This window comes from Mycolicibacterium iranicum, assembly GCF_014190915.1.
In the GTDB taxonomy this organism is placed as follows: domain Bacteria; phylum Actinomycetota; class Actinomycetes; order Mycobacteriales; family Mycobacteriaceae; genus Mycobacterium; species Mycobacterium iranicum_B.
The window spans coordinates 56,229-113,899 of the sequence record NZ_JACHVU010000001.1 but is presented as its reverse complement, the minus strand read 5'-3'; the positions used below and the strand labels follow the sequence as shown (position 1 = coordinate 113,899).

Sequence of the window (57,671 nt, the reverse complement as noted above, 5' to 3'; positions counted from 1 at the left end):
GGGCCTCGTACAGACCGTGCGGATCGGCGTGCCATACGTCGAGCACAGCGCCGGCGACGGCCTCACCGGCGACGTCACGCACGGTGCCGGCGAGATAGAGCGGGATTCCGGGGATGTGCCCGGCCATGTCCGCGGCGTACGCGAGGTGCGGCGAGTCGGCGATGTGGAACGGTCCGAGGACGGTCGCGGGGGTCGCACCGCGAGTGCGATGGTGGTTCATCTCGACGACGAGCATCGAGAGCCCGAGGACATCCGAGGCGAGGATGAACTCGGCGCGCTTGTCGTCGCTGATCTGCCCGGCCCGGGTGAGCCATGCCATCGCGGTGGCCCACTCCTGCTCGGTGAGCTCCACCTCGCGGGCGAGGGCGTGCAGATGCCGGACGAGCGCCGGCATGATCTCGGCCAGCCGGGTGTCGTCGGTGGTGGCCCACCGCGCCGTCGCCAGCGCGGTGATGTCCTGGTCGGTGGCCGCGGGCACGGCGGACCTCCTTGTGGTGTCGGGGGGTGGTGGGGTCCTATGCGGCGGTCGCTCGTGCGGCCTCGGCGATCAGGTCGGCGACGGCTCCCGGCGCGGAGACCGTGACGGCATGCGACGCGTCGACCTCGACCGTGTGGGAGTGGGCGCGGGTGCTCATGAAGCGCATGGACTCGGCGGGAATCGCGAGGTCCTGGGTGGTGACGAGGTTCCAGGACGGAATGGTCTTCCACGCGGCCGCGGTCGCCGGCTCGTTGAGCGCCGACTCGGCGATGGGTCGCTGCGTGGCGGCCATCAGGGCGGTGGTCTCCGGAGCGACGTCCGCGGCGAACACGCGACGGAACTCCGCCTGCTTGATGTAGAGGTCGTTGCCCGTGCCGCCGCCGGGGAGGGGGAAGGGCGCAGGTTCGAGGGCGGGTCCGAGCTGGGCGCCGGGGAACTTGGCCGCGAGCTGCGACGTGCTCTCGCCCGGTTCCAGGAGGAAGCTCGCGATGAACACCAGGGCCTTCACGTTCGGGCGACCGACTGCGGCCTGACTCATCACCGATCCGCCGTAGGAGTGGCCCGCGAGCACCACCGGACCTGACACGCTGTCGAGCACGCTGCCGACGTACTCGGCGTCGCTGTGCAGGCCGCGTAGCGGATTCGCGACGGCGAGAACGGGATAGCCGTCGCGCTGCAGGCCTGCCACCACGCCGTTCCAGCTGGACGAATCTGCGAACGCGCCGTGGACCAGCACCACGGTGGGCAGGCCCGCGGTATCCCGGGGCGCGGACGGGCTCTGCGGATCTGCGGCGGCGCCGCCGCAGCCGGCGGCCAGCGTGGCCAGGGTCGCGCCGGCGACGACTTTGGCGAGGATACCGGTGAATGGCATTGATCTTCCTGATCTTTCGTGGACGGGAACTGCGGGAGGCACGGCCATCAGGCTGCGTTCTCGGACCGCGTCGTCCACTCTGGCGTCGTCAGAGGTGCGGGGAATCAGTCATTCGACTGTCGCTCGGCGGTTCGGGGATGCAGCGCGATGCAGTCATTCGACTGCGTAGGCCCCGCACATTGCCAGTCGGCCGACTGCTGCGATATATTGCATATTGGACACTGAGTCGGGGGCGACGATAAGCTGGAGTCACGCTGAGTATCGTCGAAATGGCCTGCCCGACAGCAGGATTGAGCGCCAGGTCAGAGCTGGGAGGTGTGCGGGTCCAGTGTCAGCCAGTTCAGCCGGGTCTCCGTTGCGGCGGAGTCGGCGTCGCCCGCCTGCGCGAACTCGATGATCCTGGCGTGCTGGGCCACCGAGTCACGTCCGCTCAGGGACCCGAACCGGATTCGTTCGACGCGCCGGAGTACCGGCGTGTACTGGTCGAGCACGGCACGCACCGCGTCGTTTCCGGCACGGTCGACCGGGATCCGGTGAAACGTGTCGTCGGCGGCGACGGCGGCGGCCACGTCGCCGTGGCGCAGGGCATCGGCGAAGGCATCGTTGGCGGCACGCATGCCGGCGAGGTCGTCGTCGGTGAGGAGCGGCACCGCCGTGCGCACCGCGAGTTCGTTCATCGCCGCCGTCACCGCCTGCGCGTCCGCGAGGGTGCGTGGATCGATGGGGCTGACGATCGTGTAGCGACCCGGCTTCGTTTCGACCAGACCGGCCGCGTCGAGGCGGGCCAGGGCCTCGCGGATCGGTGTCCGGCTCACGCCGAGCCAGCCACTGAGCTCGGCGTCGACCAACCGCTCGCCCGGTTCCAGGGTCCCGTCGATGATCGCGTCGCGGATCCGTACAAAGACGCTGTCGCGCAGCAACTGCCGACCTTCGGTGGAACTGGCGGTGGGAACCGGCATACCCCATCATGCACCGCCGGGTTCGCCGTGCACGCGCCGACCCGGCAGGCGACACGCGAGAACCCGCTCGCCCCTCACCTCAGGAGAACGACATGTCCCTCGCCGATTTCGACCGCTACCCGCTGCTGTTCGGCCCCAGCCCGGTGCATCCGCTGCATCGCCTGAGCGAACACCTCGGTGGGCCGCGCATCTGGGCCAAGCGGGAGGACTGCAACTCCGGAATTGCCCACGGCGGCAACAAGATGCGCAAGCTGGAGTACATCGTTCCCGATGCGCTGGCCCAGGGTGCCGACACGCTCGTCTCGATCGGCGGCTACCAGTCCAATCACACCCGGCAGGTGGCGGCGGTGGCAGCCCTTCTGGGCATGAAGGCCCTGCTCGTGCAGGAACGCTGGGTGGACTGGCCCGATGTCGTCAACGACAAGGTCGGCAACATCCTGCTGTCCAGGATCATGGGTGCCGACGTGCGGCTGGACCCCAGCGGATTCGACATCGGCATCAGGGACTCCTGGCAGGCGGCACTCGACGAGGTGCGAGCGTCGGGCGGCGTCCCCTACGGCATCCCCGCCGGTGCGTCCGAACACCCGCTCGGCGGACTCGGTTTCGCGAACTGGGCCGGCGAGGTCGCCCGGCAGGAGCAGGAGCTCGGCGTCTTCTTCGACACGATCGTCGTCTGTACCGTCACCGGCTCCACGCATGCGGGCATGATCGCGGGGTTCGCGGGGCAGGACCGGCCGCGCCGGGTGCTCGGCATCGACGCGTCGGCGACGATCGAGCGGACGCGTGAGCAGGTGGCACGCATCGCCCGGCGCACGGCCGAGCTCATCGACGTGGGAAGACCGCTGGAGGACGACGAGATCACGGTGCTCGAGGGCTGGGCGGGTGACCTGTACGGCATTCCGGTGCACTCCACGATCGACGCGATCCGGCTCACCGCCCGGCTGGAGGGGATGATCATCGACCCTGTCTACGAGGGCAAGTCGATGGCCGGCCTGATCGACCTCGTTCGACGCGGGGACATCACTTCCGATTCGACAGTGCTCTATGCCCACCTCGGGGGGCAGCCGGCACTCAACGCCTACGCGGGTGCGTTCGGGTAACCAGCCGGGCCGTGGGGGCCGGTGCCAGCGCGTCGCGCAGCCCGGCTCGCGAGGAGACGCCGAGCTTCGGAAAGACCCGGTACAGGTGTGCACCCACGGTGCGGTGCGACAGGTACAGACGCTCGGCGATCTGGCGGTTGGTCAGACCGCTGGCCGCGAGATGCGCGATCTCCAGTTCCTGGGCCGTGAGCGCGACCGGGGCTGCGGGAGGTTCATCCTCTGATCGGAATCCGTTGGCGCGCAATTCCTGCTGAGTGCGCGACAGCCACGGCTGTGCACCGAGCGCAGCGAACCCGTCCCGGGCGTCGAGCAGATGCCGCCGTGGCCGGTCGGCGACCTTGCGGCGGCGCAGGTTCTCCGCGTGGGCGAGCCGGATGCGGGAGATGTCGAACAGCCACCGGTCGGTGGACGGGCAAGCCAGGAGTTCCTCCAGCCGGGCATCGGCCGCCTCGTCATCGAGAACCAGGGCCTCCACCCCCCGGTGGATCAGTGCCATCCGTGGTGACAGCGCTGCGACGTCCGCTTCCCGCATCGCCGCCAGGTGCGCCCGGGCGGCCTCGGCGCGTCCGGTCCTCAGCGCGGACTCCACAAGGTCGAACATCGCCCAGGTGCACTGCGGCACATACGGACTGAGGACCCCGGGGGGGCTCACGGCCACGGCATGGCGGAACGCCGCGTCGAAGTCACCGGTGGCCTGCGCGGCCAGGGCCCGAAGATGGTGGGCGTAGAGCAGGACACTGGTGACACCGCGGGGCTTCGCCCAGTGGGTGATCTCGTCGGCGAGTGCCGAGGCCTCGTCGGCGCGGCCCCGGCCCGCTGCGGTCAGCGCCCTGTTGTAGTGGAAGTACCACGAGAAGAAAGTGAAACCCGTTGTGAGGCAGAGGGCGTGACCTTCATGCGCGAGTTCCTCGACATCGTCCCACCGTCCGGTCAGGTAGCCGTCGAGGCACAGGTGCATCAGCGCACCGATGTGCCCGCGCGGCGAGCCACCCGCGCGCCCCTGGTGGACCACCCGCCAGTGGGCTTCCCGCGTGTCCGCCAGACGGTCCAGGTACACCGACGCCGCGCCGATCCGCACGATTCGCGACGGGTCGTCCTCACCCGGGAGCGTCGCGAGGACGCGATCGAGATCGGTTGCTGCGGCGGCGCCTGTCCGTACCGGGTCGGCGAATGTTCTGGCGGCCAGCGCCAGAACGTCCGACGGCGCCGGCGTCAGCTTCCGCAACGCGCGGAAGAACGGCTCCCAGTGCGCGGGCGTGCAGGCATACCAGGAGAGCAGGAGCAGGGTGTGCATCGCCTCGGTCAGCGCGGAGTCGTCGGCCCGGTACCCGTGGTCGGTGGTCTCGATGGCGTCGACGAGAAGTCGGTGCGCGGTGTCGATGTCGCCGTCGGCGTTGAGCATCAGGAACGCGGCCGCATTCGCCGCGTTCAGGGATCCGCTCGGGTCGGGATCCGCCCGGCGGGCCCGGGCCAGGAGGGCTTCGGGGTCGCCGATGCTGCCGGCGGACGCCGCACCGATGTAGGCCGCCTGCGCCAGCCGACGTCCGCGGGCCCCGGTCGTGGCGCTGAGATCGGCGGCGCGGGCAAGGGCGGAGACGGCGCCGAGCGCATCGCCGCGCAGCAGGGTCCTGCGCGCCACCCCGTCGAGCAGACCGGCGGCCTCCTCGTCCGGTCCCACCGCCGAGGCGGCCAGATGCCACGTGCGCCGGTCGTCGTCACCGCCCGGGGAGTCGGCCAGGACGAGGTGGGCGTGGCGACGCTCCTCATGCGTGGACAGGGCGACGATCGTGGAACGGATCAACGGGTGCCGGAACGCGATCCGTCCCGCGGCGTCGTCGACGTCGATCAGCTGAGCTCGCTCGGCGGGCGCGAGGTCGAGCAGACCCGCCTGTCGGCCGGCGGCGGCGCGAAGCGCCCGGACATCGCCGTTGCCGTCGAAGGCGGCGACGAGCATCAGTCGGCGCGTTGCCTCGGGCAGAGCCGTGATCCGCGACGCGTAGAGGGCCGGGAGACGGTCGCCGAGAGGCACCACGTCGGGTTCGTCGGCCCTGCGCGGCGGGGAATCGGCGAGTGATTCCGGAAGTTCCACGAGAGCCAACGGATTTCCGTGCGCCAGATCCAGGACGCGCTGCCGGGTCCGCGGTGGCAGATGGGGAAACCGCGAGTCGATCAGCTGCTCCGAGGCCTCCCGGTCGAGCGGCTCGAGGAGCTGCTCGGTCAGCCCACGGCCGTCAGGAAAGAACTCTCCGCCTGTCCGGCAGGCCATGACCACGCCGAGGGGGTGACCGGTCACCCGCCGGGCGACGAAGCCGAGCACCACCGCGCTGGCTCGATCGACCCACTGCAGGTCGTCGATGAGCAGAAGCAGGGGTGTCTGTTGGGCGGCAGAGGTGACCAGCGACAGCGCGGCATTGCAGACCAGCAGTGGCCCGGGTGGCGGACCCGGGCCGAATCCCAGCGCCACCGTCAGCGCCTCCTGGAGCCCGGGCGGCAGCAGGCCCAGGTGCCCACGCAGTGGCAGAAGGAGCTGATTGAGCCCGGCGTAGCTGACGTCGGCCTCGAACTCCGAGCCCGACGCGCGCAGCACCTGCATTCCGAGGGCCTCGGCGTGCTGCGCGGCCGCCGAGAGCAGGGCGGATTTCCCGGCGCCCGGCTCCCCGCGGATCCACCGCGAATCACCGGTCCGCTGGGCGACGGTCAGGAAGCGGGCGATCCGGGCGAGCTCGACCGTGCGACCGAACAGTTCCGACATCCCGACACGCACCCCTCACAGTCTGCAATATATTGCATATCGGAGTGCGCGTTCTGTCAAGCGCCCAGCCATTGCCGGAGCTTGGCGTAGATCTCGGGGTGGTTGAGCAGGTCGAAGTGGTGCAGCCCCGTCATCGTCAGACCGGCGTCCTCGGCGAACGGGAGTCGTCGGCGACGGCCCTGCCCGGCGGCGCTCGACGGGCGCACCAGATGATCCCCCAGCACCGCGCCGAGGAGAGCCGGAGCGGCCGACGTGGCCACGAAGTGGTAGGTGGCCGTGGGCAGGAAGGGGACTTCGCGGCACCGGTCCCGTAGGAACTCGTCGGGATCGGCCTCAGCCCAGTCGTCGTCGAGAAGCGCCCCGAAGCGCAGGTCCTTGATGCCGTCACTGCGCAGGTTCAGCAACTCGGCGACCGCCCTCGTCTCGCCGAACTTCGCCATCGCCCACGTCGCAACGTTGACGCCCTTCTCCAGGTCCGCGCCCATGTGCGGCGACCCGAGGCAGATGACCTGGCGGGTGGCGCGCGCCCAGCGGCGGTTCCGGTCGTGGCCGTAGTGACACGCGCTGCGCACGACCAGGCCGCCCATCGAATGGCCGATCAGCGCGATACGCCGGACGGGCACCGGCCAGATCTCCACCAGGCGGGTCAGGAGCTCGTCGAGGTGGCGGCCGTTCGTCGAGATGTGCAGACCGGTGTTGTACCGGATGTCGATCGGGGTGAAGCCGAGATCCTCGTGCAGGCGCTCGCCGTACGAGCGCGCGTCGGGTTCGGCGACGGGGCGCGGAGGGCGCTGCCAGGACGACTCGGTCTGACAGAGCCCGTGCACGAACACCACCAGCGCGTCCGTCGGCCGCGGGTAGGCGGCACCGATCGCCTCGGTGGTCAGCGAGATGGGCCGTCCCGCCACGCGCAGCGACATCGGCGCGGCCAGCGGACTGTCGCGATCGGCGAGCTCGTCGCCGTAGATGCCGTTGAGCGCCGCGATGGCCTCGGCGAGCCCGGGCTGTTCGTCGAGCGCCGGGTCGTCGTCGAAGGCCAGACCGGACGCGGCCCACGTGCTCAGCGCCGGCGGGACCCGGTGTCCGGCGGCGCCCAGCGCGTTGTACACCGCGCCGGCGATCGCGTCGTGGACCACCTCCACGGGTCTGGCGCTGGGGCCGATGGAGGTGAACACCCGGTGGGCGATACCGCGGTGAACCCCGCGGACCAGGTTGTTGAGCACGGTGAGACCCTCGGCGGCAACATCACCGAGGGCCTGCATGTCGGCTGTACGCATCGCTTAGCTCCGATTTAGTGAACAACTGTTCTCCGAGAATAACCCGGATCGGGGCCGGCCAATCCGTCGCCGGGGTCACACCGACGTGGTGGTCTCCTGCGCTGCGGCGGGTTGTGGGGTCGGGGTGATGCGTCCCTTCACCCCGTTGACCGAGGCGCGGTCCAGGAGTTCCTGATAGAAGTCGGCCGAGACGGTGGCGTCGCGGGTGAGCAGGAATCCGCTGCGGCCGGTCGAGTCCGTGACGACGGCCCACTGGTAGTCGGCGTCCAGATCGACGATCCAGTAGTTGCCCGGCGGGTCGGCCGACGGCGGGCCGAAGAACCGCACGGTGAGCTTGTTGTTGGCGGGGTCGACCGGCAACGCCGATCCGACGATCGTCGATTCGGGCCCGTTGTTCACGAAGTAGTTGCCGGTGTTCTCGACGCGCACCGAACCGTCCGGGTTGAGGGTGTACTCCGCTTTCGTGTTGACCAGCCCGATCGAGAAGAACTGCTTGACGCTGCCCACCTCGTACCAGGTGCCGAGATAGCGGTCGAGGTCCACCACCGGGGCCGGCGCCAGCACGACTCCGGCGGCATCGCCGAGGACGAGGTACTGGTCGGGGCTGCCGTAGACACCTGCGCCGTCGGCCGGGCCCAGGCCCAGGTAGAGGTCGTTGATCCAGCCGGTCGCGAGGGTGTAGACGGCGTCGGTGTTGCCACTCGGCGAGAATCCCGTCGCGAGCTGAGCGACGAAGTCGAAGATCGGGCTGCCGCCGATGAGGGAGTCGACGTGGGAGCCGCCGGCCAGGGTGACGCCCACGAACTGTCCGGGACGGGCCGCGACCAGTTCCTTCGTGGTGGCGCCCGACGAGTTCCAGGGCTGCGGGGGCGCCGCGATCTGATACACGGGAATGTACGGATTGCTCAGGCTCTCCAGCGCTTTCGGCACGACGCCGCTGAACGAGAAGCCGTCGAACATCACGACGCCACGCAGGTCGCCGTCGCTGCTGGGGTCACCGGCGTAGTACCCGCCCACCGCGGAGGCGAAGCCGCCACCGGCGGAGTGCCCGGACATCACGAAGTCCTCGGGCAGGGCGCCGAGGTACCCCGCGGTCTGGGCGCTGAGGGCCAGCGACGTCCGGTCGCCGAGGAACATCGTCGCGACCGCCTGCTGCATCGGCACCCCGTTGATCCAGCAGCTGGAGCAGGCCAGCGGGAACGACGAGATGTTGGGCGCCACCACGATGCTGTTGGTCTGCTGGGACAGCGTCCGGGCCAGCTTCGACATCGACGCCTTGCTGCCGAGGAAGCCGTGCTGCAGCCAGATGACGCCGGTGGCTGTGACCGAACCGTCCGACTGGGTCGGCAGATACCAGTCGGCGCGAGTGGCGTAACCCTTGGGTCCCACGGGGATCGTCAACGGTGCCCGGCTGGTCTTGACGCCGGTCACGCCGGGCGGGATCGCCTGCGCCGCGGCGGGGGAGAACTGCGCCGAAGGCTCGTTCTCGACGGAAGGCGGTGCCGCGGGCGCCGACTCGGGTTGATCGTCCTGCGCGACAGAGGATTCGGAGTCGCCGGCGGGTTCGGTTTCGGGTTCGGGTTCGGCCTGGAGTTCCGGCGCGGGTTCGGATTCTGGCTCCGGCGCGGCTTCGGGTTCCGGTTCTGGTGCGGAGTCGGTCTCGGTCTGGGTCTCGGGTTCGACGTCGGTCTCGGAGTCGGTCTCGGTGTCAGTCTCGGCGCCGTCCTCCGACCGGACCGAGGATTCACTCTGTGGTGCAGTCGAATTCGATCCTGACGACTGACTGGACGGATCGCTGCCCTCCGAACCGTCGGAGTTTCCCGTGTCGGCCGCCGCGGTGCCGGCGGTCCCGAGCGCGATGCAGGCACCCGCGCCGAACATTCCCAACCACAGAGCCCACCGTGTCGACGTCACGAGCGGAATGTAACCCCGACGAGGCGGACGGCCGAGAGTTTTGTCGCGATCGTCAGCGTCCTGTCATTTCTGGGGCCGGGGACCCCCGCTCGTCGGCTCTCCGGCGTAGCCGGCGGCGGCCAGCTTGGCGTGAGCGATGGCCAGGAGTGGTTGCAACCCTTCGGGTTCCACGCCTATGCACTCCGCGATGACGGCGTCCTCCACGCCGGCGGCGCGCAGCCGCAACGCCACGGAGTACGGCAGAGGCAACCGGTCCAGCGCGTCGTCACGATCCCGTCGGGGCGAGGCCATCACGCCACGGTCCCGCCTGGCTCGGCACCGGGCGCGGGTAGTCCACTACCCCAATTCCGGTACGGCGCCTACTCCGTAGCCGGGCGTCCGCGCGCGCCGAAAGACAGGTAGTCCACTACGCGGTTGCCCGACTTCGCCCGCGCATAGCTTCGTCTCAGCTCACGCGCGGACCCGGTTCACGGGCCCGCACGGGGCCCGAAACCACCCACCCGAGACAAGGATCAGACATGGCGACCACATCCTCCATCCCGACACCGCTCAAGGCGCTCGGCATCGCCGCTGCCTCGATGGCGGCAGTCCTGCCTGCGCCGGCGACCGCCGACCCGGGGCTCCCGTACGGACCGGACACCTGCATCCAGGGCCTGGTCTGGCGCGAGGCGCGGTCCGGCGACACCGTCTGCGTGACCCCCGCATTCCGCGCGCGCACCGCGCAGGAGAACGCCAACCCTGGCGCGAACAAGGATCCGAACGGCGCGTACGGTCCGCAGTCCTGTGCGCAGGGATTCGTGTGGCGCGAGGCCTTCGACGGGGACACCGTCTGCGTGACTCCTGCTATCCGGCAGGAGAATTGGACCGCCAACGCCGCGGCGCAGGGCAATTACCAGCGTAACCAGCCGGGGCAGGGCAGCGGGGCGCGCGGCGTCACGTTCGAGGTCACCGGGTCGGGCGAGGTGTTCAACATCGTCACCGATCCGCCGACGGCCGCAGTCGCGGATCACACCCGGCTGCCGTGGGTCCGCACCCTGACCCAGGTACCCGCCGACATCCAGATGCTGCAGGTGGTCGCCACCGGACGGGACGCCCCCGGACCCGGCTGCCGCATCATCCTCGACGGCAAGGTCGTCGCCGAACAACCCGTCGGCGGATCGGCGCACTGCATCTGGACCCCGTAAGCGGGCCGCCCGCCATCCGCCGCAGCTAGGGTGGCCGGATGGCCGGGACGAAGATGGGTACGGCGGCCGGTCGCTGGATCCTGCTCGCCACGGTGCTCGGTTCGGGAATCGTGATGGTCGACGGCACCGTCGTCAACGTCGCGCTGCCCCACATCGCCGCCGACCTCGGAGCAGGGTTCAGCAGCCTGCAGTGGATCGTCAACGCCTACACCCTGACGTTGGCCTCGCTCATCCTGCTCGGCGGCTCACTCGGCGACCACTTCGGTCGCCGCCGGGTGTTCCTCATCGGGGTCATCTGGTTCGCGCTGGCCTCCGCGGCCTGCGGCCTCGCACCGACGACCGAGTTCCTCGTCGTGGCGCGGGCGTTACAGGGTGTGGGCGGGGCGTTGCTCACACCGGGAAGCCTGGCGTTGATCTCGGCCTCCTTCGACCGCGAAGACCGGGCCGCCGCGATCGGCGCATGGTCGGGCCTGGGCGGGATCGCCGGTGCGATAGGCCCGTTCCTCGGCGGGTTCCTTGTCGAATGGAACTGGCGCGCAGTGTTTCTCGTCAACCTGCCGCTGGCCGCCGTGGTCGTCGCGGTGACCGTCCTGCGCGTCCCGGAAAGCCGCGACCCGTCGTCGCCCAAGGGCCTCGACCTGTCCGGTGCCGCGCTGACGGTCGTCGGGCTCGGCGCCCTCACCCACGGCCTGACCGCGTTGGGCGCGGCGGGCGCCACACCGGCTGCGCTGGCCTCGATTGTCGCGGGCCTGTTCGCGCTGGTAGCCTTCGTCGTCGTCGAGCGGTGTTCGCGGCATCCCCTCGTGTCGCCGAAGTTGTTCGCCGACAGAGTGTTCAGCGTCGCCAACGCGATGACGCTGCTCATCTACGGCGCACTGGGTGCGGTGTTCCTGCTGCTGGTGCTGCAGCTGCAGATCGTCGCGGGCTTCAGTCCGCTCGCGGCGGGCACCAGCCTGCTTCCGTTCACGGCGGTGATGCTGATGTTCTCGGCCCGCGCCGGGGCCCTGGCCGGCCGGATCGGGCCGCGGGTGCCGATGACGGTCGGACCGTTGATCGCGGCGGTGGGGCTGCTGCTGATGACGCGGATCGGGCCCGACGCGTCGTGGGTCCTCGACGTCGCGCCGGCCGCCCTCGTCTTCGGTGCGGGCATGGTGCTCATCGTCGCGCCGCTGACGGCGACGGTCCTGGACTCCGCCCCGGAGAACATGGCCGGGTCCGCGTCGGGGGTGAACAATGCGCTGGCCCGCGCCGGTGGGCTGCTGGCCGTCGCGGTATTGCCAGGCCTCGCCGGCATCAGCGGCGCCGATTACGCCGACCCGTCGGCATTCTCCGACGGTTTCCGCGTGGCCGTCCTGATCTCGTCCGGGCTGATGGTCGCCGCCGCAGCCCTGGCACTCGTGGGGATCCGCCGCGGATCGGCGCGTCCGCACGACGAGCGGATCGCGGTGGAGAACTGCACGCACTGCGCGCTCGCGGCGCCGCCGGCGCATCCGTCCACCGAAAGCCGTTACCGCGGTTGAGCGGACGCGACGCGACGGTCGAGCAGGGCGGCGAGCGCTGCGCGCGATGTGACGCCATTGCGTTGCGAGGCGCGGAAGATGTGGCCTTCGACCGAGCGCACGGACATGTGCAGCCGGTCGGCGATCTCCCGGTTCGACAGACCCGCGGCGACCAACGACGCGATCTCGCGCTGCCGCGAGGTCAGCACCGCGCGCGTCGTGGCCGCGCGCAGTGCCGGGGTGTCGGCGCCGCACTGGTCGGCCAGCCTGGTCGCGGTCGCCATCGCGGTGAGCGCGGAACCGCGCGAGCCTGCCACCCGGAACGCGGTGGCGGCCTGGGCGGCCGCGTCCGCGGCAGCGAGGCGGTCGCCGAAGCTCTCGTAGCTGCGTGACACGTCGAGGAGCGCCGCGCCGTCGCTCCCGGCCAGCGCGGCAGCGTGTGCAGCAGCCGCTGCGGCTCGGGGACCCCCGACCGCCGTCGCCAGCTCACCCAGGCGCGCTGCGGTGCGCGCGTCGCCGAACTGGGCGGCCGTCTGCAGGCACCACACTTCGCCCGCGGGTCGCCCCGCCGCCCGCATCAGCGCTGCAGCCTCGGCGAGCGTGGCCAGCGCCGACGTCAGTTCTCCTTCTGCGGCGCAGGTCCAGGCGCCGGCGATGTGCCGTAGCGGGTCCCACAGCGCGGTGGCGACGAGCAGCCTCGCGGGGACCTCGTCCAGCGCGGTGCGGGCCGCGGAGGCATCGCCCGCCATGGCGTGGGCGGCGGCCAGCCAGTAGCCGCTCTGTTCGGTGGCCCACGAGGCGTGCTCGCCGGCCGCCAGGGACTCGCTCAACCGGCGCCGGGCCGCCTTCAGCTCTCCGTGGGCGGCCCCGGTCATCCCGTCGATCAACCCGCCGATCACCGATGAGCTGGGATGGTCACCCACCTGCTGCTGCCAGCGCGACGTGTGATCGCGCATCTGCCCCAGTTCGCCTGCCAGCCGTAGACCGTCGATGTGCATGACGGTCAGTCCGAAGCGCTGGTGCGTCGCTCTCGGGTGCGCTTCGGCGTAGGTGTAGCCGGCGCGGGTGACCGCGTCGAGCCGCTTCAGGTCTCCGAGGTCGCCGAGCGCGACCGCGAGGCCCATGACGCAGAACATGTGCGCGGTTGGGTGCAGGTCCGGCACCGTGAGGACCTCGGCCGCCGCGCGTGCTGCGACGCCCATCTCCCCACGCAGGGCCGCCAGAGAGGCGCGTAGCGCGTCGAAAGACGCTGCCAAGTCGTCGTTCTCGGCGGCGGCCTGCGCGGCGTCGAGGACGATCTCCGCCTCTGCGGGTCTGCCGAGGTTCCATCCCAGGCTGGCCGCGCGGAACAGACCGATCTGTGCCCTGTCCGGGGACGGCGCCGCGGATCCGCCGGCTTCGGCGGCGTCGCGCAGGACCCTCTCGCCCTCCTCGGCCCGTGCTGCGGTGACGAGCGCGAATCCGTACAGGATCTGCGCGGCGACACTGTCCTCGCATTCGGTCGCACGCGCGGCGAACTCGACGGCGAGGTCGAGGTCCATCAGATACAGCGCCGACTCGGCCGCCGCCGTGAACAACCGGGCGTCCTCGGGGCCCGCGGCAGAGGAGATCAGGTGGGCACGCCGCACCAGCTGCTGCGGCGTCTGGTCCACAACGGAGATGGCGTCGGAGACACGTCGGCCCAGTTCGGCCAGCTGCAGCGTCCCCATGCGTGTGCGGCGTGCCTCGCCGTAGAGCGGGTGCGCCAGCCGGACGACGCCCGCGTCGGCGTCGACGGTGACCACCCCGTGCGCCTCCGCCTCGCTGATGGCGGCCGACGGTGCCAGCGATCGCAGCACGCTGAGCTCGAGGGGGTCGGCGATGGCGACGGTGTCGATGACGTCGACGACGGCGCGGTCATGACGGCCGACGGTCGATTCGATGAGCTCGGTGAGGGTGGGGGAGACGTCCGGGTTGCCGGTCCAGACCCACACACCGGATCTCCGGAACAACGTGCCGCGGGCCACTTCGTCGTCGACGAGCTGGTGCAGATAGAGGACGTTGCCTCGGGTATATCGCCACAGGCGTTGCGCGCTGGCTGTTTCGACGTGGCCACCGAGAAGCTGCTCGGCGAGTTCGGCGACGTCGAGTGCCGAGAGAGGCTGCACTTCGACGCGGGGGATGCGGTAGTCCCTGTACAGCGAGGCGATGGCGTCGGGAGCCGGCGCGCCGGTGCGCACCGTCAGCACGACGGTGGCTGCCCGCCGGTGGACGAGCTGGTGGACGACCAGGGCGGACTGTTCGTCGAGCAGATGGGCATCGTCGACGGCGACAACTGTGGACAGACCCAGCCGATCCTGGGTCAATGCGGTGATCACCTCGTGCACGCGCAACAACGGATCCGTCCCGAAGGACGCCGCGAACTCGGCGAAGACCCCGAGCGGAACCGAGCGCGCCGAGGCGGTCGCGTACAGCCGGCGGCAGGGGCGCCCGGCGGCGCGGGCGTGCTCGACGACTTCGCGAGCCAGGCGCGACTTGCCCACGCCGGGCGCGCCGGCGAGCACGATGCCCCCGGCCCCGCCCGGCGCGGCAATGGAGCCGCGCGCCACGGCGAATTCCTCATCCCTCCCGATGAGGGGTGACTGAAGCGTCACGAGCTGAGAATAGCCAGGCAGAGGTGACGGCGATACCCGAACAGGGCTGCGGTGGCGACGGTGAGGCGACTTTTCGCAAAGCACTCGGCGGAAGTCCGGTGTGCGGTCGCCCGTCGGCCGACCCGGCTCGGGCCGCGGGAAACGCCGTGCAGGAGGCGAGCACTCGATTATGGTGCTGCTGTGGCTGAAGTTGATCGTCGTACCGCGATGCTCGCGATGGGTCTCGGATTCGCGGCGGTTGCCGCGCCGATGGGGAAGGCGCACGCGCAGCCCCCCATCGCGCCGGGGGAGCCGTCACCCGCAGGGATGGAGGCCGGTCCGCCGATTCTGTTCCAGGACGATTTCACCGGGCCCGCCGGTGCTCCCCCCGACCCCGCCTCGTGGTTCATCGTGCCGGCGCGCGAGACCATCCGGAACCCCGTCGAGTGGGACAAGCCCTACAACATGGGCCGCTACGTCACCGACCAGGAGCACGTGTTCCAGGACGGCAACGGCAACCTGGTCATCCGCGCGACCCGCGGGGAAGGTGCCAACATCCAGGAGAAGTACGCCAGCGCCAAGATCATGGGAACCTGGCGTGGCGGCATCGGCACGACGTGGGAGGCGCGCGTCAAGCTCGACTGCCTGACCGACGGCGCCTGGCCGGCGTTCTGGCTCGTCAATGACAACCCGGTCCGCGGCGGCGAAGTCGACCTGGTGGAGTGGTACGGCAACAACGACTGGCCCTCCGGGACCACGGTGCACGCGCGGTTGGACGGCACATCGTTCGCGACGAACCGGCACCCCGTCGACAACGCCTGGCACACCTGGCGGATGACCTGGCAGCCCTCCGGAATGTACTTCTGGAAGGACTACCAGCCGGGAATGGAGCCGTTCTTCACCGTCCCGGCGAACTCGCTGCAGGACTGGCCGTTCAACGATCCCGGCTACACGATGGTCCCGGTGTTCAACATCGCTGTCGGCGGATCCGGCGGGCGCGAACCCGCGGCAGGCATCTACCCGGCCGAGATGCGCGTCGACTGGATCCGCGTCTTCGCCGGCTAGCAGTACCGCGTCAGCGAGGCGACGGCCTCACACCGCGGTCGACGGGGTCGAGGTGCGCCGGAAGGGCCCGGCCTCGATCAGCGCGACCGCCGCGGCCTTCAGGCTGAGATCCTGGCGCAGGACGCCGAAGTTCTGCTCGCCGTCCGCGGGATTCGTGCCACCGTCGACCAGCTCGTAGTACATCAACGGCCCGGCCCAGTTCCACTGCGCGACCTGCTGACGTGCCGCCAGGAGAAGCTCGGCCTGTTGCTGCTCGGTGACGGCGTTCACGCTGGTCCCCGTCGGCGCTCCGAACTCGGTCATCCAGATCAGCTTGTTGCCGTCGCCGTGGGCGACCATCACCGCCTGCAACTCGGGCAGGTCGGCGAACCCTCCGTTCTGGCGCTGCTGCGGGTCCATCGGCATGTGCGGGTAGCTGTACGGATGCACGGCGATGCCGTCGGCGAGCTGTGCGGCCCCGTTGCTGTAAAGCTGCTCGAGGTACTGCGCCGGAGGTATCTCGGCGCCGGGCGTGTCGTATGCCGGTCCGAGGCCACCGATGAGAAGGGTGGCGCGCGGGTCGACGGCGCGGATCGCGGTGGCAGCCGTGCGGAAGAGGTTTCCGTACTCGGTGGCATCGGGGCGCGTCGGCCAGAACAGGGTCGTGTTCGGCTCGTTCCAGATCTCCCAGCTGCGCACCCCCAGGGGTGCATACCGTGCCGCCGCGGCGGTGGCGAAGTTCGCGAAGGCCGTCAGGTCCTTGGGCCTGCTGTGCCTGGGGTAGGCAAGGAATTTCGCGTCCGCCGACTGCGCCCACGTCGGTGTGAACCCGAGCATGACCAGAACGTTCATCTGGTGGGCCACGGCCTCCTGGACGAGCAGATCGGTCTGCTCCCACTGGAGCTTGCCGCGGCGCGGTTCGACCGCGGACCAGTCGATGTCGATCCTGACCCACGTGACGTTCATGGCCGCCATGAGATCGAACTCGCGCTTGACGGTGGCCGCATCGGCACCGCGCAGATGCAGGGTCATGCCGATCCCGCTGGCAGCGTCATCGTTGTTCAGGACGAGGTTGCTCTGGCCGGCCAGTTGACCGTCGGTCGCGGTGCGCACGATCAAAGCGCCTACGGCACTGGTCAATTGGACGAACACCGCCTCGTCGGGCTCGTAATCGGTGTCGCCGTAGACGGTGACCGGGATCGAGGCCGAGGTCTGGCCCGGGGCGAACACCACCGATCCGGTGGCGGCGGCGAAGTCCTGGCCGGCGGTCGCCTTGTACTGGTTCCCGCTGACGTTGGACACGGAGTAGTTGACGGTGACCGCGGTCGCCGACGCGCCGGACAACTGCACCGACACCAGTTCGACTCGCGTTCCGCCGTTGCCCTCGGTCACGTAGGTGGCGCTGCGCGGGAATCCGACGGTGATTGGCGCAGGCGCCTTGCCGGTCCTGCCCTTGGTCCCCACCAACCCGCTGTCGCCGCCGGTGCCCGCCGCGGTGGCGGACAGCAGCGAGATCCCGGCGTCGCCCCCGTCTCCGCCGTCCCCGGAGATCCGGCCGCCGCTGCCGCCGTTGCCGCCGTTGCCGCCGGGCAGGCCGTCGCCGCCGTTGCCACCGCGGCCGAACAGACCGGCCGCTCCGCCGTTGCCGCCGTTGTAGCCGTGGCCCGCGGAGCCACCCAGCAGGCCGGCGTTGCCGCCGTGGCAGACCGTCGTTCCGGTGCAGGTGAGCGCGTCGTAGCTGAACCCGTTACCGAACAGCAGCCCGGCATCGGGGTTCTCGGCGGTGCCGTCGCCGAACAACCGAGCCGGGGCGGCATCGGCGGCAGGGCTTGCCGCCGCGGTCGCGCGCAGTTCGGTGCGGCGTCCCGTGGCCGCGGTGCCGAGCATCAACGGGGCTGCGACCGGCGCGATGGGGTCGCCCCCGGAGTTCTGCGCACCCAAGCCCAACCACTTCGCCAGGAACGACGGCGCCCGTTTCGGAGCCTGCGGCGTCACCGCAGCCGGCGCCGGGACGTCCGTCACGGTCGCGGAGGCGGGTGCGCCGGTGGGCTTCGACGACGCGGCCTCGGCGCGCGCCGGCGTCGACGAAACGACGGTGGGCTCGTCGGCCTCGACAGGTGCGTCCGGTGCAGGGTCGCGCTCGGAGACGACGTCGTCGCCGGCGTCCTTCGACGACGAACCCGGGGACTTGGAGCCACCGCGGGACGGACCGGTGGAGTCGCGGCTGTCGTCGCCCGCGTCGGCGGACGCGTCTTCAGCGTCGTCCTCGGCGGCGACCTCGTCTTCCTCGGCGGCCTCAGCGGCGGTGTCGTCCGCGTCGTCTGCCTCAGTGTCGTCAGAACCCGCAACAACGCTGCCCGGGTCCGACGCCGAGCCTGCGTCGGACTGCGACGTGCCTGCGTGCGCGCCGTCAGAGTCCGACTCGGAGGACATCGAACTCGAGACTGCGGCACCGGCCGAGCTGTCCGAACCCTCGGTATCAGCAAAAGCGGTTGCCGGCATCGAGGCGATCGCGGCACCGATTCCCAGCGCGACGGCGAGGGCTCCCACCCGACCGATGTGCGGCGAACAGCCGCGCGATATGCCCGCGACCCGCGTCCGATCCGACTGCGGGAACCCGCCGTTGCTGTCGGCACCGCGTGAAGGGTGCGGCCCCGGGCGTCCGCGATCTGCCGATTCGCTCGAAACACTGTGCTGCTGAGTTGATTTCATAGTCGTCCCCCACCTGCGTCAAACCCACAGTGCCGAACGAAGTGCCTGCACGCCTGTTGACTCGCCTCCGAGCAGCGTAGCTTCCCCGGGCCGTGTGGCAAACACGAACCGGTCAAAACAGGTCACCCGCCCCGAGGTGTCCCCGCCGGCCCCGTCCCGCGGTGTTTTGCGGCGACTGCCTGGGCATACGGCGAACAATCCAGAAAATTACTCCTGCGTCAAAAGGTAGCGAAACGTGCGATCGTCGCGGTGCGTAGCGATGTGTGGCAGCCGAAATGAGCGTCAGCTGGCGCGTCGTCCGGGTGGGCCCGCGCCGACATGCACGGACAAGGCTTTTCAGCAAACAAATGGTCCGGCCGGCTCAGGTGCGGGAGCGGTCCAGTCCCTTCGTGTGAACAGCCCCGGCGAGCGGAACCGCCCATTCCACGACCGTGCCTGGTCCCGCGGGTGCGTTGTCGATCACAGCGCGGCCGCCGAACTGTCGCGCCCGGAACTCGATGTTGCGCCGGCCGTCGCCCAGTACGTCGTCGCCGGACAAACCGGTGCCGTTGTCGCTCACCGTGACGGTCAACTCGTCCGAGGTGACCGCGACGCTCACCGACGCCGCCGTGGCTTCGGAGTGCCGGGCGACGTTGCTGAGCGCTTCCCGCACGACGGCGAGGACAGCTGCGTGCAGCGCCGGTTGGATCGGCATCTCGTCGACCGGCCCTTCGAAATGCAGGGACGGTACGAAGCCGAGTGCCCGCACGCTGCTTTCCACCACGTCGATCACCGCCGCGCGTACGCCCGCCGAGCGACCCGGCTTGGCGACCGCGTGGTTCAGATTGAAGACGACCTCGCGCAGGTCGCGGATGATGACATCGGTCTCGTCGATGAACGGCTCGAGATCCGGGTTGCGGCGCGTCGCGGCGGAGGTGAGGCCCAGCCCGAGACCGAAGACCTGTTGGATGACGCGATCGTGCAGGTCTGCGGCGATGCGGGCCTGCTCGTCGCGGAGTTCGCTGTCCACGAGACGCTCGGTGCTGGCGCGCAGGCTGTCTCGCATCTCCTCCACGGCCTCGGCGATGGCGGCGATCTCGCGGGGCCCCTCCCGTTGGATCGGTTCGTCGTAGTCGCCGTCGGCGACCGTCTTGACCGTCTCGACGAGGGTGTTGACGGGCCGGGTGAGGCGCCGCTGCACCATGAGGACCGACCAGAGGACCACGCTGAGAAGCGCTGCGGCACCGAGGATCTGGACGGCGTTCGCCACCCGTTGCACGGTGGCGATCTGCCGCATCTGGGCTGCGTGCATCTCGTCGGAGTAGTCGGCGAGTTCCTGCAGATCGCGACGCAGCTGGTCGAAGACGGCCTTTCCGTCCAGATCCATCACCGCCTGCTGATCCGGCGGGATGGGCCCCGCGCCGCGTGCGGCGATCTGAGGTTCAGCGATGCTCTGAGTCCACCTCGACGCGGTGGCGGAGGCTCGGTCGAGCAGGTCGCGCCCCGTCTCGTCGTCGGCCAACGCCTCGCGGAGATCTCCTACGACGCGTTCGGCGGTGGCAGCACCGGCTCGATACGGTTCCAGGGACACCGGATTGCCGGTGAGGAGGTAGCCACGCTCTCCGGTCTCCTGGTCGATATACGCGCGGCGCGCTTCGGCGATGTTGTTCTGAACGGGGATGACGTGTTGGTTCAAGTGGGCGAAGGAGCGTGCGACGGCGAGTCTCGCGCTGATCGAGGCAATCAACACGATGAGAAACACCGCGGTCATCGCGCCCAGGCTGGTCCAGATCAGCCTCTTCAGTGAGGGCTTCTGCGCCTCGGCACCGGTTGCCATCGAATGTCCCCCTTGCGGACGGCGCCGGCGACGACGTTCTCCCTGCCCACGCGCCCACGAGTCTCGGAAACCAGCGTATCCCCGTTCGCTACGTGCGTTGATCGAATCGGCGACGGCTACCGGGTGCGGCGGGACGGCAATGCCCGGACGCACCCCGGGCTCGAAGGCCGCAGTTCCCAGGCTGAGTCGCCGGTCAGGTCACCCGGCTGTTCGGCCCCACACCCGGTGTTCGCCGAGGTTCTCGATGAGGGACGTCACCAGAGCGGCAGGATCGGAACCGGTGAGGACGCCCTCTGCGTCAGTCTGGATCGCCGCCCGCGCGAGGAGGTCCTCGCCCTGCGGCAGGACGGCCAGCGCCTTGAAGTGACGGAACACCTCGTCAACCAGGGTCTTCGCTTGGGCACCGGTGGGTGATCCCGCGACGACGACGGCGTCGAACTCGATGGAACGACCGGTCGAATAGGTCCGCGACACCGGGACGCTGCCGCCGTCGTGGCCGAGGGTGCCGCCGTGCGGCGCGATCACCAACGGCACCAGCTTCGCCGCACCCAGCGCGTCGACCACCGACGCCACCTCGCCGATATTCGAGTCCGGTCCGACGAGGATGCCGATGTTGCGGCCTTCCACCGGCCAGCGTCCGCCGACCTGGGACACCGCCGGGGTGAGCACAGCCGCTTCGGCAGGTGCGGTGGTGGGTGTCGGCGGGTCCAGGCCCAGGCCCGTGGCGACGGTGGCGCAGAGTTCGGCGTCGATGTTGGCCAGTGCCGCCAGCTGCCGCTCCTTGATCGCCTCCTCGTAACACTTACCCAGCTCGAAGGTGTACGCGTCGGCGACATGAGCCTGCTCCACCGGGCTCAAGCTGCGGTAGAACATCGTCACCTGGCTGAAGTGGTCGGCATACGAGGCCGGTGCGGCACGCACTTTCGTCGACTCCGCGACGACGGAGGGCACCTCGATGAACGCGGAGGTGTCCGCGCCCGCAAGGAACGGGCACCCGCCGTCGAGCGAATTGGGCCGATACGGTGCGACACCCGGATGCACACCGTGCTGGTGGAACCCGTCGCGGAGCATGTCGTTGACCGGTGCATGCGGCCGGTTGATCGGGATCTGGCCGAAGTTCGGGCCGCCCAGCCGGCTGAGCTGCGTATCGAGGTAGGAGAACAGCCGCGCCTGCAGCAGCGGATCGTCGGTGACGTCGATACCAGGCACCAGGTGGCCCGGGTGGAACGCCACCTGCTCGGTCTCGGCGAAGAAGTTGGTGGGATTGCGGTTGAGCTGCATGGTGCCGATGACCTGCACCGGGACCAGTTCCTCGGGCACGATCTTGGTGGGGTCGAGCAGGTCGATGCCCTCGAACATCTGGTCCGGCGTATCGGGCATCACCTGAACCCCGAGGTCCCATTCGGGATAGGCGCCTTTCTCGATCGCATCGGCCAGGTCACGACGGTGCAGATCCGGATCCATCCCGGCCGCGATCTGCGCCTCTTCCCAGACCAGCGAGTGCACACCCAAGCGTGGCTTCCAGTGGAACTTCACCAACGACGTCGACCCGTCTGGTCCTGTCAGCCGGAAGGTGTGGACGCCGAAGCCCTCCATCATCCGGTAGGACCGCGGAATGCCGCGATCGGACATGTTCCACATGGTGTGCGCTTGGGCTTCAGTGTGCAGGGAGACGAAGTCCCAGAACGTGTCGTGGGCGCTCTGCGCCTGCGGGATCTCGCGGTCGGGATGGGGTTTCGCGGCATGGACGACGTCGGGGAACTTGATGCCGTCCTGAATGAAGAACACCGGGATGTTGTTGCCGACGAGGTCAAACGTGCCTTCGTCGGTGTAGAACTTGGTGGCGAAGCCGCGGGTGTCCCGCACCGTATCGGCCGAGCCACGCGACCCCAGCACCGTCGAAAAGCGCACGAAGACATCGGTTTCCGCGCCGGCCTTCAGGAAGCCGGCCTGGCAGATCTTCTCTGCCGCCCCATTGGCGCGGAACGTTCCGTGCGCCGCGGCGCCGCGGGCGTGCACCGCGCGCTCCGGGATGCGCTCGTGGTCGAAGTGCATGATCTTCTCCCGCAGGTGGTGGTCCTGCAGCAGCGTCGGGCCGCGTTCGCCCGCCTTGAGGGAGTGATCGGTGTCGTACAGTCGGGCGCCTTGGGCGGTGGTGAGGTATTCGCCCTGCTGCCCGCGCGCGGTCTGGCCCCCGCCCACGGAAAGGCCGGTGGCCGTGCGCAAGTCGGGTCCGCCCTGGTCCGGTTTGGGCGGGAGGGGTTCGCGCGGCGCGGTCGGTTCCTCGAGGGACGGCGCCTCCGGACCGGGTGCGCCGGGAATGTAGCTCGGGCTGTGCTGCTGCACCCGTTCGGCGGCTTCTTTGACCTTGTCCTTGGCGTCCTTGACGACGCTCTTGATGGCCTCTTTGGCTCCGCGGTCTACCGCCATTGGGTGTCCTCTTGATCGGCTGTCGGAATCCAGGGCGCAGCGCGTCAACCCCCTCGCCCCTCGTGCCCGGCTACTTACCCGGAGTCGTTTGGCCTAAACGCCGCTCGTCGGCCGGCGGCTCGGGAATCCGTCGAGGTCCCCGCCCAGTCGTCGTCTCCACCGAGACTGCAGCGGTTAACCGCTGCGGCGCCCGCCGTACACCTATTATCCGACGTGTGTTCATCGGCGACGTGCGACGGGTGCAGTGGCGCGTTCGGTCGACCCGCACCGGTGTGACGAGTGCGGCCGCATCGGTCGTCCTGTTACTGGTCGCGCTGGAGATCACCGCAGGCATCGCCGGTTTCCAAGGTCCGCTGCACAGTCTGTTCAGCGACTACGTCGCCACTCCGAAGTCGGCGACGGTGAGTTGGGTGGCACTCGGCGTGGCCATCGTCGGGTTGACCAACCGATGGAGGGTTCTGGCGGTGTCGGTGGCCGCCGCGCTCGATGTCGGATTCGCCGCAGAGCGGGTCCTCCGTGGTGGCGTGCTGACGGTCGGAAACGGGCCGATGATCGTGCTCACGGGATTGGCCGTGGTGGCGTGGCGGCTTTGGGCAGGAGCCGAACGAGCCACCGCCCTTCGCACGATCGCGTTCGGATTCTTGCTGATCATCGCGACCAAAGTGGGCGACACATGGTTGCACATCACCCCGGCGGTGCGGCCGACGGTTCTGGACGAGTACGCGCTCCTGGCCGATCATGCACTCGCACAAGCGTCGTGGGTGATGGGCAGGCTGGTCGAGGCAGGCGGCCCGGTCCTCAGCGCCCTGTTGCACTGGGTGTACATCGAATTGCCCGTCGCGGCAATGGTTGTCGCGATCTATCAACTGCGCAATGTCCGCACCGGCATCTGGCCGCGTCACTTCCTCATCCGAACGTTTCTGGTACTCGGCGTGATCGGGCCCGCCATCTATGTGCTGTTTCCGGTCGTCGGCCCGGTCTACGCCTTCGGCGACTATTGGCCGCATGCGCTTCCGCCGGTCGACCTCACGCCCGCGGCCGTCGCCTTCGACGACTCGACGCCACGCAACTGCATGCCGTCGATGCACACCGCGTGGGCGCTGGCTGTTTTCATCCACTCCCGCGGTGGGCCGTTCTGGCTGCGGTGGGCAGGCACGTTCTGGCTGGTGGGCACCATCGCGGCGACGCTCGGCTTTGGCTACCACTACGGCGTCGACCTGGTGGCGGGTGCGGTGTTGTGCTTGACCGTGGAGTCGGCGCTGCGCGAACCGGTGCCAGGGCGTGTCCGGTCGCCCTTGGCGCTGGTGGCGTTCGGCTCAGTGTTCCTGGTAGTCCTTTTGCTGTGCTACCGCTACCTGGCAGAGGCGATGGCGCACCATCCGTTGTTCTTCGGCTCGCTCATCGTCGCGGCGATGGTCGTGTTCAGCACGGCGTTCTACGCGACCTTCTTCGGCAGAACCGGCGAACGCGGTCGGTTCGTCGCCACCGGCGGCGGATCCGATCCGCTCGCCTCCACGACCTAGCTTCTGGCGATCATCTGGGTGGCTCATCCGGCCTCGCGTCAGCGCGAGCCGCCCCATTCGGTGGCCATGTTGTCATCGGTGATCGTGGGCGCACCCTCGGTGCGGGCGAGGATGCCCTCGCGCGTTTCCAGGTTCTCACCGGTGGGCTTGTCCGGGCCGTAACCCGCTGACGGCGGATCAGCCAGGGTCAGAAGCTCGTGCAGCCGTGTTCGCTGCTGTGCGTCAGAGAGATCGAAGACCGGCTTGCCTTCGATCCGATACTCGCGCAGCACCCGCTCCCAGCGCTGGCGGTTGAGCACAATGGGCGAATCGCTGACCGCCATGAAGTTGATGAAGCGTAGTGCGGCAGGGAATGTGAGTGCCCCTGTGCGCTGGGCCGCGGGCGACCCGGTCGTGTTGTAGAAGGAGATACCGCCCGGCTTGAGGTGGCCGCGGATCATCTCGAGATATTCCGTGGACAACAGATCCGTGGCGTGTGCGCGCCAATTGAAACTGGTGTTCTGCACGATGAAATCGAACTTGCGGTCCGGATTGCGGGCGAGCCAGCGCCTGCCGTCGTCGATGACCGTAGTCACCTTCGGATTCGTCAGCACACCGGCCTCGCCGGGGTAATTCCTCATGACGTCCAGGTAGGCGGGATTGATCTCGATCACGGTCAGGCGTTCGACCTGAGGATTGTTGGCGATCACCTGCGCCCAGGAACCGGACGACAGGCCGATCATCAACACATCTCGGGGGGCCTCGTGCAGCAGGCTGAGGGCGTACGCGCGGACGATCAGGTTGCGGTCGTTCACGAGGTCGGTGGAGAAGTCGCCGTCGTAGACGCCTCCGCCCTGGATCTCCCCGTCCTGCGTGACGCTGATGACGCCGCTCTTGTTCTCCGCCAGGTGGGCAAAGCGCTGCCCGGCATAGTCTTCCTTGAAATACAGTCGCTCGTAGACTCCCCCGAACAGCGAGGGTTGGAGGAGGACGATCAGCACACCCGTCGCCGCGATGGCCGCGGCGCGCCGAGTCCAGCGCCCGCTCCTGATCATCCGGCGATTGGCGGCCAGCAACAGCACGAGCGACAACGCAACGCCGAGCAGCGCGAGGAAGATCGAGATGCTGCCCAGGCTCCATCGATCCATCAGTACGAAGCCGGTGATCAGGCTGCCCAGCGCTGAACCAACGATGTTGGCGAGGTACAGGTAGCTCAAACCCTCGCCGGCGCGGGCGTCCGGCGGAATCGCTATGTGGCAGATCAGCGGGAACGTCGCCCCCAGCAAGCCGGCCGCGACGGTCACCAACGGCAGTGATGCTCCCCAGTGCACGGCGGCGGTGATCACTGCCGCCGCGGGCACCAGCAGAAAGCTTGCGATGTTGGCGAACAATACGAAGCCGGAGAGGGAAGCCACCTGTTTGGGCGCCGCCGATTCACGGCAGAAGCGCCGGCTGGCGAGAGAGCCGAGCGCAATGCCCAGCAGATAGCAGCCCAACACCAACGCGAACGACTGGGCTACGCCTCCCGAGGCGAACGAATAGACGCGGTACCAGAGTATTTCGTAGCTCAGCGCGATATAGCCGCAGAGCATCGACAGCAGCACCGCCAACCCGAAGCCGCGCGTAGTGAACTGCGCCGGCGGCGCGTCCGGCTCGGTGGCGGCCTTGGGCGATCTCAGCTGCACGATCAGGGCGCCTACACCGACGAGCACATTGAGGCCAGAGGCCAGCGAGACTGCGCCCTGCTGTCCCATGAGCCGCATCAGGAAAGCCGCAACGATGAAGCAGGCGAAGGCGCTGCCCAGCGTGTTGACGAAGTACAGCAAGCCGACGCTGCGCCCCACATTTCCCGAATGCTTCACAAGATGCGCCGTCAGGAGGGGCAGCGTGGCACCCATCAACAGCGTGGGGACAAGGACGAGCAGGAACGTGAACAGCGCCGTGAGCGGCCGGCTCATCTGAAGGGTCAATTCGCCTACGCCGTGGAACAGGCCGAGCGAGAAGAAGCCGAAGACGCCGATACCGAACTCGATGGCCCCGAACACGCCCAGGAGCGGAAGGCGTAACCGCGACAGCCGCCCGCCTGCGAAGCTTCCGATGCCCAGTCCGAGCATGAAGGCCGTCACCACGATCGTGACGCTTTCGACGTTGATGCCGTAGATCGTGAACAGGGAGCGCTGCCAGACAAGCTGGTAGATCAGCGCGGGGATACCCGAACAGAAGAAAATCGCGCAGATCACCGCCAGGTTCGCCCGTGGGGTGTCCACCGGCAGTTCAACCATGCGTTCGCTCGGCGATTCGTGCGCAGGGAGGCTGACGGCGAGTGAGTCCGGCGCGATCACTGTTGCGCCGACTCATGCCGCGTAGCTTGCCCATGAGCCCAATTCCTTCGCCTCTCGCCGCTGTTCATCGTCCCACCGACGCCCGATGAGCCGGCGAACCGATTGCGAGCCCGCGTCGCACCGACACACGGGCGAGGGACGGTCACAATCAGTCAACCGAGTCCGGACGAGTCGGCCGATATGGCCGCCAAGCAAGGGCTTTGTGGAGCCGATGACGGGAATCGAACCCGCGTATTCAGCTTGGGAAGCTGATGTTCTGCCATTGAACTACATCGGCGGTGTGGCTAGTGAGACTAGCAGGGCGGGCTCCACGCCGGAGCTGAGGCCGCCGTATGCGACAACCGGCCTGCCGACGCACCTGCCGCCTGCCCCCGACGCGCACCGGTGCCGATACGCTCGACCGGTGCTGCTCTCCGACCGCGACATCCGCGCCGAGATCAAATCCGGCAGGCTCGGCGTCGACCCGTTCGACGACAGCCTGGTCCAGCCCTCCAGCGTCGACGTCCGCCTCGACAACCTGTTCCGGGTGTTCAACAACACCCGCTACACCCACATCGACCCGGCGCAGCGTCAGGACGACCTGACCACGCTGGTCGAGCCCAAGGAGGGCGAGCCGTTCGTCCTGCACCCGGGGGAGTTCGTGCTGGGGGCCACGTTGGAGCGGTGCACGCTGCCCGACGATCTGGCCGGCCGCTTGGAGGGCAAGTCGTCGCTGGGGCGCCTCGGCCTGCTCACCCATTCGACGGCGGGGTTCATCGACCCCGGCTTCTCCGGGCACATCACCCTGGAGCTCTCCAATGTCGCGAACCTGCCCATCACGCTGTGGCCCGGCATGAAGATCGGCCAGCTGTGCCTGCTGCGCCTCACCAGCCCGGCCCAGCACCCGTACGGGAGCAGCCAGGTGGGCTCGAAGTACCAGAACCAGCGCGGCCCGACGCCGTCGAAGTCCTACCAGAACTTCCTCAGGTCCTCCTGACAGGAATCGTCACTGACGAATCGCGGTTGACCCGGGTAGGGTCGGGACACCGGCGCCACCGGTCGTTCGTGCCGTCGCGTACCGGCCAGATCTTCAACCGCTGTCAGCTAACTGCGCGGGGTGTAACGCACCAGCTGGTAGCGCCGATGAAGTATCTAGTTGTCGGCTCGTCGTGCGTGTTCGAGCGGTGCCGGCCACCAGGCAGCAGCAAAGTTTTTGGAGGCGTCAGTGGACATCGTGCTAGGTGTGTCGATGACACCTACGACGGTGCGCATGGTGCTGGTCGAGGGCGAAAAGGCCGACGGCGTGACCGTCGATCACGACACCTTCGACGTCAGCTCCGCGGAAGGCTCGGCAAACGTCGCAGACCATGTGGTGGCGGCGGTTCTGGGCACGAAGGAAAGCGCCGAGACGGGCGGTCATCACCTCAGGTCGATCGGCGTCGCGTGGAGTGACCACGCCGAAGCCACCGCGTTGCGCGACGCTCTGTCGGCCCACGGCATCGACGACGTCATGCTTGTCGCCGAAGGGCACGCCGCGGCCTCGCTGGCCCAGGCCGTCGGTCGTGCCGTCGGGTACGACACGACCGCGCTGCTCTTCGTCGACCGCGACACCGCCACCCTGTCGGTCGTCAAGACCGACGACGGCTCGGTGGTGAAGGTCCTGAGCCGCTCCCTGCACAGCGCCGACGCCATGGCCGTGCTGACCGAGATGGCCGAGACCGTCGCCGCGAAGGACTCCCCGCCCCAGGGCATCTTCATCGTCGGCTCGGGCGTCGACATCAGCTCGGTGAAGGCGCACCTCAAGCACCTCGTCGCGCTGCCCGTGCACGCTCCCGACGACGCGGAGCTCGCGCTGGCCCGCGGTGCCGCGCTCGCCTCGGCCGCCGCCCCGGCATTCGAGGCGACGACGGTCGGGCTGGCCTACTCCCAGGATCCCGACGGCACGACCGCGGGCTCGGTGTTCCCCGGGCTGACCGCTGCCGGAACGGACTTCGTCGATTCGAGCATGGTCGCCCCGGTCGCGGACGACGCGGTCGACGAGTTCGCGCCGACGCAGATGCGCCCGGTCGACGAGGAGCGCAAGCCCTTCCTGCTGGTCGGCAGCGCCCTGACGTCGCTGTTCGTGGTCGGTGTTGTCGCGCTGGTGATCTCCCTGGCCATCAGCATCCGCCCGACGGCCGATCAGCGGCCCAGCCCCGCGCAGGCCGTGATCGTGCCGAGCAGCCAGGCGCCAGCGCCCGAGCCCGCCCCGGCGCGTCAGGAAGCCGCGAACGTCCCCGCCGACCCGCCGTCTGCCGAGACGATCAAGCCGCCCGTGCCGGTCGTCCGGGAAGCCCCGCAGCAGGCGCCCCGCACGGTGTACGTCGAGCAGGCTCCCGCACCCGCGGCACCCGCCCCGGCCCCCGCTCCGGCGGCCCCTGCGCCGGCCCCGGCCCCGGTCGCCCCGGTCGCCCCGCCTCCGGTGGTCGCGCCCGTGGTGGTGCCCCCGCCCGTGGTCGTCTTGCCCCGTCCGCAGTGGACCCCACCGCGGCCCGCCTGGACGTGGCCCCGGCCCGTTCCCGACGAGCCGGACGAGCCGCAGAGCCCGTGGCAGCCGCCGTGGGACGACGACGACGAGCCGCAGCGGCCGACGCCGACCTACCCGCAGCCCACCCGCCCGCAGGTGCCTCAGGTCCCGCAGGTGCCCCAGGTCCCGCAGCCTCAGGTTCCGCAGTGGCCGAGCACCGGGTCGGGCTCGGGATCCGGGAACAACTCCGGAAGCAACTCGGGCGGTAGCGGCCGCGGTGACAGCGGGTCGGGACGCGGTTCCGGCACCGGTGTTCCCGGAGACGTCAACGGCGACGGCTGTTTCCTGATCTTCTGCGGCACCGGGCGCAACTGACGTTCGTCACCTTCCGTTGGTCTGGCGCTCAGTGTCGCGTAGGCATCAGCTCACCGCGACTGGGTACTGAGGCGGTATGCGATGCACTGTCTTCGGAACCGGGTACCTCGGGGCGACCCATGCCGCGGGGATGGCCGAGCTCGGCCACGACGTGCTCGGCGTCGATGTCGACGCCGGCAAGGTCGCGAAGCTCTCCGGCGGTGACGTCCCGTTCTACGAGCCGGGACTGCGAGAGATGTTGCAGCGCAACATCGATGCGGGACGTCTGCGGTTCACCACCGACTACGCGGAGGCGGCGGACTTCGCCGACGTGCACTTCCTCGGCGTCGGCACGCCGCAGAAGAAGGGCGAGTACGCCGCCGACCTTCGGCACGTCTACTCGGTCATCGACACACTGGTGCCGCTGCTGACCCGATCGGCGGTCGTCATCGGCAAGTCGACCGTGCCCGTCGGCACGGCGGCAGAACTTGGCGAACGTGCCGCAGGCCTCGCTCCGGAGGGCGTCACCGTGGAGGTGGCGTGGAATCCGGAGTTCCTGCGGGAAGGGTTCGCCGTGACCGATACGCTGCACCCCGACCGCATTGTGCTTGGGGTGCAGCGGAATTCGCAGCTCGCCGAGAAGGTGCTGCGCGACATGTACGCCCCGCTGCTCGCCGAGGGTGTGCCGTTCCTGGTGGCGGACCTGCAGACCGCGGAGCTGGTGAAGGTGTCGGCCAACGCGTTCCTGGCCACCAAGATCTCGTTCATCAACGCGATCTCGGAGGTGTGCGAGGCCGTCGACGCCGACGTGACCCTGCTGGCCGACGCGCTCGGCTACGACGCCCGCATCGGGCGCCGGTTCCTCAACGCCGGCCTCGGTTTCGGCGGCGGCTGCCTGCCCAAGGACATCAGGGCGTTCATGGCGCGCGCCGGCGAGCTCGGCGCCAACCACGCACTAACCTTCCTGCGGGAGGTCGACAGCATCAACATGCGCCGCCGCACCCGGATGGTGGAGCTGGCGACCACGGCCTGCGGCGGTTCGCTGCTCGGCGCGAACGTCGCCGTGCTCGGCGCGGCGTTCAAGCCGGAGTCCGACGACGTGCGCGACTCACCGGCGCTCAACGTCGCCGGCATGCTGCAGCTGCACGGGGCCACCGTCAACGTGTACGACCCGAAGGCGATCGAGAACTCGCGGCGGCTGTTCCCGACGCTGAACTACTCGACGTCGGCCATCGAGGCGTGCGACCGGGCGGACGCAGTGCTCGTGCTGACCGAGTGGAAAGAGTTCGTCGACATGGATCCCGACGCCCTGGCGCAGACCGTGCGGGCCAAAGTGGTTGTCGACGGCCGCAATTGCCTCGATGCCCAGAGGTGGCAGCAGGCGGGCTGGCGCGTTCACGCGTTGGGACGGAACCTCGCCGGCGTCGACGGGTAGCGTCGCGGCGTGCCCGTCTATGCCCTGAATCTGTTCGACGTCGCCGACCGCGACGAGTACCGCGCCTATTCGAAACGCTCACCCGCCGAGGTGGCCAAGCACGGCGGCCGCGTGGTGGCGCTGGGGAAGTTCAGGGAATCGGTCACCGGCGACATCGAGCCCCGCACCGTGCTGATCCTGGTCGAATGGGAGTCCAAGGACGCGTTCGACAGCTACCGCAACGACCCCGACCTGGCCGACCTGCACGCCCACCGCGAGAACGGATCGTCGTCCTACATCTGGCATCTGTTCGACCGCTTGGACGATCTGCGGCCGCTGCTTAAGCTGACCTGATGGCGCAACTGCGACAACGGATCCGGTGGATGGCCCTGCACGGGGTCATCCGCGGGCTGTCGAAGATCGCGGCGCGCAGGGGCGGCGACCCGCAGGCCCGCCTGATCTCCGACCCCGCGGCCCGCGACGACCCGGCCGGGTTCGCCGACGAACTGCGCACCCACGGTCCTGTCGTGCGTGCCAAGGCCGTCCTCATCACCGTCGACCATCAGGCGGCCAACGAGATCCTGCGCTCCGACGACTTCAGGGTGTCCGCACTCGGCGCCGGACTGCCCGCGCCGCTGCGCTGGGTCAACCGCAAGACTCACCCCGGGCTGCTGCATCCGATCGAGCCGCCGTCGCTGCTGTCGATCGAGCCGCCCGACCACACCCGCTGCCGCAAGCTGGTGTCGTCGGTGTTCACCACACGGGCCGTCAACGCCCTCCGCGACCGCGTCCAGCAGACCGCCGATCAGCTTCTCGACGACCTCGAACGCGAGACCGGCGTCGTCGACGTCGTCGAGCGGTACTGCTCCCAGCTGCCCGTCGCGGTCATCAGCGACATCCTCGGCGTCCCGGAACGGGACCGCGAACACATCCTGCACTTCGGTGAACTCGGCGCCCCCAGCCTCGACATCGGCCTGTCCTGGCGGCAATTCATGCAGGTCGAGGAAGGCATCGTCGGGTTCAACGCCTGGCTCGGCGGCCACCTGGAGGAGCTGCGCCGCAACCCCGGCGACGATCTGATGAGCCAGCTCATCCTGGCCAGCCAGGCCGCCGACGAGGAAAACCGGCTCTCCGACCGCGAATTGCAGGCCACGGCCGGGCTGGTGCTGGCCGCCGGCTTCGAGACCACGGTCAACCTGCTCGGCAACGGTATCCGCATGCTGCTGGACACCCCGGAGCACCTGGAGACGCTGGCCGCGCGGCCCGAGCTGTGGCCGACCGCGGTCGAGGAGGTTTTGCGCCTCGACTCGCCCGTGCAGATGAGTGCCCGCTTCTCTCGACGCGACGTCGACGTCGCGGGCACCCACATCGAGCGGGGCGAGCTGGTGATCGTGCACCTGGCCGGCGCCAACCGCGACCCCAAGGTGTTCACCGACCCGCACCGCTTCGACATCGAGCGCGACAACGCCGGAAAGCACCTCTCGTTCTCCGGCGGCCGCCACTTCTGCCTGGGTGCGGCCCTGGCCCGGGCCGAAGGCGAAGTCGGGTTGCGAACCTTCTTCGAGCGCTACCCGGGAGCCCGGCTGGCCGGAGCGGGCAGCCGCCGCGACACCAGGGTGCTGAGGGGGTGGGCAACCTTGCCGATCACGCTTGGAACGGCGCCCGCCGCGCTAGGTTCCTAGAGATGGACTTCCGAGCAGCCCTGCTCGAGCAGACTCGAGCCTTCGGCGAACTGATCCGGACCGCAGACCCCGACACGCCGGTGCCCACGTGCGGCGACTGGACGCTCAGGCAGCTGTTCCGCCACGTTGGTCGCGGAAACCGTTGGGCCGCACAGATCATCATCGAGCGACGCAACCAGCCACTGGACCCGCGCGACGTACGCGACGGAAAGCCGCCCGAGGACCTCGACGGCGCGGCCGAGTGGCTCAACGAAGGCGCCCAGCTCGTCATCGACGCCGTCAACCGCGTCGGATCCGACGCCCGGGTGTGGACCTTCGTCGGTCCCAGGCCGGCAGGGTGGTGGACACGCAGGCGGGTGCACGAGGTCGCCGTGCACCGGCTCGACGCGGCGCTGGCGCTCGGTGCCGACGCCCAACTGCCCGAGGACCTCGCGGCCGACAGCCTCAGCGAGTGGATCGAGATCGCCACGGTCGACAGGAGCCGCCCGCCGGCACTGGACTTCGGCCAGTCCGTGCACCTGCACGCGACCGAGGAGAAACTCGGGCCGACGGGGGAGTGGACGATCGCCCACGACGAGGACGGGCTGTCGTGGTCGCACAGCCACGGCAAGGGCTCGGTCGCCCTGCGTGGACCGGTGAACGCACTGCTGCTGGCCACCGTCCGGCGCAGGAGCGCGGCCGATCTGGGGCTGGAGATCCACGGCGACGAGGCCGTCTGGAACGGGTGGCTGGAGCGCACGCCCTTCTGAGTGGGTAGTTTCGCGATCATGAGCACTTCAGAGCTGGCCACCGTCCTCGCCTGGCACGACGCCCTCAACGCCGCCGACATCGACACCCTCGTGTCGCTGTCCAGCGACGACATCGAGATCGGCGATGCGGGCGGTGCCGCCCAGGGGCATGCCGCGCTGCGCAACTGGGCGCAGGCGCTGGACACGAAGATCGAGCCCGGACGCCTCTACGTCAACGACGGCGTCGTCGTCGCCGAACAGCGCACGGTGTCGGTCAGCGGCGAGACGGGTGCGGCGGCGTCGGCGTTCCGGGTCGTGCACGACCGCGTGACCTCGGTGTTCCGGCATGACGACCTCGCCGCCGCGCTGGCGGCGACCGATCTGACCGAAGCCGATCTGACCGGCTGATGCGCGGAATCATCCTCGCGGGCGGATCGGGCACCCGCCTGTACCCGATCACGATGGGCGTCAGCAAGCAGTTGGTGCCCGTGTACGACAAGCCACTGATCTACTATCCGCTGTCCACCCTGATGATGGCCGGGATCCGCGACATCCTGGTGATCACCACCGCCGAGGACGCCGACGGCTTCCACCGGCTTCTCGGCGACGGCTCCGACTTCGGGGTCAGCCTGACCTATGCGGTGCAGGACCGGCCGGACGGGCTCGCGCAGGCGTTCGTCATCGGCGCCGCACACATCGGCACCGAACCGGTGGCACTGGTGTTGGGGGACAACATCTTCTACGGCCCCGGGCTGGGCACCGGTCTGAAGCGCTTCCAGAACGTCAGCGGGGGAGCCATTTTCGCCTACTGGGTGGCCGACCCGTCGGCCTACGGTGTCGTCGAGTTCGACGACGACGGCACCGCGCTGTCGCTGGAGGAGAAGCCCGTCACCCCGAAATCGCACTACGCGGTGCCCGGTCTGTACTTCTACGACAACGACGTCGTCGAAATCGCCAGGGGTCTGAGGAAATCCGCGCGCGGCGAGTACGAGATCACCGAGATCAACCAGACCTACCTGGACCAGGGCAGGCTGAGTGTCGAGGTGCTGGCCCGCGGGACGGCGTGGCTGGACACCGGGACGTTCGACTCGTTGCTGGACGCGGCAGACTACGTCCGCACCCTCGAACGCAGGCAGGGTCTCAAGATCAGCGTGCCCGAAGAGGTAGCGTGGCGCGTCGGCTTCATCGACGACGATGCGCTGGAGGCCAGGGCCCGCAAGCTCCGCAAGTCGGGCTACGGCGACTACCTGCTGGAGTTGCTGCAGCGTTGACGCTCAACGCATTCCGGCGAGCACCTTGTCGAGTGTGAGAGGGAGCTCGCGGACGCGCACCCCGCTGGCGTGGTAGACGGCGTTGGCGACGGCTGCGGCAGCCCCCACGATGCCGATCTCGCCGGCGCCCCGGGAGCCCATCGGGTTGAAATGCTCTTCGACCTCGTCGAGCCAGATCGCGTCGATGTCGGCGACGTCGGCGTGGGCGCTGATGTGATAAGTGGCCAGGTCCTGCGTGACGACGTGCCCGAAGCGGGGATCGCGCACGCTCTCCTCGTGCAGGGCCATCGACAGGCCCATCGTCATGCCCCCGATCAGCTGCGAGCGCAGCGTGCGCGCGTTGATGGCCCGCCCGATCGAGAACACCCCGAGCATGCGGGGCACCCGGATCTCCCCGGTGTCGCGGTTGACGTGCGCCTCGACGAAGTGGGCGCCGAACGACTGCACAGTGAACTTGTCGGCGTCGGGGTTCTCGGGTGCCTCGGCGGTGGTCGTCGCACCGACCGCCGGCGGATCACCGTGGTCGCGCCGGAACTGTTGCGCCGCAGCGACGATCGCCGAGCCCCAGGACGTCATACCCGAGGACCCGCCGGCGACGGAGGCCGGCGGGAGGTCGGTGTCACCGATCTGCAGATGGATCGCGGCCACGTCGCAGCCCAGCGCGTCCGCGGCGATCTGGCAGAGCGTCGTCCACGTGCCGGTGCCGATGTCGGCGGCGCCGATCGCCACGTCGAAGCGGCCGTCGTCGCTGTAGGTGATGCGGGCGGAGTTGCCCGGCATCGCCATCCCGGGATAGGTCGCCGACGCCACCCCGGTACCGGTGAACCATTCCCCGGCTGTACGTTTCGCCGGTTCGGGGTCGCGCGATGCCCAGTCGAAGCGGTCCGCCCCCGTGCGCAGGCACTCCACGAGATGGCGTGCCGACCACGGGTTACCGGTCTCGGGATCGACCTCGGGCTCGTTGCGGATGCGAAGTTCGACGGGGTCGATGCCCGCGGCAACCGCGAGCTCGTCCATCGCGACCTCCGCGGCGTACGTGCCGGGGCACTCGCCCGGGGCCCGCATCCAGAACGGGACGGGGACGTCCAGGCGGGCCAGGCGGTGCGACGTCCTGCGGTTCGGCGCGGCATACATCTTGCGAGACGTCACGGCGGTCTGCTCGGCGAATTCCTTGACCGCCGAGGTCTGTTCGACGACCTCGTGGGCCAGTGCGGTCAATCGGCCGTCGCGTGAGGCGCCCAGGCGGATCCGCTGGATCGTCGGAGTGCGATACCCCACCAGGGAGAACATCTGCTGGCGCGTCAGTGCCAGCTTCACCGGCCGCCCACCGGCACGCTCTGCGGCCATCAACGCGAGCACGTCGTGAGCGTGCGGGGCGCCCTTGGAGCCGAAACCGCCACCGACATGCGGGGCGACGACGCGCAGCTGCTCGGGTTCGAGTCCGAAGATCGGCGCCAGGGTCTTGCGGACGACGTGCACACCCTGGGTGGCGTCGTACATCGTGACCGCGGTGCGGCCGTCCTTGGCCGCCCACTGCACGATGCACGCGTGCGGTTCCATCGGGTTGTTGTGCTCGATCGGGGTCACGTAGGTCTGGTCTACGGTGACCTCGGCGGCAGCCAGCGCCGCATCGACGTCGCCCTCGTCGGTGTCGGACGGGTACGACGGGTTCACCGACTCCGGCGTGTAGAGCCCGGGGTGGTCCTCGCGCAGCTCGGCGTCGTGGGGCTCCTCGATGTACGCGGTGTGCACCAGAGCTGCTGCCTCCCTGGCGATCTCAGCAGTCTCGGCGACCACGCCACCGATCAGCTGACCGCGGAAGTGGACGCGGGCGTCCTGCAGGATGGCCAGTTCGCCGTCGGACGCATCCGCCAGCCGGGGCGCGTCGAAGACGGTCAGCACGTCGAGCACGCCGTCGAGCGCCCGGGCGGCGTCGACGTCCATCGTGATGACGCGGCCACGCGCGATGGTGGCCTGCACCGGGTGCAGGTAGGCCGGCGCGTCGACATGATGTTCGAACGCGTACGGCGCCGTGCCGGTCACCTTCGCGTGTCCGTCACGCCGCGGCACCGGCGTGCCGATACTGCGGGGCTCCAGCAGCGTCATCGCCGTCCCCGCTCCGTCAGCATGCGCAGCTGCGCCATCAACGTGCGCCGCGTCAGCTCGACCTTGAACTCGTTGCCGGGCAACGGCTCGGCGTCGGCAAGTTCGGCGTCGGCGGCCGCGGCGAACGTCTCGTCGGAGGCCTCGGCCCCGACGAGCACCTCTTCGGCGCGGTGAGCGCGCCAGGGCTTGTGCGCGATACCGCCCAGCGCGACGCGGGCGGTGGCCACGGTGTCGCCATCGAGGCTGAGCTCGGCGGCGACGGACACGAGCGCGAACGCGTAGGAGGCGCGGTCGCGCACCTTGCGGTAGTCGGACACTGCGCCGGCAGGCGGCGGGGGAATCGTGACCGCGGTGATCAGCTCACCGTGGGCGAGCACGGTGTCGCGGTGCGGTTCCTCGCCGGGCAGCCGGTGGAATTCCGTTGCCGGGATGCGCCGTTGGCCGTCGACGCCCTCGACGACGATCTCGGCGTCCAGGGCGCTCATCGCCACCGCCATGTCGGAGGGGTGGGCGGCGACGCACTGCGGGGACGCACCGAGGATGGCGTGGTAGCGCACATAGCCGCCGATCGCGGAGCAGCCACTGCCGGGGTCGCGCTTGTTGCACGGGGTCGTGACGTCCTGGAAGTAGACGCAGCGGGTACGCTGCAACAGGTTTCCCGCAGTGGTCGCGGCGTTGCGCAGCTGGCCCGAGGCCCCGGAGAGGAGCGCGCGCGAAAGCATCGGGTAGTGCGACCGGACGACCGGATGCGCCGCCAGGTCGCTGTTGCGGACGTTGGCGCCGACGGTGAGACCGGCGTCGTCGGTGTAGGTGACGTCGGTCAGATCGAGTCGGCTGACATCGACGAGCATGTCCGGTTCGGCGACACCGAGTTTCATGTGGTCCACGAGGTTGGTCCCGCCGGCCAGGAAGGCCGCGTCGGGGTGGCCGGCAAGGGTGGCGACCGCATCGGCGGGGCTGGTCGCGACGTGGTAAGCGAAGGGTTTCACCGGACGGCGGCCTTCCCGATGGCCGACACGATGTTCGGGTAGGCCGCGCACCGGCAGAGGTTGCCGCTCATGCGTTCCCGGATCTCGGCATCGGTCAGTTCCGGTGAGGCCTCGAGGTCGTCGCTGACGAAACTCGGTGCGCCGGACTTGGCTTCGTCGAGCATGCCGACCGCCGAGCAGATCTGCCCCGGCGTGCAGTACCCACACTGGAACGCGTCTTCGTCCTGGAACGCCTGCGCCACGGGATGCAGGGATTCCCCGTCGCCCAGCCCGGCGGCGGTGGTGACGCGCGCGCCGTCGGCCGCCACGGCGAAGGTCAGGCAGCTGGTGACCCGTCGCCCGTCCACCAGGACGGTGCACGAGCCGCACTGGCCGTGGTCACACCCCTTCTTGGGGGCGGTGGCGCCGAGGCGTTCACGCAGCGCGTCGAGGAGGGTCAGTCGATGGTCGACCGTCAGGGACCGTTCGTGCCCGTCGACTTCCAGGGTCACGTCGGAGGCGTGAAGGGGCTGGCTCACCTCCGGCGGATACCCGGGGCCTTTTTCGCCAAACGCCGCCGTCAGTGACGGTGATGTTGCGGCGTGGCCAGCAGCGCGGCGATGCCCGTGGTCAACGGCACAGACAGCGCGAGAGCGATACCGCCGACCGCCGAGCGGGCCACCTCGATGGCCACGCTCTCACTGGTCAGCACGTCGCCCAGTGAACGGTTGGCGACGCTGAACAGCAGCAGCAGCGGCAGCGCGCTGCCGGCATAGGCCAGCACCAGGGTGTAGACGGTGGACGCGATGTGGTCCCGGCCCACCCGCATCGCCCCGACGAAGACGTCCCGGCGGGAGGCGCCGTCGCCGAGCGCGGCCAGTTCGAACGCCGTCGACGCCTGCGTGACGGTCACGTCGTTGAGCACACCCAGCGAGCCGATGATGAACCCGGCGAGCAGCATGCCGGTGATCGACACGTTGCCCAGGTACGCGGCCACCTCGTTGTTCTGATCCTCCGACAGTCCGGTCAGATGGGTGAATTCGATTGCTGCCCAGGACAACACCGCAGCTAGCAACAGCGACGCCAGGGTGCCCAGCAGCGCTGCGCTGGTCCGGAGGCTGACTCCGTGCGCGAGGTAGATGACCGCGTACAGGATCGCCGCCGATGCGACCAGGGCCACCGGAACCGTGGGCGCGCCGTCACGCAGAGCGGGCAGCAGGAACACGACCAGGACGCCGAACGCGATGACGATCCCGACCAGCGCCCGCAGACCGCGCCATCGGGCCACCGCCACGATCACGACCGCGAAGATCAGCGCGAACGCCGTCAGCGGCCACGTCCGCTCGAAATCGTAGAAGGCGTAGGTCGTGGCGCCCGCGTCGTCGACCTGCCGGCTGACGCGGATGTCGTCGCCCACCGCAAGGGTCGGCTGTCCGGGACCCACCCCGATCTCCAGCAACGTGTCGGCACCCTGGTTGGGGCCGGAGTCGATCGACACCAGGGACTGCACGCACTCGGCGCCCGGCCCCTCGGCCGGCAGCGGATCGGAGGTCAGCACCGCGCCCGCCGACGGGCTGCCGCATGTCGCGGCCGTGCTGGACAGCACGTGCCCGGCCTCGGTCGTGACGGCCCCGCCCGCGGCGTTCTGGAACGGCAGCGGGATGTCGGCCTTCTCGCCCGTCGGCCACAGCAGCGCCGCACCGATCAGCACGGCCACGCCGATCGCGACGAGCAGACCGACCACGATCTTCGCGGCCAGCGGTCCCAGCGGCGACGGCCCGCTCAGCGAGTGGGAATGAGAGTGTGAGTGCGCCACCCGGACAGGGTAGTGGTCAGGAATTGGTGAGCGGGGGCCCATTCCCTGCGATTTAGCCTGAGGGCATGGTCAGAAGCGCCGCCGAGCGATCGGCATTGAAACGCCGCTACGAGTCGTTGCTCTCCGCCCGCGTGGGACCCGCACTGGAGGGTCACGGATTCCTCAGGTCACAGAACACTTTTCGCCGAACACGCGGGCCGCTGTACGACGTCCTCGGGTTCCAGGCCAACTGGAACAACAGCGTCACACCGTGGTACGGCTTCTTCGTCAACGTCGGAGTCGGGTCCGTCGAGATCGACCAGGCGTGTCCGGGCCACCCCTCGCCGCTGCATCCACCGGAGGGATTTCTGCTGGACCGCCGCTGGGAACACCTGGTGCCCGACGCGCCGTACGAGGTGCGGTTCGACTGCAGGACGGACATGACGGCCTTCGCCACGCGGCTCTGCGAGAACCTGGTGCGCGTGATCGAGCAGGTCGAAAGGCTGCAGTCCACGCGCGATCTCGTCGACCATGCCGTCGGCAACAACCTGCTGATCGCCTACGAGAAGACATGCTGTTACCTGGCGGCGATCGGTGACTCCGCGACACTGAGCACCTACGTCACGCGGCTGCACGATCACTTCGGGCATCAGGAACGGTGGAAGATCTTCGGCGACAGGATCAGTGCCGCGGCCGGACGCCCCAGCGAGGACTACTGCCGGTAGCCGGCCAGGAAGTTGCCCAGACGCTCGATCGCGTTGGCCAGGTCGCGTGCCCACGGCAGGGTCACGATACGAAGGTGATCCGGTGTGGGCCAGTTGAATCCGGTGCCCTGCGTGACCAGGATCTTCTCCTGCAGGAGCAGGTCGAGAACCAGCTGCTCGTCATCGACGACGTCGTAGACCTCGGGATCGAGACGCGGAAACGCATACAGCGCGCCCTGGGGCTTCACGCAGGACACCCCGGGGATCTCGTTGAGCTTCTCCCACGCGACGTCGCGCTGCTCCAGCAGTCGGCCGCCCGGCAACACCAGATCGTCGATGCTCTGGTGCCCGCCCAATGCGACCTGAATGGCGTGCTGGGCAGGCACATTCGGGCACAGCCGCATGTTGGCCAGCAGGCTGATGCCTTCGATGAAGCTGGTGGCGTGTTCCTTGGGGCCGGTGATCACGAGCCAGCCGGACCGGTACCCGGCGACGCGGTAGGCCTTGGAGAGCCCGTTGAAGGTCAGCGTCAGCAGATCGGGGGCCAGCGTGGCCAGGCTGATGTGCTCGGCATCGTCGTAGAGGATCTTGTCGTAGATCTCGTCGGCCAGCAGCAGCAGTTGGTGCTTGCGGGCCAGTTCGACCATCTGCTCCAGGATCTCGCGGCTGTACACCGCGCCGGTGGGGTTGTTCGGATTGATCACCACGAGCGCCTTCGTGCGCTCGGTGATCTTGGATTCGAGGTCGGCGATGTCGGGATTCCAGCCCTGGGTCTCGTCGCACAGGTAGTGCACCGGGGTGCCGCCGGCCAGCGCGGTCGACGCGGTCCACAGCGGATAGTCCGGGGCGGGGATGAGCACCTGATCACCGTTGTCGAGCAGCGCCTGCAGCGTCATCGTGATCAGCTCGGAGACGCCGTTGCCGAGGAAGACGTCGTCGATGTCGAAGCGGGGGAAGCCCTCGACGAGTTCGTAGCGGGTGAACACCGCGCGGCGGGCGCTGACGATGCCCTTGGAATCGGAATAACCCTGCGCGTACGGCAGGGACTGGATGATGTCCCGCATGATGACGTCGGGCGCTTCGAAACCGAACGGGGCGGGGTTGCCGATGTTCAGCTTCAGGATCCGGTGGCCCTCGGCCTCCAGGCGCGACGCATGCTCGTGCACAGGGCCGCGGATCTCATAGAGGACGTCCTGCAGTTTGCTGGACTGCGCGAACTCGCGCTGGCGTCCGTGCTGGCCGCTCCCGGTGTGCCAGGGCGCCTGGTGCGTACTCATGTCGACAAGTCTCCCACGGGGTGTCCATGTGTTTTTCGGATCAGGCCGGGCGCCGCTCTCAGGCATACCCCGCCGCGAGGTTCAGGTACTCGGCCCATCTGCGCTGAAACTCGGCCGGGCTGAGCGTCGTCTCGAGGTGTCCGTCCACCTGCCGGAACACCGCGGGCTCCAGCAGCGCCAGCGCCGCCGACTGATCCCAGAACAGTGAGCGTCCGCCGTAGCCGGAGTGCTCCCAGTCGCCGATCGCCCAGGACTGGGGATGGTCGAGCAGGATCTGCTTGAGGGTGCCGGGCACACCGGCCGGCCCCAGCGCCCGGGCCATCGCCAGCGTCGGGCCGTGCACGCTGCCAACACATCCCGCCCGGTTGGGCGTCAGATCGCAGTCGCTGCGGGGGACGTCGACGAAGGTGTGGTCGAGTCCCGGAAGCTGCTCGTGAAAGACCTTCTCGCAGGACGGCTTGTCGTACCCGCAATTGAATGACTCGACCGCCTCGAGCTCCCGGCTGCCCTTCAGCGGCCGCCCCGAGATCACCACCCGGCCGATCGCGGATCTGATTGCCGGACTGTAGTTCTCGAACGACGTGAAGGGGCCGAGGACGAGGACGTCGACACGCGTGCAGTCGGTGACCGCGTCGACGACGCGCTGCACGTAGTCCTCCGGTGCCGTCGGCGGCAGCGCGGCGGGCAGGAAGTTGTTGAGCCGGTGCATCAGCGCACGGAAGACGAGCACGAAATCTCCGAAGCTGCTCGCGATGTCGGGTTCCGACCGGTGGACGCCGTCCCCGGTGACGACAGGGATGGTGCGCAGCCCGGGTTGGGCGAGCAGACGGCTGATCGCAGGCGCGGCGAGGCCGGGCAGCGTGAACCCTTCGGTGGTGACGATCGCGGCGACGTGCCGCGCACCCACGACCGCCGGGATCGTCATCATGTCGTCGATGTCGAGATCGGTGTCGATGACGACGCACGAACCGTCCGGGGAGGCGCCCGCCGGAGACGCCGGGGCCGGCACCGCGGCCACGAATACCGCCACTGCCGTGAGCAGCGTCAGCAGGCGTGGCATCGCGGCGCCGGCCCTGCGGCGGTCCGGGTTACTTCTTGCCGGGCCGGCGCGCACCCTTGGCGATCGCCAGGCCCTTCACCGGCGGCTCGTCGCCGACGACGCGGGCTTCGCCGTTGCCCGTGGATGCCGCCTCAGGCTCGGGCTGCGTCTCGGGCTGAGCGTCGGCAGCAGGCCCGGCAGCAGCCGGTTCGGGCTCGGGCTCGGGTTCCGGTTCGGGCGCGGGTGCTGCCTTGGCCGGTGCCTTCTTCGCACCGGGGCGGCGAGCGCCCGTCGCGATGGCCAGGCCCTTGACCTCGGGCTCGGGCTTCGGTGCCTCGTCGAGACCGCGGTCGGAATCGACGGTCTCCTCCTTGGCGCCGGCCTCTGCCTGGTCGGGGTCGACGTTCGGCGGCTGGGTCACCGTCGACTCGCCCTCGTTCGGGGCGGCCTTCGCGGGTGCCTTCTTAGCACCGGGTCGGCGGGCGCCCGACGCGATGCCGAGACCCTTCACCTCCGGTTCGGGCTTGGCTGCTCCGGTCTCCGGGGCTGCGTCGGCAGACGCCTCCGCGGGTGCCGACTGCGGTGCCGACCCCGCGGCCGGTGCGGCCTTCTTCTTGGCTCCGGGTCGCTTGGCGCCACCTGCGATGCCGAGGCCCTTGACCTCGGGTTCGGCCTTGGCCGGCGCGGCGGTGGTGTCGGCGGTCGGTTCGGCGGTGGCATCGGCGGCCGGTGCGGCCTTCTTCTTGGCGCCGGGCCGTTTGGCCCCGCCCGCGATGCCGAGGCCCTTGGCCTCGGTGGCCGCGGCCGGCTTGTCCGCGCCGGCATCGGCCGCCTTCTTGGCTCCGGGGCGCTTGGCCCCGCCCGCGAGGCCCAGACCGGTGACCGGCTTGGTCGCTTCCGCCTGGGACGGCGCGGCGTCGGTGCCCGTGCCGGCCTCGACTTCAGCGGCGTCGTCCGCGACGGCCTCGTCGGTGTCGGGCTCCTCCACCTTCGCCGGAGCCTCGGCAGCGATCTTGGCCGCACGCTCCTCGGCTTCCTTGGCAGCCGCGCCCTTCTCCGGCAGCGTGAAGGTTTCCTTGTCCAGCGATCCGAGCAGCAGCTGGGCCACGTCGAGGACCTCGGGCGGCTTCTCCAGCGTGCGGGTGGACGACACGTCGTCGACGCCGTCGGTCATCATGACGCGACAGAACGGGCAGCCGGTCGCGATCGCCGAGGCGCCGGTGTCCACCGCTTCCTCGGAACGCTCGACGTTGACGCGCTTGCCGATGTGCTCTTCCATCCACATCCGGGCACCGCCGGCGCCACAGCACAGTCCGCGATCGGCATGGCGCGGCATCTCGGTGAGCTTGGCGCCCGAGGCCCCGATCAGCTCACGCGGCGCCGAGTACTCCTTGTTGTGGCGGCCCAGGTAGCACGGGTCGTGGTAGGTGATGTCCATGCCGGACTCGTCGGACTTGACCGGCACGAGCTTCTTGTCGCGCACCAGGCGGTTCAGCAGCTGGGTGTGGTGCAGCACGGTGTAGCTGCCCCCGACCTGCGGATATTCGCGGCCCAGGGTGTTGAAGCAGTGCGGGCAGGTCACGACGACCTTGCGGTCGACCCGCTCGACGCCCTCGAACAGCTCGTTGAGCGTCTCGACGTTCTGGGCGGCCAGCTGCTGGAACAGGAACTCGTTGCCGGAGCGGCGGGCCGAGTCGCCGTTGCAGGTCTCGCCTTCGCCGAGCACCAGGTACTTCACACCGGCCGCGGCCAGCAGTTCGGCGACGGCCTTGGTGGTCTTCTTCGCGCGGTCCTCGTAGGCGCCGGCGCAGCCGACCCAGAACAGGTACTCGTAGCCCTCGAACGACTCGACGTCCTTGCCGTACACCGGAACGTCGAAGTCGACCTCGTCGATCCAGTTCGTGCGGTCCTTGGCGTTCTGGCCCCACGGATTGCCCTTGTTCTCCAGGTTCTTGAACAGGACGCCGAGCTCGCCGGGGAACTCGGACTCCATCATCACCTGGTAGCGGCGCATGTCGACGATGTGGTCGATGTGCTCGATGTCGACCGGGCACTGCTCGACGCACGCGCCGCACGTGGTGCAGGACCACAGCACGTCGGGGTCGATGACGCCGCCCTGCTCCAGGGTGCCGACCAGCGGACGCGTCGCCTGCAGCGGCGAGTCGGCGGGGATGCGCTCGAAGCCGGACTCCGGAACGTGCTCGTGCGAGTGCTCTTCGCTGTGCTTCTCGCCGCGCACCTCTTCGCCCAGGCCGCCCTCGGGGGTGTTCTCCAGCGGCGATTCCTTGCCGTCGAGGAAGTACGGGGCCTTGGCGAACATGTGGTCGCGCAGGTTCATGATCACGAGCTTCGGGGACAGCGGCTTGCCGGTGTTCCACGCCGGGCACTGTGACTGACAACGCCCGCACTCAGTGCAGGTGGTCATGTCGAGGTAGCCCTTCCAGGTGAAGTCCTCGATCTTGCCGCGGCCCAGCACGGCGTCCTCGGCGGGATCCTCGAAGTCGACCAGCTCGCCCTTGGACTCGACCGGCAGCAGCGGACCCAGCCCGTTGGGCATGCGCTTGAACGTGACGTTGATCGGGGCCAGACCGATGTGCAGGTGCTTGGAGTGCAGCACGATCAGCAGGAACACCAGCATGATCGCGATGTGCGCGAGCAGGGCCAGGGTCTCGATCCACTCGTTGGCGGGCTCGCCGAGCGGGTGCAGGACCCAGCCCATGGCCTGCGAGAAGAATGCGCCGTTGCCGTACGGCAGGGCTCCGGTGTTGGCGCCGGCGCCGCGGACGAGGGCGTAGGTCCAGATGACGTTGAAGATCATGAACAGGATCAGCCATGCGCCGCCGGTGTGCGAGCCGTAGAACCGCGAATCGCGGCCATGCTTCTTGGGCTCGCGGGCGATGCGGATGATCGCGAACGTGATGATGCCGAGCAGCACGGCCACGGCGAAGAAGTCCTGCAGGAAGCCCAGGACATCCCAGCGCCCGACGATCGGGATGTGGAAGTCGTGGTCGACCAGCTGTCCGAAGGCCTCGACGTAGACCGAGCCGAGGATGAAGAAGCCCCACATCGTGAAGAAGTGGGCGATGCCGGGGACCGACCAGCGCAGCAGCCTGGTTTGCCCGAAGACCTCTTCGAATTGCGTGGTGATGCGCTTCTTGAGGTTGTCCTTGCGGTTGTTGCCTTCGCTCAACGGTTGCCCGGATCGGATCAGCTTGGTCAACCACAGGACGCGCTTGACGGCCAACGCGCCGACGACGGCGATCATCAGGACCCCGGCGACGATCCTGATCAGCATCTGCGTATCCACGCGGGCCTCCGGTTTTCGTGTTACCCGTGGGTAACTTAGAGTATGTTACTGGTGAGTAACTTAAGCTCGGTGCCTGCTCATAGTTACATCACGCTGCGAAGTACCGCTACGAAGGATGACCTAACTAACCGGTTAGGTGGGCCGCGGACCGGACGCTCCGTCGAGCTGCGCGCGCAGCATCGACAACATCTCGGAGCGGGATTCCGCACCGAGCCGGCGCCGGATACGGGCGACGTGATGCTCGACCGTCTTTGCCGAGATGAACAGCTGCGAGCCGATTTCGCGGTACGGCATGCCCTGCAGAAGCAGCTCGGCGACTTCGCGCTCGCGCTCGGACAGCTGCGCGGCGGAACCACGGTGACGCCCGGTCGGCGCCGCGTCGACGGGCGCCCGGTCGGCAGGGGCCGGTGGGGGCGCGTCCGGGGCCGCGACGGACTGTTTGAGGTCACGGGCCAGCTGCAACATCGCCTGGGACACCCGGGGGTCGGTGGTCTGCAGGGCCGCCTGGCCCGCCAGCCGGGTCGCGTCCCAGGTGTGGCCGAACTGCGCGAGCCCCCGCGCCGCGATCGTCACCTCGGCGATCTCGACATGATCGGCCAGCACCCGTAACCAGGTGCGACCGGCGGTGGCCAGCGCTTTCGCGAACGAGCTGTGGGCGGCGGCCGCGGTCAGCGCCTGGCCGTGGGGCGCGACGGCGTCGGGTGCGTTGGCCAGGATGCCGGCGTGCACGCCCGCCCAGTGCAGCGGCACCGACCAGAGCACGGGGTCGCCCAGGGCGGCGAGCCGTGTGAACGCGACGTCGACGGCGTGCCTGATCTGGTCGACCTGCCGCAGACGAGCCGCCGCGACCCACAGCTCCCCGAGCGGGAGCATCGCGAACAGGTCGGCCGAGCTCTCGGCGAGCACCTCCATCGCCGAATACCAGTGCTTCTGCATCGCGCCGGTGTCGCCGCTGCGCCGGGCGATGCCCACCCGCAGCGCCGCCGCCCACAGCGCATCGCGCCGGTGCAGCACCGCGGCGTCCGCGGTCGGGACGGCTGCGGCCGCGGACTGGAGTTGCCCGTCCTGCATGTGCACCCAGCCGAGCAGAAGGCGGTGCCGGTGGGTGACGAAGATCGCATCGGTGCGATCAGCCCGCCCGTCGTTGTGGACCGCCCGGCCGACCACGCTGCGGGCCCGCACCGGATCTCCGCTGTGCAGCGCCGCGAGCGTCACCAGGGCCGCCGGGGTGTCGGGGAGGACACCGCCGTCGACGCCGTCGGCGCTGATCGACTGGCTCAGGGTGGCGACCGCGACCGGATAGGGGTGATCCAGCGTCAGCACCAGACCCTCGATGACGCTGCGCGCCGCGCGTGCCGCCGAGGTCGGCGGACCCGACATCGCGCCGTCGGCGCTTGCGCGCGCCGCCGCCGCGTCGCCCGCGGCCAGCGCCGAGATGGTCGCCGCCGCCCCGACGGCCGCGTCCGATGCCGGACCGAGCCACCGGAACAGCTCCGCGGCCTGCGCGGCCGCGCCGTCGTGCATCGCGATGCTGGCCGCGATTCGCACCGCCGCAGCGCGTTCGGCGGGATCGTCACTGGCCAGAAGTCCGTCGGCGAGCCGGCCCGCGGTCGCACAGTCGCCGGTCAGGGCGAGTGCGTCGGCGAGGTGGGCGCTCGACGTGGTGGCGCCGGCGTCGGCCGCGGCGCGGTACAGCCGGGCCGCGCGCGCGGCGTGGCCCTGGCTGCGGGTGGCGAAATCCGTCAGGGCCCCGGCGAGGCCGTCGTCGCGCAGCCCGTGCTCGGCCATGCGCAGGGCGAGCTCCGGGGTCAGTGTCGAGAGCTCCAGCTGCGACCGCAGCACCGCCACCTCGATGTCGTGATGCCGTGCGGCACCGAGGATCTGGGTGATGCCGTCGTGCACCGCCCGCAGGAACGGCGGCGGGTGCGACGGGTCGACCAGCCCGCTGGCGTAGGCCCGGTCCACGGCCGCGGACGCCGATTCCGCGGGCAGGCCCAGCGCCGCGGCGACGTCGTCGGGCCCCAGTCCGGCGCCGAGAGAGACGACGAGAAACGTGTCGAGCAGGGCTTCGTCGATGCGGCGGAGCCGGTCGATCAGCCCGAACCGGGCCGCCTGGCGCACGGCGGCGGCACCGTCGGCGACCACGGGCAGGACCACGCGCAGCAGAAACGGGAAACCGGCCGTCGCGGAGCTGACCGCACGCACCACGTCGGGCCCGACCGGCGTGCCGAGCGCCGCCGCGGCGACCCGGCCGACCTCGGCCGGCGCCAGCGGCGTCAGGGCGACCGCGGGGTTCTCGCGTTCGAGGGCGGTGACGAGTCGGCGCAGGCTCGCGTGGTGGGCGAGGGGCTGGGCGGCGATCACCACCGTCGACGCCGGGTCACCGGCGAGTTCGGTGAGCAGATCGAGGTCGGAGTCGCCGAGCAGGTCGGCGTCGTCGACGACCACCGCGACGCCGTCGGCCGCGCCCCGGGCCGGCCGGGACACCACCGTGCGTCCTGCGGACCGGAGCGAGGTCCGCACCGCTGCGAGCAGCGTCGACTTACCGGTACCCACACCGCCGGTGACCAGCAGTTTCGTGGGTGCACCCGGGTCGGCGTCGACGGCATCGACAGCAGCCCGGGCAGCCGGCACCAGGATGTCGGCCGGCCGGGGCGACACCGAACCCGTCATCGCGGCCGGTCAGGCCCCGGCGTCGGGAATGACCGTCGTCACGATGGGCTCCGGATCGACCGTCGGCGGCGGTTCGACGGTGGTCGTCGGCGGCTGCGTGGTCGTCGGGGGCTGCGTCGTGGTCGGCTGCGTGGTCGTGGTGCGCGTCGTCGTCGTGGTCGGCGCAGTGGTGGTCGTCGTGGTGGTGGTGGTCGTCGTTGTCGTACTGCTCGGCGCAGTGGTCGTCGTGGTCGTCGACGGCGGGGGTGGCGGCGGCGGTTGACTGACCGTGGTCGTCGCGATGCCGTCGGGCCCGACTGTCACGGTGGTGACCGGCGGCGGCAGGGCAGGAGGAGTCGTCTCCGCCGGAGGCGTCGTCGACGCGGTCTCGGTGACGGTCCCCGAGCCCTCGTCCGAGCCGGTCAGGGTGATCGCAAGGCCCCCGACGGCGAGCAGTGCGGCGGCCGCCGCCACCCCGAACAGCAGCGTCGGGCGTTTGTACCACGGCAGGGGCGGAGCCTCGTCCTGATAGCCGTCGTCGTCGGGGCCGAACGCGACGGGCGGGCGCGCGGCGGTCGACGTCGGGTCGGCGTATCCGGTCGAGGCGGTGTAATCGGCCCCGGTGTACGGGGCCGGGTCGGCGACGGCGTCGTCGTCCTGCGACCACGCCAGCGCACGGAACGTCGCAGACGGGGTCCCGTCGCTCGCGGACTGGGCGGCCGCAACCCCGGCCGCGCCCGCAGCCCACGCCGCAGGCCCCATCGCCGTCGGCATGTCGGCGGCCGCCGCCATCCCGGTCGGCGCCATCCCGGTGGGCGCGTCGGCCTCCAGGCTCTTGTTCGCCACGAGCGCCGCGCCGGCGGCGATGTTGAGCACCGACTGCGGGGTGGTGACCACGGGTGCGCGCAGGCGCTCGGAAAGCCGTTGCGTGACAACGGGAATCGATGCGCCACCACCGACGGTGGCGACGGCCGAGAGATGTTCGAGCGGAACGCCGTTGCGTTCCATGGTGTCGGTGATGGTGGCGAGCAGTCCGTCGAGAGGCTCGGCGACCATCTGCTCCAGCTCGGGGCGGGTCACCCGGACATCGGAGCGGAACCCCGGCAGATCGACCGGGATGGCCGTGGCGGTCTCCGCGGAGAGACGCTCCTTGGCGGCGCGGCACTCGTCGCGAAGACGGGCCAGCGGACCGACCGCGGCGGTGCCGGAGGTGTCGCCGTCACCGGCGTCCGACACCCCGGCGAGCACGTGATCGAGCAGCGCGCGATCGATGCCGTCGCCGGAGAACTCGGGGTACCGCACCGTCTGTCCGACCGTGACCATGCCGGCGCCGGCGTCGGCCAGCGTCACGCTCGATCCGCTCGCCCCGATGTCGACCAGCGCGACGACACCGGAAGCGGGCAGCCCTGGTGCGGTCTTCAATGCGGCGAGCGCCGCGGTCGAATCGGGGATCAGCGTGGCGGGCACGCCGTGGGGCGACAGGCTCGGCACGCTGCGCAGCGCTCCGCGCAGTGCGCCCACGGTCCCGGGTCCCCAGTGCGACGGCACGGCCACGGTCACCGGCGACCCGCCGTCGACGAGGCGCGTCATCGCGTCCAGCGCGGCGGCGAGGACCTGCTCACCGCGGTGCGAGGTGCCGTCGGCAGCCACCAGCGGCACCGGATCGCCGACGCGGTCGACGAAACCATCGAGGACCACGGCGGGCTCGTTGCGCGGCGGGAACTCGCCGGGAGCACCCACTTCGGGCGCCTGGCCGGGGAACAGGTTGAGGATGGAGCGGCGTGTCACGGGCGGGCGGCCTACGCGGGCCGCCACCAGGTTGGTCGTCCCGATCGACAACCCCAGGGGTTCGGTCATGGCGGCGTCTCTCCTGTCTGGACCGTGACCACCATAGCGGCTCGTCCCCCCGCGGCCACGGACGTTCCCCTAGTGTGGCGAATCCCCTAAAGGTGCACCCCCTAACGGCATGGCGTGTCGCCGGGGGTTCGCACCGATCCGAGATCCCGGCGACGCGAATAGCATCGACGTCATGGATGAGGCCGGGGACAGGACCGAGCCCGGCGAGAAAGGACGCGGACCGTGGCGAATTCGCTACTCGACTTCGTGATGTCGCTGGTGCGGGATCCCGATGCCGCAGCACGCTACGCCGCCGATCCCGCGCAGGCCATCGCCGATGCGCACCTGACGGACGTGACCAGCACCGACGTGCAGAACCTCATCCCCGTGGTGTCGGAGTCGCTGTCGATGTCGGTGCCGTCGCACGGGCTGGACTCCCTGGCGTTCGAGCCCGTCAGCAACGTCTGGGCCAGCGGCGCCGCGACCGCGGCGTTCGACGCGTTCGACGCGTTCGACGAGGACATCCCGACGCCGCTGATCGTGGACACCGTGCCGGATACGCACCCGCTCGTCGACGACGTCGACCCCGGCATCGACGCGCTCACCGGCGCCGACCTGGTCGAGCCGGCAGGATCGCTGCAGCTCGACGAGCCGCTGATCGACGACCTCGGTCCCGCCGGCACGGAGCTCGTCGACGACTGGGCGCAACCGCTCGCCACCCAGGAAGCGGCCGACCACCCCGCGAGCTTCGATCTGTTCGACTAGCCCGTACGAACCCCCGAGAACCCGCGCCGAGCATTGCTCGGCGCGGGTTTTTCGTTGTGTGAGCTGCAGATATCCGATACCCCCACGATGATCCCCTAATCCCCTATCGGGGTGGGACGGCCATCCCTAGCTGGCCCCGACGGGGATTGGGTCTCAGCCCCGTTTCCGCGCGGTGGCGGACGCCATAACTTTGTCTCCAGACGCCGGAACACCCGGCGAGCAGACCAACCAAGAACCAGAAAGGCACGTCCATGAACACTCTGATCGACTTCATCCTCGACCTGTTCCGCAGCCCCGCCGCGGCCCAGACGTTCGTCCTCGACCCCGACGGCGCCCTGCGCGATGCCGGCCTGCCGAACGTCACCGCGGCGCAGCTGGCCTCGGTGGCCGCGACCGCTGCCCCGGCCGGCTACGCCCTCGGCGGCGGCGACCCGATCGTCGGCCTCCAGCGGGCGGTCGCCGACCACCACCAGCTGGCCTCCAACTTCGCCTCGCCGTTCTCCCCGCAGACGTCGTACGCCCCCACGTTCGCGCCGGAGACCGACACCGACCTGCTGAGCGGCAACAACGTCCCGATCGCCAGCCCGGACCAGGCCGCCGGAGCCAACGCCCAGAACGGTGCCTTCAACCTCGGCTTCGGCGACATCACCTTCGGCGACAAGAGCACGAACACCGCCACCAACGGCGGCGTGGTGGTCGACGGCGACAACGACGGCGACATCGTCAGCGGTGACGGAGCCGTCCTCGGTGACGGCAACACCATGAACAACGGCGACATCCTCGCCGGGTCCGGCTCCAACGTGGTCGTCGGCAAGGACAACGAGGTCGAGGACAACTCGCAGACCGCAGGCGGGGACCTCATCGCCGACAACGACGCCCCGGTGCTCAACGACGTCGACACCAGCGGCGGCAACGGCGGTGGCGCAGACGGCGGCGGCAGCCTGCTCGGCATCGGCTCGGGCAACGCGGCCGGCGGTGACGGCGGCAACGGTGGCGCGATCATCATCACCGACAACGACGTGAACAGCGGCACGCAGATCGACGGCGACCTCGGCAGCGACAACGTCGAGGACAACTCGGTCAACACCTCCGTCGAGACCGACATCTCCACGTCCACCGAGTCCTCGGTCGAGGACAACTCCTCGAGCTACGAGTCGAACATCGGCTCGGGCAACGACACCGCGATCGGCTCGGGCAACGAGACGAACACCGATCTGTTCTCGGGCAACGTCACCGGGATCGAGACCGACATCGCCTCGGACAACAACACCAACACCGAACTGGACGCGTTCTGATCCACCGTCCGCTCACGACTGGCGGGGACCGTTGACGGTCCCCGCCAGTTCGCGCGCCTACCGTTGAACCACGCCCGGCCCCACACCCGTATCGGCACGAGACCCAGGAACGCCATGACGCAGCCGCCCGACCCCAAGAAGGTCGTCCTCGAGCTCATCGACCACACCAGGAAGATCGCAGCCACCCAGGACCGCGGCGACCTGGTGGACCGGCTCGGACGCGCCGAGAAGCGCATCAGCGATCCGCAGATCCGTGTCGTGATCGCAGGCCAGCTCAAGCAGGGCAAGAGTCAACTGCTGAACTCGCTGCTGAACATGCCGGTGGCCCGGGTCGGCGACGACGAGTCCACGGTGCTGGCCACCGTGGTGTCCTACGGCGAGGAGGCCTCGGCGCGGCTGGTGGTGGCCCGCCCCGACGGCGAGGAACCCGAGCTCATCGACATCCCGACCGCGGACCTGCGCACCGACCTGCGGCGCGCGCCGCAGGCCGGCGGCCGCGAGGTGCTGCGCGTCGAGGTGACGGCGCCCAGCCCGCTGCTCAAGAGCGGGCTGACGTTCATCGACACCCCGGGAGTCGGCGGTCACGGTCAACCGCACCTGTCCGCGACGCTGGGCCTGCTGCCCGACGCCGACGCCATGCTGATGATCAGCGACACCAGCCAGGAGTTCACCGAACCCGAGATGACGTTCCTGCGGCAGGCCCTCGAGGTGTGCCCGGTGGCCGTGCTGGTCGCCACCAAGACCGACCTGTACCCGCACTGGCGCGAGATCGTCGACGCCAACACCGGACATCTGCGCCGTGCCGGGGTCGACACACCGCTGATCCCGGTGTCGTCGACGCTGCGCAGCCACGCCGTCGCGCTCAACGACAAGGAACTCAACGAGGAGTCGAACTTCCCGGCGATCGTGAAGTTCCTCTCCGAGGAGGTGCTGTCCCGTCAGCAGGGGCGCGTCCGTCAGCACGCGGTCGCCGAGATCCGCGCCGCCGCAGAACATCTGAAGATGGCGGTGGAGTCGGAGCTGTCCGCCCTCAACGACCCGCACACCAGGGACCGGCTGACCGCCGAACTGGAACGCCGCAAGCAGGAGGCGCAGGACGCGCTGCAGCAGACCGCGCTGTGGCAACAGGTGCTCAACGACGGCATCGCCGACCTGACCGCCGACGTCGACCACGATCTGCGACAGCGCTTCCGCACCATCACTTTTCACACCGAGAAGGTCATCGACACCGGGGACCCGACGCTGCACTGGGCGGAGATCGGCGCCGAGCTCGAAGACGCCGTCGCCACGGCCGTCGGTGACAACTTCGTCTGGGCCTACCAGCGCGCCGAAGCGCTGGCCGCCGAGGTCGCCAGGACGTTCATGGAGGCCGGGCTGGACGCCGTGCGGATGCCCACGATCGACGCCCGGGACATGGGTGCCGAGCTGGGTGAATTCCGTTCTCTGGCACAGCTTGAGGCCAAGCCGTTGAAGTTCGGTCACAAGGTGGTGACCGGGATGCGCGGTTCCTACGGCGGCATCCTGATGTTCGGCATGCTGACTTCGTTCGCCGGGCTGGGCATGTTCAACCCGCTGTCGCTGGGGGCCGGGTTCCTCCTGGGCCGCAAGGCCTACAAGGAGGACATGGAGAACCGGATGCTGCGGGTGCGCAACGACGCCAAGACCAACGTGCGCCGCTTCGTCGACGACGTCGCGTTCACCGTCGGCAAGGAATCCCGCGACCGGCTCAAAGGCATCCAGCGCCAACTGCGCGACCACTACCGCGACATCGCCAACCAGACCACCCGCTCGTTGAACGAGTCCCTGCAGGCCACACTCGCCGCGGCCAAGGTCGAAGAGACCGAGCGCAACGCCCGCACCAAAGAACTCGAGCGGCAGCGCAACATCCTGCGCCAGGTGATCGAGCACGCCGACAGGATCGACGCCCCCGCGGTGGCCCCCGCTCACTAAGCTCGGAGGGTCAGCAGTCGGGCGGACAGAAACGGCGAACCCTGAGCACCAGCGATCATGTGCGGGCGATCCTCGGCGGCACCATCGCCGCCTACCGGTCCGACCCTGCCTACAGGCAGCGCCCCGACGTCCACGACGAGCTGCAGCGTATCGGTCACCGGCTGAACCAGCCCATGCGAATCGCGTTGGCGGGCACCCTCAAAGCCGGGAAGTCCACCCTGGTCAACGCCCTCGTCGGCGACACCATCGCGCCGACGGACGCCACCGAGGCCACCCGCATCGTGACCTGGTTCCGGCACGGACCCACCCCGAAGGTGACCGCCAACCACCGCGGCGGCCGCCGCTCCGACGTGCCCATCGCGCGGGATCCCCACGAAGGCGGTCTGACGTTCGACTTCGCCCGGCTCGACCCCGACGACGTCCTGGACCTCGACGTCGAATGGCCGGCTGCCGAGCTGGTCGACGCGACGATCATCGACACCCCGGGCACGTCGTCGCTGTCGCGGGACGTGTCGGCGCGCACGCTGCGTCTGCTGGTGCCCGACGACGGTGTGCCGCGGGTGGACGCGGTGGTCTTCCTGCTGCGGACGCTCAACGCGGCCGACACCGCGCTGCTGAAGCAGATCGGCGAGCTCGTCGGCGGTTCGTCGGGAGCACTGGGTGTCATCGGGGTCGCCTCCCGCGCCGACGAGATCGGTGCGGGCCGTATCGACGCGATGATGTCGGCCAAGGACGTCGCGCAGCGCTTCACCACCGAGATGGAGCGAACCGGCATCTGCCAGGCGGTGGTCCCGGTGTCCGGCCTGCTCGCGTTGACCGCGCGCACGCTGCGGCAGCGCGAGTTCGCCGCGCTGGAGAAGCTGGCCGGGATGGACCCCGCCGAGCTGGCCAAGGCGATGCTGTCGGTGGACCGCTTCGTGCGCGAGGACACCGGAGGAAGCCCGGCACTGCCTGTTGATGCCGCCACCCGCGCGGCGCTGCTGGACCGGTTCGGGATGTTCGGGCTGCGCATCTCGATCGCGGTGCTGCGCGCCGGCGTCGGCGACTCGGTGGCGCTGGCCGAGGAACTGCTCGAACGCAGCGGGCTGGTCGCACTGCGCGACGTGATCGACCAGCAGTTCGCCCAGCGCTCCGATCTACTCAAGGCGCACACCGCGCTGCTGTCGCTGAGGCAGTTCGTGCAACGCAACCCCGTCTACGCGACGCCCCGCATCCTCGCCGACATCGACCCGCTGCTGGCCGACACGCACGCGTTCGAGGAGTTGCGTCTGCTCAGCCAGCTGCGGTCCCGGCCGACCACGCTCAACGACGACGAGATGGCATCGCTGCGGCGCGTGATCGGCGGTTCGGGGACCGACGTCGCCAGCCGGCTCGGACTGCAGCCGGGGGCCGAGGACGACGGGCCACGCGCGGCCTTCGCCGCAGCTCAGCGGTGGCGTCGACGGGCTGACCATCCGCTCAACGACCCGTTCACCGCGCGGGCGTGCCGGGCGGCGGTGCGCAGCGCCGAGGCGATCGTCGCGGACTATGCACGTCACAGTCGCTGACGCCTAACGTTTCGGCCCCCCGCGACGACGTACAGGTATGCGCGATTCGCTGGGCATCTCCCTGGGCACGGCCACTGTGATCGCAGTGGCCGACGGGCGGTCGACGGTGCGGCCGTCGACGGTCACGGTGCCGTCGGGGTTGACGGTGTCCGGCTTCGTGGAGCGCATCGGCGATCCCGTTCCGCTCGTGCTCGCCGACCATTCGATCCACCGGGCCGAGGCCCTGGCCGCCGCTGCCATCGAGGACGTCACGCGCCTGGCCCGCCCACACCGACGCCCGGACGCGGTCGCCGTCGCGGTGCCCGCGCACTGGTCCGAATCCGTCGTGGCCGCGTTCCGTGCCGCGGTTCCGCACGCCACCGTCATCTCCGATGCCGTGGCCGCCCTGACCGCGCTGCAGGCGGGCCGCGGGCTGCCGGCTTCCGGGGTCATCGCGCTGTGCGACTTCGGTGCGGGGGGAAGCAGCATCACGCTGGTCAATGCGGGAAGCGGATTCGCGCCGATCGCGCCGACCACCCGGGTGGACGTCTTCTCGGGGGACCTGGTGGACAGGGCGCTGCTCGCGCATGTGCTCACCGACCTCGACGCCGATCACACCGGGACGGCGGCGGTGGCGTCCCTGGCCGACCTGCGCGCACAGAGCCGGGTCGCCAAGGAGCGTCTGTCCTTCGACACCGCGACGAGTCTGAGGGGCGCCACGGGGCCCGTGCGGCTGACCCGTCCGGAGTTGGAGTCGCTGATCGCCGGACCGCTGGACGACTTCGTCGGCGCGCTGACCGATGCGCTGTACCGCCAAGGCGTCGCTCCGGCCCACCTCGCCGCGATCGCGACCGTCGGTGGCGGAGCACGGATACCTCTTGTCACACAACGACTTTCGGAAGCATTGCGACGACCGGTGATCACCGTGCCCGCCGCGCAGTCCGCGGCGGCCACTGGCGCCGAGCTGGTCGCGGTGCGTGGCGCCGGCCATGATGCGGCCACGCAGTACGTGCCCGCCCCGGCCACCGCGCTGACGCCGACGGTGGCGGCGGTGGTGCCTGCGCTGGCGTGGTCTGCCGAGACCGTGGACCTGGCCGCCGCCGAGGGCATGGACCTCCCCGACGCCGGGGAGCCCGCGTTCGACACGTCCTACGCGCGCCCCGGTGTGCACTTCGAGCCCGAGGTCACAGACGGCCCTGACCTTGAGCCGCTGGCGTGGTACCGGCGTCCCGGCATCCTGTTCGCCGCCGCAGCGTGTTTCGCCGCGATGGCGGCCACCGGCCTGGTGCTGACGTCGCAGGTCGGGCAGGCCGGACCTGCCGAGGCGGGTACCTCCGAGATCGCGACACCGGTCGCGACAAAGCCGATGGACCCACCCCCGGCGGCGCCCGCCCCGCAGACGGTGACCGAGACCGTGGCCGCGAGCGCTCCGGCGCCGCGGGTCGGTCAGGCCGCGCCCCAGCGGCCGGCTCTCCCGAAGCAGGTGGTGACGAAACAGGCTGCGCCGCAGCAGGTTCCACCACCCCCCGCGACGACGTCCACGCCGCCGCCCACGACGACGGCGCCTCCGACGACGACCGCACCCACGCCGACGCCGACCCCGACGCCGTCCGCAGAACCGACACCGACGCCCACGCCGTCTCCGGAGCCTGAGCCCGCGCCCGAACCTGAGCCGGCACCCGAGCCCGAGCCCGCGCCTGAGCCCGCGCCGGCACCTGAACCCGAGCCTGCGCCTGAGCCGGCACCTGAACCCGAACCTGCGCCGGAGCCCGTTGTCGAGGAGTCGCCGGTGGTGGTCGAACCCACGGCGCCGGCCGCTGAATGCGTACCGACGCCGGAAGCGGTCTGCTAGCTCACGGAGCCGGCGGCACCGCCGGAGGTTCTGTCACCGTCTGGGTCTGCGTCTCGGTCTGAGTGACCGTGCTGGTGCTCGTGCTGGTACTCACCGTCGTGCTCGGCGTCGTCGTCGTGGTGGTCGTCGTCGTGGTCGGCTCGGTGGTGGTGGTGGTCGTCGTCGTCGGTTCC

41 protein-coding genes and 1 tRNA gene (2 of these 42 cut by a window edge) are annotated in these 57,671 nt (G+C 69.7%); 19 read left to right on the top strand and 23 right to left on the bottom strand.

Going from position 1 to position 57,671, the window contains the following annotated elements:
- From FHR72_RS00495 to FHR72_RS00485, 3 genes are all read right to left on the bottom strand, one after another.
- Positions 1-478, bottom strand: partial view of a dioxygenase family protein gene (locus tag FHR72_RS00495; RefSeq protein ID WP_183465955.1) — the 5' portion only. The gene continues 398 nt to the left of window position 1, outside the view; 478 of the gene's 876 nt are visible here — the first part of the coding sequence; it begins with the start codon at positions 476-478; its stop codon lies off the left edge, out of view.
- A 37-nt stretch (positions 479-515) separates the two neighbouring features.
- Complete coding sequence (locus FHR72_RS00490; protein WP_183465954.1) at positions 516-1,349, bottom strand: alpha/beta fold hydrolase; 834 nt, start codon at positions 1,347-1,349, stop codon at positions 516-518.
- Between the two features lie 302 nt (positions 1,350-1,651).
- Positions 1,652-2,308 (bottom strand): GntR family transcriptional regulator, encoded by a 657-nt coding sequence (locus FHR72_RS00485; RefSeq protein WP_183465953.1) that lies wholly within the window; start codon positions 2,306-2,308, stop codon positions 1,652-1,654.
- A gap of 92 nt (positions 2,309-2,400) precedes the next feature.
- On the opposite strand from FHR72_RS00485, the gene FHR72_RS00480 reads away from it, so the two are divergent.
- Positions 2,401-3,408 carry a 1-aminocyclopropane-1-carboxylate deaminase gene (locus FHR72_RS00480; protein ID WP_183465952.1) on the top strand — a complete coding sequence of 336 codons (1,008 nt, stop codon included), beginning with the start codon at positions 2,401-2,403 and terminating at the stop codon, positions 3,406-3,408.
- Here the strand turns inward: FHR72_RS00480 and FHR72_RS00475 are convergent.
- The 4 genes from FHR72_RS00475 to FHR72_RS00460 form a co-directional block, all read right to left on the bottom strand.
- Entirely contained in the window at positions 3,380-6,172 is a 2,793-nt protein-coding gene (locus FHR72_RS00475; RefSeq protein WP_221192877.1) for an ATP-binding protein, read from the bottom strand. The two genes, FHR72_RS00480 and FHR72_RS00475, sit on opposite strands and share 29 nt — an antisense overlap.
- A gap of 44 nt (positions 6,173-6,216) precedes the next feature.
- A complete protein-coding gene (locus FHR72_RS00470) occupies positions 6,217-7,437 on the bottom strand; it encodes an esterase/lipase family protein (RefSeq protein WP_183465951.1) in 1,221 nt (406 codons plus the stop codon).
- Positions 7,438-7,512: 75 nt separating this feature from the next.
- A complete protein-coding gene (locus FHR72_RS00465; RefSeq protein WP_183465950.1) occupies positions 7,513-9,351 on the bottom strand; it encodes a lipocalin family protein in 1,839 nt (612 codons plus the stop codon).
- Positions 9,352-9,414: 63 nt separating this feature from the next.
- Complete coding sequence (locus FHR72_RS00460) at positions 9,415-9,642, bottom strand: hypothetical protein (protein ID WP_183465949.1); 228 nt, start codon at positions 9,640-9,642, stop codon at positions 9,415-9,417.
- A gap of 227 nt (positions 9,643-9,869) precedes the next feature.
- Between FHR72_RS00460 and FHR72_RS00455 the strand changes: the two genes are divergently transcribed.
- Together FHR72_RS00455 and FHR72_RS00450 are read left to right on the top strand one after the other, a co-directional pair.
- Complete coding sequence (locus FHR72_RS00455) at positions 9,870-10,535, top strand: MmpS family transport accessory protein (RefSeq protein WP_260155707.1); 666 nt, start codon at positions 9,870-9,872, stop codon at positions 10,533-10,535.
- Positions 10,536-10,573: 38 nt separating this feature from the next.
- On the top strand, positions 10,574-12,055 hold the full coding sequence (locus FHR72_RS00450; protein WP_183465948.1) for an MFS transporter: 1,482 nt from the start codon (positions 10,574-10,576) through the stop codon (positions 12,053-12,055).
- Here FHR72_RS00450 and FHR72_RS00445 read toward each other — a convergent pair.
- Positions 12,043-14,667 carry a helix-turn-helix transcriptional regulator gene (locus FHR72_RS00445; RefSeq protein ID WP_183465947.1) on the bottom strand — a complete coding sequence of 875 codons (2,625 nt, stop codon included), beginning with the start codon at positions 14,665-14,667 and terminating at the stop codon, positions 12,043-12,045. The two genes, FHR72_RS00450 and FHR72_RS00445, sit on opposite strands and share 13 nt — an antisense overlap.
- A gap of 207 nt (positions 14,668-14,874) precedes the next feature.
- Here FHR72_RS00445 and FHR72_RS00440 point away from each other — a divergent pair, with 207 nt between their 5' ends.
- Positions 14,875-15,711, top strand: a complete 837-nt coding sequence (locus FHR72_RS00440) for a glycoside hydrolase family 16 protein (RefSeq protein WP_183466539.1) — start codon at positions 14,875-14,877, stop codon at positions 15,709-15,711.
- 27 nt (positions 15,712-15,738) lie between these two features.
- Here the strand turns inward: FHR72_RS00440 and FHR72_RS00435 are convergent, their stop codons facing one another.
- The 3 genes from FHR72_RS00435 to FHR72_RS00425 all read right to left on the bottom strand — a co-directional run bounded on the left by FHR72_RS00435 (position 15,739) and on the right by FHR72_RS00425 (position 22,648).
- Positions 15,739-18,123, bottom strand: a complete 2,385-nt coding sequence (locus FHR72_RS00435) for a Calx-beta domain-containing protein (RefSeq protein ID WP_183465946.1) — start codon at positions 18,121-18,123, stop codon at positions 15,739-15,741.
- A 640-nt stretch (positions 18,124-18,763) separates the two neighbouring features.
- The gene (locus FHR72_RS00430) at positions 18,764-20,218 is read right to left on the bottom strand and encodes a sensor histidine kinase (protein WP_183465945.1); all 1,455 of its coding nucleotides are present in this window, start codon (positions 20,216-20,218) and stop codon (positions 18,764-18,766) included.
- Between the two features lie 198 nt (positions 20,219-20,416).
- Entirely contained in the window at positions 20,417-22,648 is a 2,232-nt protein-coding gene (locus tag FHR72_RS00425) for a catalase (RefSeq protein WP_183465944.1), read from the bottom strand.
- Positions 22,649-22,863: 215 nt separating this feature from the next.
- Here FHR72_RS00425 and FHR72_RS00420 point away from each other — a divergent pair, with 215 nt between their 5' ends.
- Positions 22,864-24,171 carry a phosphatase PAP2 family protein gene (locus FHR72_RS00420; protein WP_183465943.1) on the top strand — a complete coding sequence of 436 codons (1,308 nt, stop codon included), beginning with the start codon at positions 22,864-22,866 and terminating at the stop codon, positions 24,169-24,171.
- A gap of 38 nt (positions 24,172-24,209) precedes the next feature.
- Here FHR72_RS00420 and FHR72_RS00415 read toward each other — a convergent pair whose 3' ends face one another.
- Together FHR72_RS00415 and FHR72_RS00410 are read right to left on the bottom strand one after the other, a co-directional pair.
- The gene (locus tag FHR72_RS00415) at positions 24,210-26,432 is read right to left on the bottom strand and encodes a fused MFS/spermidine synthase (protein WP_183465942.1); all 2,223 of its coding nucleotides are present in this window, start codon (positions 26,430-26,432) and stop codon (positions 24,210-24,212) included.
- Positions 26,433-26,695: 263 nt separating this feature from the next.
- A tRNA-Gly gene (locus FHR72_RS00410) sits at positions 26,696-26,769 on the bottom strand.
- A 126-nt stretch (positions 26,770-26,895) separates the two neighbouring features.
- Between FHR72_RS00410 and dcd the strand changes: the two genes are divergently transcribed.
- The 8 genes from dcd to rfbA all read left to right on the top strand — a co-directional run bounded on the left by dcd (position 26,896) and on the right by rfbA (position 34,426).
- Positions 26,896-27,468, top strand: coding sequence for a dCTP deaminase (dcd, locus tag FHR72_RS00405; protein ID WP_183465941.1), 573 nt, complete (start codon positions 26,896-26,898; stop codon positions 27,466-27,468).
- A 228-nt stretch (positions 27,469-27,696) separates the two neighbouring features.
- Complete coding sequence (locus FHR72_RS00400) at positions 27,697-29,352, top strand: DUF7159 family protein (protein WP_183465940.1); 1,656 nt, start codon at positions 27,697-27,699, stop codon at positions 29,350-29,352.
- 76 nt (positions 29,353-29,428) lie between these two features.
- Positions 29,429-30,766 carry a UDP-glucose dehydrogenase family protein gene (locus tag FHR72_RS00395; RefSeq protein ID WP_183465939.1) on the top strand — a complete coding sequence of 446 codons (1,338 nt, stop codon included), beginning with the start codon at positions 29,429-29,431 and terminating at the stop codon, positions 30,764-30,766.
- Positions 30,767-30,775: 9 nt separating this feature from the next.
- A complete protein-coding gene (locus FHR72_RS00390) occupies positions 30,776-31,099 on the top strand; it encodes a DUF1330 domain-containing protein (RefSeq protein WP_183465938.1) in 324 nt (107 codons plus the stop codon).
- Positions 31,099-32,427 (top strand): cytochrome P450, encoded by a 1,329-nt coding sequence (locus FHR72_RS00385; RefSeq protein ID WP_183465937.1) that lies wholly within the window; start codon positions 31,099-31,101, stop codon positions 32,425-32,427. The genes FHR72_RS00390 and FHR72_RS00385 overlap by 1 nt, the downstream gene beginning before the upstream one ends.
- 2 nt (positions 32,428-32,429) lie before the next feature.
- Positions 32,430-33,176, top strand: coding sequence for a maleylpyruvate isomerase family mycothiol-dependent enzyme (locus FHR72_RS00380; protein ID WP_183465936.1), 747 nt, complete (start codon positions 32,430-32,432; stop codon positions 33,174-33,176).
- Between the two features lie 18 nt (positions 33,177-33,194).
- Positions 33,195-33,563 carry a nuclear transport factor 2 family protein gene (locus tag FHR72_RS00375; RefSeq protein ID WP_183465934.1) on the top strand — a complete coding sequence of 123 codons (369 nt, stop codon included), beginning with the start codon at positions 33,195-33,197 and terminating at the stop codon, positions 33,561-33,563.
- The gene (rfbA, locus tag FHR72_RS00370; protein WP_183465932.1) at positions 33,563-34,426 is read left to right on the top strand and encodes a glucose-1-phosphate thymidylyltransferase RfbA; all 864 of its coding nucleotides are present in this window, start codon (positions 33,563-33,565) and stop codon (positions 34,424-34,426) included. Before FHR72_RS00375 ends, rfbA begins: the two co-directional genes overlap by 1 nt.
- A gap of 3 nt (positions 34,427-34,429) precedes the next feature.
- Here the strand turns inward: rfbA and FHR72_RS00365 are convergent, their stop codons facing one another.
- Genes FHR72_RS00365 through FHR72_RS00350 form a run of 4 tightly spaced genes read right to left on the bottom strand, consistent with a single transcriptional unit; the run spans position 34,430 to position 39,316 of the window.
- Positions 34,430-36,532, bottom strand: coding sequence for a xanthine dehydrogenase family protein molybdopterin-binding subunit (locus tag FHR72_RS00365; protein WP_183465930.1), 2,103 nt, complete (start codon positions 36,530-36,532; stop codon positions 34,430-34,432).
- On the bottom strand, positions 36,529-37,521 hold the full coding sequence (locus FHR72_RS00360) for an FAD binding domain-containing protein (protein WP_183465928.1): 993 nt from the start codon (positions 37,519-37,521) through the stop codon (positions 36,529-36,531). The genes FHR72_RS00365 and FHR72_RS00360 overlap by 4 nt, the downstream gene beginning before the upstream one ends.
- Positions 37,518-38,039, bottom strand: a complete 522-nt coding sequence (locus tag FHR72_RS00355) for a 2Fe-2S iron-sulfur cluster-binding protein (RefSeq protein ID WP_183465926.1) — start codon at positions 38,037-38,039, stop codon at positions 37,518-37,520. Before FHR72_RS00355 ends, FHR72_RS00360 begins: the two co-directional genes overlap by 4 nt.
- A 41-nt stretch (positions 38,040-38,080) precedes the next feature.
- A complete protein-coding gene (locus FHR72_RS00350; RefSeq protein ID WP_183465924.1) occupies positions 38,081-39,316 on the bottom strand; it encodes a YibE/F family protein in 1,236 nt (411 codons plus the stop codon).
- 65 nt (positions 39,317-39,381) lie between these two features.
- Between FHR72_RS00350 and FHR72_RS00345 the strand changes: the two genes are divergently transcribed.
- Complete coding sequence (locus FHR72_RS00345) at positions 39,382-40,020, top strand: DUF4304 domain-containing protein (protein WP_183465922.1); 639 nt, start codon at positions 39,382-39,384, stop codon at positions 40,018-40,020.
- Here FHR72_RS00345 and FHR72_RS00340 read toward each other — a convergent pair.
- From FHR72_RS00340 to FHR72_RS00320, 5 genes are all read right to left on the bottom strand, one after another.
- Positions 40,008-41,276: a pyridoxal phosphate-dependent aminotransferase gene (locus tag FHR72_RS00340; protein ID WP_260155706.1), complete on the bottom strand. Its 1,269-nt coding sequence runs from the start codon at positions 41,274-41,276 to the stop codon at positions 40,008-40,010. The two genes, FHR72_RS00345 and FHR72_RS00340, sit on opposite strands and share 13 nt — an antisense overlap.
- A gap of 58 nt (positions 41,277-41,334) precedes the next feature.
- On the bottom strand, positions 41,335-42,336 hold the full coding sequence (locus FHR72_RS00335; RefSeq protein WP_183465920.1) for a nucleoside hydrolase: 1,002 nt from the start codon (positions 42,334-42,336) through the stop codon (positions 41,335-41,337).
- Positions 42,337-42,364: 28 nt separating this feature from the next.
- On the bottom strand, positions 42,365-45,622 hold the full coding sequence (locus FHR72_RS00330) for a (Fe-S)-binding protein (RefSeq protein ID WP_183465918.1): 3,258 nt from the start codon (positions 45,620-45,622) through the stop codon (positions 42,365-42,367).
- A 132-nt stretch (positions 45,623-45,754) separates the two neighbouring features.
- Complete coding sequence (gene iniR / locus FHR72_RS00325) at positions 45,755-48,295, bottom strand: isoniazid response ATPase/transcriptional regulator IniR (RefSeq protein ID WP_183465916.1); 2,541 nt, start codon at positions 48,293-48,295, stop codon at positions 45,755-45,757.
- A 9-nt stretch (positions 48,296-48,304) separates the two neighbouring features.
- Positions 48,305-50,131: an Hsp70 family protein gene (locus FHR72_RS00320; RefSeq protein WP_183465914.1), complete on the bottom strand. Its 1,827-nt coding sequence runs from the start codon at positions 50,129-50,131 to the stop codon at positions 48,305-48,307.
- Between the two features lie 222 nt (positions 50,132-50,353).
- Here FHR72_RS00320 and FHR72_RS00315 point away from each other — a divergent pair, with 222 nt between their 5' ends.
- From FHR72_RS00315 to FHR72_RS00295, 5 genes are all read left to right on the top strand, one after another.
- Positions 50,354-50,875 (top strand): Rv0340 family IniB-related protein, encoded by a 522-nt coding sequence (locus FHR72_RS00315; RefSeq protein ID WP_183465913.1) that lies wholly within the window; start codon positions 50,354-50,356, stop codon positions 50,873-50,875.
- Between the two features lie 251 nt (positions 50,876-51,126).
- Complete coding sequence (locus FHR72_RS00310; RefSeq protein WP_183465910.1) at positions 51,127-52,170, top strand: IniB N-terminal domain-containing protein; 1,044 nt, start codon at positions 51,127-51,129, stop codon at positions 52,168-52,170.
- A 114-nt stretch (positions 52,171-52,284) separates the two neighbouring features.
- The gene (iniA, locus tag FHR72_RS00305; RefSeq protein ID WP_183465909.1) at positions 52,285-54,120 is read left to right on the top strand and encodes an isoniazid-induced dynamin-like GTPase IniA; all 1,836 of its coding nucleotides are present in this window, start codon (positions 52,285-52,287) and stop codon (positions 54,118-54,120) included.
- Between the two features lie 41 nt (positions 54,121-54,161).
- Complete coding sequence (locus tag FHR72_RS00300; protein ID WP_183466537.1) at positions 54,162-55,667, top strand: dynamin family protein; 1,506 nt, start codon at positions 54,162-54,164, stop codon at positions 55,665-55,667.
- Between the two features lie 37 nt (positions 55,668-55,704).
- Positions 55,705-57,498 carry an Hsp70 family protein gene (locus FHR72_RS00295; protein ID WP_183465907.1) on the top strand — a complete coding sequence of 598 codons (1,794 nt, stop codon included), beginning with the start codon at positions 55,705-55,707 and terminating at the stop codon, positions 57,496-57,498.
- Between the two features lies 1 nt (position 57,499).
- Here the strand turns inward: FHR72_RS00295 and FHR72_RS00290 are convergent, their stop codons facing one another.
- Positions 57,500-57,671, bottom strand: the 3' end of a protein-coding gene (locus FHR72_RS00290; protein ID WP_183465905.1) for a hypothetical protein. Its footprint extends 341 nt past the window's final position; 172 of the gene's 513 nt are visible here — the last part of the coding sequence; its start codon lies off the right edge, out of view; the stop codon is at positions 57,500-57,502.

Bases quoted from the DNA above. Each gene is read 5' to 3' on its own strand.
- FHR72_RS00380 (WP_183465936.1), top strand. From the start codon at position 32,430: ATGGACTTCCGAGCAGCCCTGCTCGAGCAGACTCGAGCCTTCGGCGAA.
- FHR72_RS00450 (WP_183465948.1), top strand. From the start codon at position 10,574: ATGGCCGGGACGAAGATGGGTACGGCGGCCGGTCGCTGGATCCTGCTC.
- FHR72_RS00455 (WP_260155707.1), top strand. From the start codon at position 9,870: ATGGCGACCACATCCTCCATCCCGACACCGCTCAAGGCGCTCGGCATC.
- FHR72_RS00320 (WP_183465914.1), bottom strand. From the start codon at position 50,131: ATGACCGAACCCCTGGGGTTGTCGATCGGGACGACCAACCTGGTGGCG.
- FHR72_RS00485 (WP_183465953.1), bottom strand. From the start codon at position 2,308: ATGCCGGTTCCCACCGCCAGTTCCACCGAAGGTCGGCAGTTGCTGCGC.
- FHR72_RS00335 (WP_183465920.1), bottom strand. From the start codon at position 42,336: ATGCCACGCCTGCTGACGCTGCTCACGGCAGTGGCGGTATTCGTGGCC.
- FHR72_RS00425 (WP_183465944.1), bottom strand. From the start codon at position 22,648: ATGGCGGTAGACCGCGGAGCCAAAGAGGCCATCAAGAGCGTCGTCAAG.
- FHR72_RS00365 (WP_183465930.1), bottom strand. From the start codon at position 36,532: ATGACGCTGCTGGAGCCCCGCAGTATCGGCACGCCGGTGCCGCGGCGT.
- FHR72_RS00395 (WP_183465939.1), top strand. From the start codon at position 29,429: ATGCGATGCACTGTCTTCGGAACCGGGTACCTCGGGGCGACCCATGCC.
- FHR72_RS00415 (WP_183465942.1), bottom strand. From the start codon at position 26,432: ATGGTTGAACTGCCGGTGGACACCCCACGGGCGAACCTGGCGGTGATC.
- FHR72_RS00490 (WP_183465954.1), bottom strand. From the start codon at position 1,349: ATGCCATTCACCGGTATCCTCGCCAAAGTCGTCGCCGGCGCGACCCTG.
- FHR72_RS00435 (WP_183465946.1), bottom strand. From the start codon at position 18,123: ATGTCCTCCGAGTCGGACTCTGACGGCGCGCACGCAGGCACGTCGCAG.
- FHR72_RS00440 (WP_183466539.1), top strand. From the start codon at position 14,875: ATGCTCGCGATGGGTCTCGGATTCGCGGCGGTTGCCGCGCCGATGGGG.
- FHR72_RS00340 (WP_260155706.1), bottom strand. From the start codon at position 41,276: ATGAGTACGCACCAGGCGCCCTGGCACACCGGGAGCGGCCAGCACGGA.
- FHR72_RS00310 (WP_183465910.1), top strand. From the start codon at position 51,127: ATGAACACTCTGATCGACTTCATCCTCGACCTGTTCCGCAGCCCCGCC.
- FHR72_RS00470 (WP_183465951.1), bottom strand. From the start codon at position 7,437: ATGCGTACAGCCGACATGCAGGCCCTCGGTGATGTTGCCGCCGAGGGT.
- FHR72_RS00375 (WP_183465934.1), top strand. From the start codon at position 33,195: ATGAGCACTTCAGAGCTGGCCACCGTCCTCGCCTGGCACGACGCCCTC.
- FHR72_RS00480 (WP_183465952.1), top strand. From the start codon at position 2,401: ATGTCCCTCGCCGATTTCGACCGCTACCCGCTGCTGTTCGGCCCCAGC.
- FHR72_RS00430 (WP_183465945.1), bottom strand. From the start codon at position 20,218: ATGGCAACCGGTGCCGAGGCGCAGAAGCCCTCACTGAAGAGGCTGATC.
- iniR (WP_183465916.1), bottom strand. From the start codon at position 48,295: ATGACGGGTTCGGTGTCGCCCCGGCCGGCCGACATCCTGGTGCCGGCT.
- FHR72_RS00385 (WP_183465937.1), top strand. From the start codon at position 31,099: ATGGCGCAACTGCGACAACGGATCCGGTGGATGGCCCTGCACGGGGTC.
- iniA (WP_183465909.1), top strand. From the start codon at position 52,285: ATGACGCAGCCGCCCGACCCCAAGAAGGTCGTCCTCGAGCTCATCGAC.
- rfbA (WP_183465932.1), top strand. From the start codon at position 33,563: ATGCGCGGAATCATCCTCGCGGGCGGATCGGGCACCCGCCTGTACCCG.
- FHR72_RS00460 (WP_183465949.1), bottom strand. From the start codon at position 9,642: ATGGCCTCGCCCCGACGGGATCGTGACGACGCGCTGGACCGGTTGCCT.
- FHR72_RS00295 (WP_183465907.1), top strand. From the start codon at position 55,705: ATGCGCGATTCGCTGGGCATCTCCCTGGGCACGGCCACTGTGATCGCA.
- FHR72_RS00345 (WP_183465922.1), top strand. From the start codon at position 39,382: ATGGTCAGAAGCGCCGCCGAGCGATCGGCATTGAAACGCCGCTACGAG.